Consider the following 57671-nt stretch of genomic DNA (forward strand, 5'->3'; position numbering starts at 1 on the left):
CAGGTTACCCACGCGTTACTCACCCGTCCGCCGCTCAGTCACAAAAGTCTTCATCCGAAGAATCGAACTTAAGTGCTTCGCTCGACTTGCATGTGTTAAGCACGCCGCCAGCGTTCATCCTGAGCCAGGATCAAACTCTCGTTTAAAAATCTTAATTCCGATTTGACTCGGATTTAAAATCAAAGTTCGTTCCAGGTCAAGAAAACTACTAGCTTTCTTATCCCTTTTACTGTTTTAAGGTCGACATTGTTATTCAATGTCCGTTCTGAATTTTCTCTTAAAGAATCTTCAGGGTTGTTGTCTATTATTTAATTATCAAGGTTCTTTTTCTTGTTGTAGTCTCAGCGACAGCTTTTTTATATTATCACATTTACAATCGCTTGTCAACAACTTTTTTATTTTTCTTTTTCACTGTCCGCTTCGATCATCTCTGTCGTTCGAAGCAGCTTGTCTAGAATATCATAATTATTAACTCTTGTCAATAACTTTTTATTCTTTTTTTGATTCTTAAGAATTGTTTTCTCGCGAATCAGCTTAGTTATAATATCATTTGGGCAACCATATGTCAATACTTTTATTTATCTTTTTTTACATCTTTTTCTCATACTTTTTCTCATTAATTTTCCGCATCTATACTTAGTGTTTACACGCATATAACATACAAAATATAGTGCCCATTATTACAATCTTATCTATAATAAATAAGTCCCATTATTTTTGCCAGATTCTCTGCTTTGATGTTCTTTATGATATTTCCTTCTACATATTCAAGAATGCCTCGGCATTCTTGCTGCGAGGTTCGTGTCATGCAATTGCATGACATACTTCTACTGTGCACCTCTGCAATCAATTCTTCTATTGCATCTTCCTCAATATCTACCTGCTCTATTTGATACTCCTTGATCAGTTTTGGCCAAATGTATCCTTTCACAATTTGCTTTTTGTCTCTTATCGTATATGGAGGTAATCCTACAATGTCCAGACGATCCTGTAATATCGGCTACAACGGTTCAAGACTATTAGCTGTTGCCACAAAAATTACATTTGACAGATCCAGTGGAAATCCCAGATAGTTATCTACAAATTTTGAACGGTCACTGTATAATATGTCAAGAAGTACATTTTCCGGGCAGCCATGTTCGATGGAACTTCCCATTTTGTCAATTTCATCCAATAAGATCAATGGGCAGAAGCTTTTCCCATGTACCAGAACATCCACAATCCTTCCCGGCTTGGCATGATTGAATACTGTCTGTGTTCCTCGTAGAAATAATGCATCCGAAACACCTGCCAGTGATATTTTCACACAAGGTATTCCCATCGCCTTTGCAATCGAAACTGCAATGGATGTCTTGCCTGCTCCGGGAAATCCAGCAAGTAGCATAACTGCCCCGTAGTTCTTTCCAAGATACTTCTGGCAAGCCATATAACGTAATACCTTCTCTTTTGCCTCCAGCATAGCATAATGGGAACTATCCAACATCGTCTTGGCTTCTTTTCTTCTATACGTGTAGTTTATTTAAAAAGATAGTACCCCAGTCAAATGTAAATTTCAAGTAGCGGTCTTTGCTTAGAACGAAAAAAAGAGATTTGGAATTTCTTCCAAATCTCTTACCTACGGAGAAAGAGGGATTTGAACCCTCGCGCCGGTCACCCGACCTACACCCTTAGCAGGGGCGCCTCTTCAGCCTCTTGAGTATTTCTCCAGCAAAAATGATTATACTAGAGGTTTACCCTAATGTCAATCATTTTTTACTTTATTTTTTCAACCTTATTTTTTGGAAATTTTTTACCTTATTTTTCAATCCTGACTTTCGGCTGACTTTCACGTAATTTTAAATATTTTCAATCTCTTACTTCACATTTGCACTGGCACTATTTCCTTCACTCTGAGTACTCTTGTGCTCTTTTGTCAATGAAAATCCACGACCGCTGACTTCTCTGACTTCACTTACAATCACAAAGCTTTCCGGATCAATATTCTTTACAATACGCTCCAACTGATGCAGTTCACGGTTTGACACAACAACGAGAAGCACCTGGCGGTCTTCCTGTGAATATCCACCCTCTGCACGCAGAATTGTAAGTCCCCGGTCCAGATGCCCGATAATCGCCTGACGGATTGGCTCCGGATTTCTGCTGATGATTTTAACCTCCATTTTCGAGCCACCAAGGAGCAATACCTTATTCAGCACTGTTGTATAGGTTATAACAAGAATAACTCCATATAACAGCATCTCAGGCGGTATGAGGATAGCCTGACCAAGCAGTATACATATATCAAATACATTCAGGCTGACTGACACAGGTATCTTAAAATATTTATTCAAAATCAACGGCGGAATATCCATACCTCCGGTGGATGCTCCCATACGAATGACGCTTCCAAGTCCCACTCCGATTCCCAGCCCTGAGAATATCGTATTCAGCCAGATATCGTCTGTGAAATGTACATTTGCAAAGATCTGTCCGAATAACTCCAGGCAGATTGGATAGGTAAATGTACTTACAATAGTTGTAAATGCGAATTTCTTTCCAAGAAAAATAAATCCGACTACCAGCATCACAATATTAAATCCCAGCACGAATATCGAAACGGATAATCCGGTCAATCTGTTCACTAAAAGTGCAATACCTGTCGTTCCTCCGGTCGGCAGTCCTGACGGAAGCAGAAATAATACTGCGACCGCTGCGTACATAGCATTTCCAATAATAACTGTCAACAATGTTATTCCCCGCTGTAACATTGTCTGATTTTTGTTTTTCACAATTTTCTTCCTCCGAAATCACATACTTATATTCCGGATACTGCCAATTCTCCTACATACACTGATGGAGCAATTACACTTGCGCAATCCGGATATGTAGATATGTAATCATTTGCGATTCCCTGAATCTGACCAAGCATGTCAAAGAAATTACCTGCAATCGTCACCTGACAAAATGCATCTGTTTCCTGGCCATTCTCAATCTTTCTTCCTTTTACAATTAATGAAAATGTCCCCGTCATTACATTAATTCCTGCAAATACACCATCTACATCGGTTACAAGGATACCATGACACATTTTTTTCTTCAAGTCCAAAATTGAGGATTCTGTTTTCTCACCCAGATCACATTCAGATTGCAAAATAACATTTGTAATCCCAATTTCCACATCAGATTTTGGCGATTGTTTAAAACCATTTCCTGTAGGTTCGATTTTTAATTTTTTCGCAAGTTCTTTATTTACAAGTTGTGTTTTAAATGTTCCTTCTTTTATCAGGTATTTTTCTTTCACAGGTATTCCTTCATCATCAATTCTACGGCATACTCTGCCCTCTTTCAAATCTGGCACCTCTTTTAATGAAACATTTGCAGATGCAATCTTATCACCCTCACGTCCTGCAAGCGCACTTCTTTCATTTTTAATCCGGTCTGCATAAAATGCCGGAATATACGCTTCCAGTAATTCTGCCATCACGGAGTTTTTCAAAATGACCGGATACTGCCCAGACACAATCGGTTCTGCACCAAGGCCGGCTCTGGCTTCTTTAGCTGTCTCACGTGCCAGCTTCTTTGCACTGTCATCTGCCAACTCACTCACATAACAGCATCCTCTGGCATAAGATGCCTGTCCATCCTTCTCCGCCTTTAAATCTGCACGGAGACTGTGGTATCCTGTAGCATCCATGAACCTCTTATCTCCCGGTCCCAATACATAAATCTCTTCCAAATATTGCTCATATCCAAGATAATCCACAAGGTCTATATTCGGGACCTGATAAACTTCTTCCTTTGCCTCTGCAAGCTTTTTCATCACAGTCTCATGGTTCTCCCACATGAACTGCACTTTTTCATCCTCTCCACATGCTTCTTTTGAATTCTTAGCGTTATCCACATCTTCTTCATATTTTTCACCCAGAGCTTCCATATTCTCTCTCAGCATTGTAATTAAAGCTTCTGCTCCCGGAAGAACTGTCCAGTAAGACTTTTCTTTTTTCCCGTCATGAGCAGCCTCGATTACATAGACTGCATCCTCGCTGTCCTGTTTTTTTACAGACTTGTGGCCACGTACACTTGTTGTTCTTGACTTCGTATGAACGACCTGGAAAGAAATGTGAGTATAGCCAGCTTTTTCAAGCTCCTCAGACAGCTTTTCTATTGTTTTCCGCTCTCTGCAATCTAACATATCTCGTCTCCTCCCACTGTCATCTCTGATACTTTTACGGTAGGCTGTCCTGCCCCAATATAGATAGCTCCGCTTCCGGCATAGCAGAACCCCTGACCAAGCTCATAATCCTTTCCTACCTGCTCGACTTTCTGAAGGATATCCCCTCCTGTTCCAATCAGAGTGGCACTGTGAACCGGCACCGTAATCTCTCCGTGTTCAATCAGAAATGTTTCTCCCGTATTAAAGTTGAACTCGCCGGTAATACTGTTGACCGAACCTGCATTGATACTCTTTACATAGATTCCACGGTCTACAGACGCAATCATTTTCTCTACGTCATCACTGCCCGGTGCAATATAAGTGTTGCTCATTCTTGCCACCGGCGCAAACCGATAGCTCTCGCGGCGACTGCTTCCATTTGCAGACAAACCAAGTTTCTTTCCATTCAGGCGGTCCACCAAATAATTTTTTAGGATTCCATCTTTAATCAGCACATTTTTTCTTGTCAATTCACCTTCATCGTCGATATAGCCAGATCCCCAGCCATCACGAATACTTCCGTCATCAATCAGTGTCACTTTCTCAGAAGCGACTTTTGTACCTAATTTTCCCGAAAATTCACTTCCATTGTCAGAAACAGAAGTCGCTTCCAGAGAATGACCGCAGGCCTCATGGAAGAACAGTCCTCCGAATCCATTAGCAATAATGACTGGCATTCTTCCTGTCGGGCAAGCTCTGGCTCCCAGACAGCGAATGGCATTCTGTGCGACCTTTCTGGCACACTCTTCTACATTTATCTGTTTCAGGAACTCATAACCTCCCATTGCCCCAGGTCCATAATAACTCCGCTGCACGTCCTGGTCGTCACGGACAACCGCCTCAATAGAGAGTCTTGTCTTCATGCGGTGGTCTTCCATGTAGCAACCTTCCGAATTGGCAATCTGCACATGCTGATCCATATCCAAATATTTCAGATACATCTGCGAAATCTGACTACTATATGCAAGTCCTGCTTTGTCGCATTTTTCCATAAGTTTCATCTTATCTTTGACAGAAGCACTTTGGAAATATTCTGTCGTGCTGTCATATATTTTCTGATCTGCAGACAGCTTCTCCCAGTCCGGTCTGACTGGTTCCCCTGCTTTCCAGTTTTCTTTTAACAGACGGAAAAGATTCTCTTCTCTCTCATCTTCTGTGTAGAAATATGCACACTGGTCGCCGGAAAATATACGGATTCCTACTCCTGATTCAATTCCTGCCAGTGCCTCTGACATATTTCCACCTGTCATGGCAAGCTGATTCCGTCGTGTATGCTCTGCGAACACTTCTGCAAAATCCCCTCCATGAGACATGATGTAGTCTATGATTTTATCTGTCATATTCTGACTGAGCATGTCTTTTCCTCCTTAACATGTTACATTCAGACCTTTTAGACATGGTCTGTTCAAAATAAATTCAAAAATTGTGAATCAAAATCTTATTTTTCTCCGTCTTTATCAAACAGGTGGCACTCCACAAAATGATCCGACTCTATCTCTCTGAACACTGGGGACTCCTGCGCACACCGCTCGGTCGCATATTTACACCTGGTACGGAATTTACATCCAGATGGTGGATTCAATGGACTTGGAACCTCACCTTCCAGTTTCGTCTTTTCCTTCTGGCTCTCATAATCAGGATCTGCTTCCGGGATTGCTGAGATCAACGCCTGTGTATACGGATGCTTCGGAGATGAATACAGCACTTCATTGCTTGCCAGCTCCACGAAGGATCCAAGATACATAACTCCGACACGGTCGGAAATGTGTTTCACCATGGACAGGTCATGGGAAATGAACAGATAAGTCAGTCCCATCTCTCTCTGCAATTTGATCAGAAGATTGACGACCTGTGCCTGAATAGAAACATCCAGCGCAGAGATTGGCTCATCACACATAATAAACTTCGGTTCTACCGCCAGCGCGCGGGCAATACCGACACGCTGTCTCTGACCACCGGATAACTCATGAGCAAAACGGTTGGCATATTCAGCATTTAAACCTACTTTATTTAACAGATCTGCGACTCTTTCATCCATTTCTTTCTGAGAAAGTTTCAAATGTACATGCATTCCTTCACTGATAATCTCTCCGATTGTCATACGTGGGTCCAGAGATGCATACGGATCCTGGAATATGACCTGAACATCCTTTTTGAAAGATAACAGTTCCTTTCCATGAAGTTTGGATACATCTTTTCCTTCAAAAAGAATCTTTCCCTTTGTCGGCTCATACAACTTGATAATCGTTCTTCCGCAAGTTGTCTTTCCACAACCAGATTCTCCAACAAGACCAATCGTCTCGCCTTTTCGAATCTTCAGATTAATTCCGTCTACAGCCTTTACGACCTTTTTCTTTCCTGCCGGAAAATATTTACAAAGGTCTTCTACTTCAAAGATATAATTATTCTGATCCATTATTTTGCCTCCTTATCATAGAAGGATTCTACCTTCGGTGCTTTTGGATGCTGCAGCCAGCATGACACCTTATGTGTATCACTTAAGGATGTCTCCCTTGGATTTCTCTCTTTACAGATTCCCATGCAGTACTCACATCTTGATGCAAATGGGCATTCATGTAATGGAAGCAGGAGATCCGGAGGTGTTCCCTTTAACGCATATAATTCTTCTTTTGATTCATTGGTAACCTTTGGCACGGAACTTAAAAGCGCCCATGTATACGGATGTTTGCTTTCATAGAAAATCTCACGGGCAGTTCCCCTCTCTACGACCTGGCCTGCATACATAACCTGAATACGGTCCGCGAAATTAGCCACAACACCAAGGTCATGTGTTACCAGAATAATAGCTGTATTAGATTTTTCTTTTAATTCGCGCATCAGATCCATAATCTGTGCCTGGATTGTTACATCAAGCGCAGTTGTTGGTTCATCTGCAATCAGAATTTTCGGATTACATGCAAGTGCAATGGCAATCATAACACGTTGTCTCATACCACCGGATAATTCATGCGGATAATTATCAATTCGAGATTCCGGGCTTGGAATCTTGACCATCTCAAGCATACGGATAGCTTCTTTTCTTGCCTCTGCCTTATTCATGCCACGATGAATGATCAGACTTTCCATAATCTGCTTACCAATGGTCATCGTAGGATTCAGTGAAGTCATTGGATCCTGAAAAATCATACTGATTTCGTCTCCGCGAAACTTATATAATTCTTTGTCCGTCATTTTCATGACATCTTTTCCATTACAGACAATCTTCGACTCCGGTTTAATCTCTGCGAATGGCGGTTTTAAAAGACGCATGACAGCTTTGGCCGTTACGGTCTTTCCACATCCTGACTCTCCTACGAATGCAAGCGTCTCACCTTTTTTTAATTCAAAGCTGACACCACGGACAGCTTTTACTTCTCCTGCATAAGTCTGAAAAGAAACATGCAGATTATCTACTTCTAATACTTTTTCATTTTCCATCTTCATCTACCTCCAGACTATTTTCTAAGTTTCGGATCTAATGCGTCACGAAGTCCGTCACCAAGCAAAGTAAAACTCAGCATTGTAAGGGCAATCATAATTGCCGGGAACAAAAGCTGTGTTGGATAGAACATAAAGTTCTGCTGAGCGGCAGATGCAAGAGCTCCCCAGCTTGTCTGTGGCGGCTGGATTCCAAGTCCTACATAACTTAAGAACGCCTCTGAGAAAATGTATCCTGGAATATCAAATGTAATAGCTACGATAATCATACCGAGTGTATTTGGAATCATATGTTTCATAATAATTTTCATCGGCGATACACCGAGTGCATTTGCTGCAAGGACAAATTCCTGTGATTTCAGCTGAAGCATCTGTCCACGCACCAGTCTGGCAATTCCACACCATCCTGTCAGTGTCAAGGCAATCAGCATCGTTCCAAGACTCTTGCTGTCCGTCATCACAGAAATCAGGATAACAATCAAAAGATATGGAATACTTAAAAGAACCTCTACAATACGCATCATGATATCGTCCACAATTCCTCCAAAATATGCTGCGATACCTCCATAGATACTTCCGATCAAACTGGCTACAAGCGCTCCTGTAATACCAATCAAAAGAGAGACACGTCCCGCCTGCCATACTCTGGCAAACAGATCACGTCCAAGGTCATCTGTTCCGAACCAATGTGCTGCACTTGGTCCCTGATTGATTGCACCCGAATCAATTTTCTCATATCCATATCCACTGATGGCCGGTCCGAATATAATGAAAAATATAAGAACAAGAAGGATAATACCTGCCAGAAGCGCTACTTTATTTTCTTTAAATCTTCTCCATGCATCGGCCCAGTATCCGATTCTCGGACGAGCAGGAACCTCTTCATCTTTCTCAAGTCCGATGATTTCAAACATTTCATCTGGGATATTTTCTGTCATATCAAATGTATTCTGGTTTTCCATCATGTATCTTCCTCCTAATCAACCCGGATTCTAGGATCCAGAACTGTATATGCAATATCTACGATCAACTGTACAAATACAAATAAAAATGCTGCAAATACAGTGGTTCCGATAATCATCGTGTAATCTCGGTCATTAATTGAATTGATGTAATAAAATCCAAGTCCTGGTATTCCAAATATTTTTTCTACAACGAAAGAACCTGTAAAGATTCCGGATATCTGGCCTACGAGAAGTGTCATACATGGGAGAAATGCATTTTTCATAACATGTTTGCGGATCACATTGAATCTGCTGACACCTTTTGCTTCCGCTGTCAGAATATAATCTTGATTCATAACATCCAGCATATTGGACTTTACATAACGAGCATAAGTGGCAATCGTGCCAAAACTCAATACAACGGTCGGAAGAACCACATTCTGCCAGCTTCCCCATCCTGTTGTTGGCAACACTCCGAGTTGTACACAGAATACAAACTGAAGAAGTGATGCCAGTACGAATACTGGAACCGTAATACCCAGTATTGCTATGAACATGACTATGTAATCAGGCCACTTATTTTTATGAAGTGCGGCCACGATTCCAAGAATAATACCTAAAAATACTCCAACAATCAGCGCCAGTCCTCCCGGAGTCGCTGAAACTTTGGAATTTTCAAGAAGTGTGTCTGTTATATAAGTTCCAGGATATTTTAAGGACTCACCAAGATCACCTTTCGTAATCAGATTCTTCATAAAAATTCCATACTGTTCCGTTGTGGATTTGTCCAGTCCATATTTTGCATAATAATTTGCTTTTGTCTGCTCAGGAAGATTTCTTGCCATGTGGGCAAGCGGATCTCCCGGAATACTGTGCATCATATAAAATGTGGCTGTAATGATGATTACGAGAGTAACAATCATATAACCGATTCTTTTTACAAGAAATTTTTTCATATTATCCACTCCTGTTAAAAATACCGCCGCTCTTAGATTAAGCGGCGGTAAAATTCTTATCTTTTACTATCTTGCACTTGTATCTACATATTTCAGTCCACTTGTTGAACTTGCCAGTTTATTGTAATTCTTCACATACTGATAATAATAAGAATGTGTACATTCATTTACGTTCGGGCTGATAACACAGTCATCTGCCAGAAGAATATTTTCTGCCTGTTTGTAAAGGTCAACTCTTGTCTTTTCATCCATCTCTTTTCTTGCCTGAGCAATAAGACTGTCATACTGCTCATTCTGCCAGAATACAGGAACCATGTTAGAACCACCGGCAAATACTTCCATCATAGCCATTGGATCATCATAGTCGATAGTCCAGGTCATCATAGCGATCTGGAATTCACCATTATTCGTCTTACTCTGGAATGTTCCCCACTCATTGAAGTCAAGCTCAACTTTTACTCCAAGAATTTTCTCCCACATCTGCTGACAATATGCTGCATAAGTTCTTGTCCACTCAGTTGTACCACTTAATGTATATGTAATATTTAATGTAGATGGATCACTTCCGAGTCCTAATTCCTGCATACCTTTAAGAAGTAACTCTTTTGGATCTTCTGTAATAGATTTTAATGGCTCTTCTACCTGATTACGATACTCTCCAAGTTCACCCGTTGATGTAGAATATGGAACCCAGCCGTATAATGGTTTGTGGATATCATTGTAAATAACTGAACACATATCTTCACGGTTTACTGCCATTGTGAAAGCTTTTCTGATGTTTACATTGCTGAATATTTTGTCCTGGCAGTTAAAGAAATCGTATCTTACTGTCGGGATTAGTGCTTCAACAACATCAACTTTGTCTTTCTTATCAAATCTTTCGATCCACTCTTTATCAGCACATGCAACATAATCCAAAGATCCACTGTCGAAGGAGTTGAATCTTGCTGTCTGGTCTGATACAATCTGATAATTTACTTTATCTAATTTTACAGAATCTTTATCCCAGTAATTTTCATTTTTCTCTAATTCGATTTTAGAATTACGTTTCCAGCTTGTCATCTTGAATGGTCCACATCCGACCATAGATTCTACATTTGCGCCATAGCTCTCTCCGTATTTTTCTACCAGATCTTCACGAACCGGATACATAGCTCTTGTATCTGTCAGAGCAAGGAAATATGGTACCGAGTACTCTAATGTAATCTCAAGTGTTTTATCATCGACTGCTTTTACGCCAAGTTCAGACACATCTTTTTCTCCATTGTAGATTGCTTCACCGTTCTTAATACATGTAATGTAAAATGCATTTGGTGAACCAGCTTCCGGGTCAAGTGTCTGCTTCATTCCGTATACGTAATCATCTGCTGTAACCGGCTCGCCATCAGACCACTTATTATCACGAAGATGGAATGTCCAGACGGTACCGTCATCATTAGATTTCCATGATTCTGCTCCGGCACCTTTACGTTCCTGCTTATCTCCATCTTCTTCCAGACGCGTCAAAGGCTCCATAATATTTCTCAGGATTCCCATACTGTAAGTATCATTACCTTTGACCGGATCCATCGTTGTCGGATCTGTGTCCAGATACGTGTTGTAACACGTTCCGTCTGCTGACTTTTTGTCATTTCCACCACCACAGGCTGTCAGGGAAAATACCATAACCGCTGCGAGAAGTGCACTTATGATTTTCTTTTTCATAGATTAACCTCCTTTTTCCGTTGCATCTATAATATTTGTCTATATTATATCAAATGCTTTAATTTTGGTCTATCTTTTTGTAATAAAAATTGGTGCTATACTACACCTTCAGTAATATTGCACCAATTTTCTTATATCTCCACTTTATTTTCGCTTTATTTTCAGTCTATTTTACTAATCCGTTATTGTTCTTTAATTCTTTTTTGCACGCTAATTCTCATTAAGTTCTGTCTTGCCCTGCTTTAATTTTATAGCGGAGGTCAACAAATTCAGCATAAGCATCGGTGATGTCAATGTATTCAGAAAAACACGCGTCATAGTCGGAGCTGTCAATGTCAAGTCTGCGCACTGCGCCACTGCTGTGTCCAGACGGTCAGTAATTGCCAGTATTTTTGCATTCTGCATTCTTGCCCGCTCTGTCACTTTCGTTGTCATAAAGTAGTAATCCGGAAATGAAATCGGTATGAGCAGAGATTCTTCTGTCAGTGAATTCAACATTCCATAAACATCATCATTCAATTCTGTATTTGCAGTAATTCCAAGGACCTCACAAGAAGAGAGTCTGTTTTTCATATATTCCGCCAGCGTCCAGGAAATGCCTCTTCCACAGATAAAAATCTGCTTACTATTCAAAATCAAATCTGCCGCTTCAAAATATTTTTTTAAATCAATATTTTGCCAGTAATCCGTAATAGCTTTGACCTCTTCATCTCCAATCTCTGACAGAACCTTTTCCCGGTTATCATGTTCATATTTGGGAACTTTCTCTGTATAGACACTGCTATCGTCCAGAACATCCGTCTTTTGTTTCTGAATTATATCCTTGCGAAATTCATATTTAATCTGGGTAAAACCTTCATAGCCAAGTGATGCACATGTATTAAGTATCGTAATCTCCGTTACTCCGATGTTCTGACTCAACTCTTTCAATGTAATATATGCCATCTCGTCCGGATGATCAATCATATACTTTGCAACCATGTACTGTTTTCTTGTAAGCTCTGTGCTTCTCTTTTTGATATTTTCTATAATGTCCATGATTTCTTCTCTCTTTCCATCTGACCGCTTTGATTTTTCTTAGTATACCTTACTTTGATATCTCTGCGCAACTATATTACTATAAAGTTATTATAAAATCACTATATTTTGTTTTTACCATATAGTATTGTATCACTTTAACATGACGAATTATAAAAAGGATATAGTTCCCCTTCCCCCATATGAATGCTATTATGAAATTCTATGCGGCAGTTGCAACTTTTTTCTGTTTGTTGCGATATTTATAAAGATTCTGTCCGATAGAAACGAGAAATACTTCAATCAATATGTCTTGAAATATTTCTTCAATGGAATCAGCAAGTACTTCGTTGATGAAGTAGCCGAAAGTACGGTAAGAAGGTGCTTGATGATCCATAAGATATATGAAGCGGAGATTAACTTTACACTGATTCTCCAGTGCGATTTCTCCCATAAATCTATCAAAAGTCAGCACTGGATCACAGATGTCCAAATAATCTTGAATTAGCATTGGCAAAACTGCCTGTTTTGGGTTAGAATAGATTATGTTATTAATTTTTTCACAGCCCCTTCAATCATTTACTTTATGAATTTTTTCTTCTGCGAAGTACGATAATCACAACTACAATTGCTGCAATAGAAAGAATTGCAAATAATCCAATCTGGGCTGTATCACTTGTCTTCTCCGCATCCGGACCTGATGTAATGCTCATAATTCCATATGCATCAATTATAAATTCTGTATCTTCAGCAAGATCATATCCTTCTGGTGCAGATACCTCACATAAAATATACGATGTATCAACATTCAATTTTCGCTCAAATGACTCGGCTGAATCTCCTGTCGTCCACTCTGCTACAATCTTACCTGCTGGAGATGAAACTTCTTTGAAGTAATAAGTTCCTGGTTCTACATTTTCAAATGTCATATAACCATTTTCATCTGATATCCGTGTGCCTATCAGAATGTCGCGGCCTTCACCACTAAGTACTTTATACGGTGCATAAGTTGCTCCCTTAATCGGATCTTTACTGCCGTCTTTAGATTTGTCTCGAATCTGACGGAATCAATTCTTTAATTGTGTAATTATAATCTCCAACTTCATCAAATATAATGGAATCAAAGAGTACAGAACCATTGTCTGTATTTTTCTTAGTATCAATCAAGTTGTTATTCTCATCAAATAACTGGAATGTAAATTCTCCCGGCTGAAGTTCAGCATTATTCAATACTTTCTTAACCGCTGGATCAATAGCTGCTGCTGTTACAGACATCTTATTTTCAAATGAGATTCTATCTACACTCTCGGATGAGTTCTCCACATTTGTTCCATTTTTTATGTAAGTTATAGACATATCCATTTTTTCATCCACATTTACCATAACGGTATATACAGACGGATCATATTCAATATCGCTAACGGTATTTTCCCCCTGCTCATTAATCTCTTTTACAGTGTAAGAATAAGTTACTGCTGTATAATATGGAATTGTACGGAATGTAATATTACCGGAAGCATCGTTTGTTTTTGTTTCAATCAATGTTCCATTTGAATCATACAGTCCAAATCGGAATTCTCCGGCTTCCAGATTACCACCTGTCAATGTCTTAGTTCCTGTAATCGTGGCAAGAGCATAATCCATGCTCATCGTCATAAAGTGATAGTTATTAAATATCAGGAATTCATCGTCCTCTACTGGCTCAAATGTATTTCCAACATCACCTTCGTATCCAACATAACGACACACACTCCGACAGGCTAAATGGAATCATGGATCGTTTTCTGGATCTGACTTCTTACAAGTTCCGCGATATCATTCGTCTTCATGTCTTTATAATCATCATAGTACAGCGGTTTTAAAAAATGTACCTGCACTGTGACCGATGCGATGCTGTTAGTGTCAAATGGCTTGAAAGAATCGATCAGTGCAACCGGCACGATCGGACATTTTGCTTTCGTTGCTGCTTTAAAGCTTCCGCCTTTAAACTCCAGCATCTCATTTCCCATCTTAGATCTTGTTCCTTCCGGGAAAATGAGATAATTTCTTCCGTTCTTTACCTCATTTGTCACATTTACAATGACCTGCAGTGACTGACGGATATCATTACGATCCATCATATATGCTTTCATACATTTGAAAACTTGTTTTAAAAATGGCACATTTTCCACTTCTTTTTTGGCAACTACGGAAAATGGCTTCGGGCAGACATCTACAAGTGCCAGTACATCGTAAAGTCCCTGATGATTTGGGAAGAACATAAAGCCGTTTTCTTCTGGGATATTCTCAAGCCCGTGGGCATCTATGGTCACATTTCCACCCTTATTAGCTCGGTGTGTGATGAACTGGAGCATCCGGTAATGTTCTTCTTCTGTGTATTTGTCTACGTGGGATGCATGATAACATAATTTTGCCCACATCCACGGAACAAGTAAAATGTTCCGAAGAACCATCATTATGATTCGTTTCATATCTTCTTGTACTCCTTTATGGCACTTTCGTACAGATAACCGCCCTCGCAATCAGCGACTACGATCACCGGGAAATCTTCCACATAAAGCTTGCGGATAGCTTCCGTTCCAAGATCATCATAAGCTACGACCTCAGAAGTCTTAATACATTTTGAAAGAAGCGCTCCTGCTCCTCCCACTGCCGCAAAGTAAACACTTCCGTTTCTTTTGACAGCATCCAGTACTTCCTTACTTCTCTTACCTTTTCCAATCATAGCTGTGAGGCCAAGATCCAGAAGCTTCGGTGCATAACGGTCCATACGGCTCGCAGTTGTCGGACCTGCAGAACCAATCGGACGCCCTTCTCTCGCCGGAGATGGTCCCATGTAATAAATCGTCTGTCCAACCATATCTACCGGAAGATTTTCTCCATTTTTAAGAGCATCATCCATTCTCTTGTGAGCGGCATCTCTCGCCGTGTAGATAATTCCTGTAATGTATACATAATCTCCTGCTCTGAGCTTACGGGATACTTCTTTGCTGATTGGTGCTTTTATATGCTTCTCCATGACTATACCTCCCTCACAATGTGTCTGTTGACGTGACAGCAAATATTGATTCCTACCGGAAGTCCCGCAATGTGAGTCGGGTATGTATTAACATTTACCGCAAGAGCTGTTGTTGTTCCTCCAAGACCTCCAGGTCCGATACCAAGCTTATTGATCGTCTCAAGCATCTCTTCTTCCAGATCCTTGACCCACTGGATGTCTGAGTGTGTGCCAACTTCACGTGTCAGGGCATCCTTTGCCATAAGAGCACATTTTTCAAAGGTACCACCAATTCCGACACCGACTACCATCGGCGGACAGGCATTCGGTCCCGCATCCTGAACAGCTGTCAGAATTGCATTCTTCACACCTTCAATCCCATCTGCAGGCTTCAGCATAAAGACACGGCTCATATTCTCGCTTCCAAATCCCTTCGGAGCAACTTTAATCTTTACTTTATCCCCCGGCACAATGTTATAGTGAATAACTGCCGGTGTGTTATCTTTCGTATTCTCACGGATGATCGGGTCACCTACAACAGACTTTCTAAGATATCCTTCCACATATCCCTGGCGCACACCCTCATTGATGGCATCCGTAAGACTTCCACCTTCAAAGTGTACCTCCTGACCAACTTCTATGAACACGACCGCCATACCGGTATCCTGACAGATTGGGATCATATCCTCTCCTGCAATCTTTAAATTCTCCTGAAGCTGTGTCAGAATCTGCTTTCCAAGCGGTGCTTCCTCCGTCTCCACAGCCTTTTTCATCGCTATATCCATATCCTCAGACAGAAAATGATTCGCCTGAATACACATTTCTTTAATATTTCTCGTAACTATACTTACATCGACTGAACGCATAATGATCTCCTTTCATCTCTTTTTTCATTTTACCCTGTCCCTTAGTGATATACAAGACAAAAAAATCTGCAGCCTCGGATTTTCATGTCCTGCAGCTACAGATTTTTTTATAGTCTTATTAAGTTTTCTTTTCTCAGACAGTATAACTTTTATTCTTCGTCACTTTCTAATGCCAGTGAGTCTACGTCTAGCTGGTCCACTTCTACTCCGTCTTCGCCGAAGATTTCTTTCTTTTTGGCTTCTTCTTTTTCTTCGTCTCTGACTTTTGCGATACTTGCTACGGTCTCTTTATCTTTCAGGTTGATGAGTTTGACTCCGGATGTGATTCTTCCGAGTAAGGAGATTCCGGAACACAGCATACGGATGATGATTCCGTCCGTATTTATGATCATAATCTCATCGTCTTCGTCAACTGCCTTGATTCCGATGACATTTCCTGTCTTTTCGGTAATCTTGTAACACTTCACTCCTTTGCCGCCACGGTTCTGTGCTGTAAATTCACTGATGTCTGTACGTTTACCCATACCTTTTTCAGATACGATCAAAAGGTCATGTCCCTGGGTCACAAGCTGCATTCCAATCACTTCGTCGCGGTCTGCAAGGTTGATTCCGCGTACTCCCATGGAGTTACGTCCTGTTGCTCTTACGTCGGTCTCATTAAAGCGGATACACTGACCATACTTCGTTGCAAGAATGATTTCCTGATTATTGTCTGTGAATTTTACTTCGATCAGTTCATCCTCATCACGCAGTGTAATTGCGGCAAGTCCTGTCTTTCTTACATTCATGTACTCGCGAAGAGATGTCTTCTTCACAAGACCTTTCTTTGTTGCCATGATCAGATAATCCTGGTCGCGGTAGTAATCAATCGGGATTACAGCAGTAATCTTCTCGCCCGGCATTAACTGGAGCAGGTTGATGATCGCAGTTCCTCTTGATGTGCGGCTTGCCTCCGGAATCTCGTAACCTTTCAGTCTGTAGACACGTCCGGTGTTCGTAAAGAACATAATGTAGTGGTGCGTATTCGTCATGAATAGCTCTTCCACATAATCTTCATCCAGAGTCTGCATACCTTTAATTCCCTTACCGCCACGATTCTGTGCCTTAAATGTATCATCAGACATACGCTTGATGTAACCAAGCTTTGTCATGGTAATTACAATATTCTCCTTCGGAATCAGATCCTCCATGGAAATGTCATACTCGTCAAATCCGATGGATGTTCTTCTGTCATCACCATATTTATCCTTAATGACAAGGATTTCTTCACGAATCACTCCAAGAAGTAATTTTTCGTCTGCCAGAATTGCCTCCAGTCTCTCAATCTGAGCCATAAGTTCTGCATATTCTTTCTCAAGCTTCTCTCTTTCCAATCCGGTCAGAGCACGCAGACGCATATCTACGATAGCCTGAGCCTGAACATCATCCAGTTCGAATTTCTCCATGAGTTCTGCTTTTGCAGCCTGTACCGTACTGGAACCACGGATGATCCGGATAACTTCGTCAATATTATCAAGCGCGATCAATAATCCTTTTAAGATATGCGCTCTTTCTTTTGCTTTGTTCAGTTCGTACTTTGTACGACGTGTCACAACATCTTCCTGATGCTTCAGGTAATATCCAAGAAGCTCTAAAATATTCATGACTTTTGGCTGTTTGCCGACCAGTGCCAGCATGATCACGCCAAATGTATCCTGAAGCTGTGTATGTTTGTAAAGCTGGTTCAGCAATACATTTGCATTGACATCTTTACGAAGTTCAATAACAATACGCATACCTTCACGGCTGGACTGATCACTTAAGTCTGTGATTCCATCCACCTTCTTGTCACGTACCAGCTCTGCGATCTTCTCGATCAGACGGGCCTTATTGACCATGTACGGAAGCTCTGTAACAATGATGCGGCTCTTTCCATTCGGCATCGTCTCAATGTTCGTTACGGCACGTACACGAATCTTACCACGTCCTGTTCGATATGCTTCCTCGATTCCTCTTGTACCAAGAATCTCTCCACCGGTCGGGAAATCTGGTCCCTTGATGATCTCAAGGATTTCTTCCATTGTTGTCTCGTTTTTATCTGCAATCTTGTTATCGATAATTCTGACTACTGCGTCAATGACCTCACGAAGATTGTGCGGCGGGATATTCGTTGCCATACCTACGGCGATACCGGATGTACCGTTCACCAGAAGGTTCGGGAATCTTGCCGGAAGTACAACCGGCTCTTTCTCCGTCTCATCGAAGTTTGGCATGAAGTCTACCGTATCTTTGTTGATATCAGCAGTCAGTTCCATGGAAATCTTACTCAATCTTGCCTCTGTGTAACGCATAGCCGCTGCTCCGTCACCGTCCACAGAGCCGAAGTTTCCATGCCCGTCAACGAGCGGATATCTGGTAGACCATTCCTGAGCCATATTAACCAATGCTCCGTAAATAGAACTGTCACCGTGAGGATGATATTTACCCATTGTATCACCGACGATACGGGCTGATTTTCTGTGCGGTTTATCCGGTCCATTGTTCAGCTCGATCATGGAGTAAAGAATTCTTCTCTGTACAGGTTTCAATCCGTCTCTTACATCTGGAAGTGCACGGGAAGCAATAACACTCATGGCATAATCGATATAGGAGGTCTCCATCGTCTTCTTTAGGTCGACCTCATGGACTTTATCAAAAATATTGTCTTCCATTTATCTATTTTCCTTTCTGCAAAGCGAAAATATTTCGCTGATATTTAAATGTCAAGATTCTGTACATACTGTGCATTTTCTTCGATGAACTCACGTCTTGGCTCTACCTTATCTCCCATCAGTGTTGTAAATGTGAGATCCAGCTCGCTTGCTGTCTCATCATCCATTGTGACACGAAGGAGTACGCGGTGCTCTGGATCCATAGTGGTATCCCAAAGCTGCTCTGCATCCATCTCTCCAAGACCTTTGTAACGCTGAATTTTATTATTGTTATCACGCCCAACTTCCTGCAAAATGCTGTCTAGTTCTTCGTCGCTGTATGCATACCAAACTTTTTTATTTCTTTCGAGCTTATAAAGTGGCGGCTGTGCCAGATACACGTATCCTTCTTTGATCAGATCTGGCATAAATCTATACATAAATGTCAGAAGCAGTGTACTGATATGTGCTCCATCCACGTCGGCATCGGTCATGATGATGATCTTGTGATAACGTAATTTGCTGATATCAAAGTCTTCATGGATTCCGGTTCCAAATGCCGTGATCATGGCTTTGATCTCCGCATTTCCATAAATTCGATCCAGTCTTGCCTTCTCAACATTGAGGATCTTACCACGAAGTGGAAGGATGGCCTGTGTTGCACGGTCTCTGGCTGTCTTTGCGGAGCCACCGGCGGAGTCTCCCTCTACGATGTAGATTTCGCATTTTTCCGGATTCTTGTCAGAACAGTCTGCAAGCTTACCAGGAAGTGACATACCGTCAAGGGCTGATTTCCTTCTTGTCAGATCTCTCGCTTTTCTTGCAGCCTCTCTCGCACGCTGTGCCATCACAGACTTCTCAACGGTTACTTTAGCGACCTGAGGATTCTGTTCCAGGAAAATCTGAAGCTGTTCACTGACAACACTATCAACTGCTCCTCTTGCCTCACTGTTTCCAAGTTTCTGCTTTGTCTGACCTTCGAATTGAGGATCCTCGATCTTGACACTGATAATTGCAGTCAGTCCCTCACGGATATCCTCACCTGTCAGGTTCGGCTCATTATCTTTTAAAAGTTTATTCTTTCTTGCATAATCATTAAATGTCTTTGTTAACGCATTTCTAAATCCGACAATATGAGTTCCGCCTTCCGGAGTCGTAATATTATTTACAAATCCGTAGCTGTTCTCATTGTAGGAATCATTGTGCTGCATTGCAACTTCAACAGATACATTGTTGACGATTCCCTCACAGTAAATAATCTGCTCGTAAAGCGGAGTCGTACTGCGGTTCAGATACTCAACAAATTCTTTGATTCCACCTTCATAGTGGAAAGTCTTCTCAATCGGCTCTTGTGGTCTTTCATCGCGAAGAACAATCTTCAGTCCCTTTGTCAGAAATGCCATCTCACGGAATCTCTGCTGTAAAATGCTGTAATCAAAGATTGTTGTCTCAAAAATCTCTCCATCCGGCAGGAATGTGACCTTTGTTCCTGTCTTTCCCGGCTCACATTCTCCGATGACTTCCAGCTTCTTTGCAACTTTTCCTCGCTCATAGCGCTGTCTGTATACTTTTCCTTCGTGACAGATTTCAACTTCCAGCCAAACAGAAAGCGCATTTACAACAGATGCACCTACTCCATGAAGTCCTCCGGATACCTTGTATCCTCCACCACCGAATTTTCCTCCGGCATGAAGCACCGTAAATACGACTTCAACTGCCGGAAGTCCTGATTTATGGTTGATTCCGACCGGAATTCCACGTCCATTATCTGTGACAGTAACGGAATTATCCGGATTAATCGTTACGTGAATGGTATCACAGAATCCTGCCAACGCCTCATCAACCGCATTATCAACAATCTCATATACCAGATGGTGAAGACCTCTTGATGAGGTACTTCCAATATACATTCCCGGACGCTTTCTTACAGCTTCCAGTCCTTCCAGTATCTGAATTTCGTCTGCGCCATATTCGTGCTGTACCTTTTCTGTAGCCATGCTAATCCTCCTAGTTTTCCTTTATCACTTGTCCGTTCTGGACATGAAATACTTTATTGACTTCAAATCTATGATTTACAAATTCATCCACTCCTGTACAGGTAATGAGTGTCTGTATATCATGAATACTGTCTAATAAATAGTTTTGCCTGTGTTTGTCAAGTTCAGACAACACATCGTCAAGTAACAGAACCGGTGTGTCTCCGATCACTCTTTTCACCAGCTCGATTTCTGCCAGTTTCAATGACAATGCTGCGGTCCTTTGCTGTCCCTGGGATCCGAATCTCCGGATGTCCAGATTCCCGACCATAAAACAGACGTCGTCTCGATGAGGCCCTACCGAAGTACTCTTCATCCTGATATCTCGCTGTCTGTTCATCTCAAGAGCCTGCTCAAGAGACATGTTTTTCGTACTCGGTTCGTAGATCAGACGGATTTCTTCCTTACCGCCAGTCAGTTTCTTATGTATTCCGGAAACAATTTCGTTCATTTCGTCAACAAATTGTTTCCTCCTCGCAATGATTGCATTGCCATACTGAACAAGCTGGAAATCCCAGATGTCCAGAGTCTCCATTGCATCTTGCCGGTATGCACTGTCTTTTAGTAAATGATTTCTCTGATTTACGATCCGACTGTAATTGGATAAATGATTAAAATATACTTTATCAAGCTGTGACAGCTCTAAATCTATGAACTTTCTTCTTCCCGCCGGACCATTTTTTATAATGTTCAGATCTTCCGGTGAAAAAAATACGAGATTTACAATGCCAAATAATTCTCCGGCTTTGCGTATCGGAATCTTATTAATAGCAACACCTTTCGGCCGGTTCTTCTTCAGATGCATGTCAATCTGATCCTGAATCCCGCGTTTTTCAACAATCACCTCAATGTGTGATTCCTCTGCCCCGAACCGGATCATATCCCGGTCTTTGCTCCCTCTGTGGGACTTCGTCGTCCCGGACAGATAGACAGCCTCCAGAATATTCGTCTTTCCCTGAGCATTATCCCCGTAGAAAATGTTGGTGCTGCCGTCAAATTCCAGATTCAAAAGCTCGTAGTTTCTAAAATTTTTCAGTTTCAAAGATTTAATCTTCAATTTTGATTTCTTCTCCGCCAAATGATACAACATCCCCGCCGTATAATTTCCTTCCACGGCGAGTATCGATTTCTCCATTTACAGACACCTGTCCGTCCTGGATGACTTCTTTTGCCTCAACGCCCGATTCAACAAGACCGGCTGCTTTTAACGCCTGCCCAAGCTTTATAAATTCATCACGCAATTTGATTGTTTCCATAGTCGCTCCTTTATATTTACAAAAAATGAATAAATGTATAATTATTCATGCATTTTTATGAATAATATTAGTATTTTCGTATAATTATGCACTCATTATACATTTGCATTAAAGTTTACAGGAAGGATAAGATAAATATAGCTTTCTGTCTCATCCTTGATGAAGCAAGGTGCTTTTGCATTCATCAGATAAAGTGTAACCTCTTCATCATCAATAACACGCAGTGCGTCAATCAGGAATTTCGGATTGAATCCGATCAGAAGATCTTTTCCATCCTTGGAAATCATAATCTCTTCATTCATGGATCCGATCTGAGATTTGATTTTTAACTCCATCATTTCATCCTGGATGTCAATGATGATCGGTTTTTTATCTCCCTCTTTGATGAGAAGTGTTGCGCGGTCAATACAATTTAAGAATTCTTTTTTGTTAATTCTTACTTTTGTATCGTAATCACTGGACAGCATCTGATCAATTTTAAAATATTCGCCTTCAATGAGTCTGGAAACAACGATTGTATTGTCAAATTCAAACACAATATGGTTATTTGTATAAGAAATTTCAACCATACTCTCAGCTTCTCCGGATAAAATTTTACTAATTTCAATTAAAGTTTTACCAGGTACGACCATCTTATAATCACTGACTGGATTTTTCAATTCAATTTTACGGATAGAAATTCGATGTCCATCCAAAGATGCAACTCTTAAAACATTATCTTTTATTTCAAATAATTCTCCGGTCATTAATTTGTTGCTTTCTGTATCAGCAATAGAAAAGATCGTCTGGCGAATGATTTCTTTCAAAGTAAACTGTGAAATTGCTATAGAATCATCTTTCTCAATAATTGGAAGATAAGCAAATTCATTGCCAGGTTTTCCGGAAATATCAAATTTTGCTTTTTCACACACAATAGTTGTCTGAAGTCTGTCATCAGTTTCTATAGAAACTTCATTATCCGGAAGTTTTCTAACAATTTCAGAAAAAATCTTTGCATCAATGGCAATCATACCACGATCAATGATCTCACCTGCAATTTCTGTCTGGATGCCAAGTTCCATATCGTTGGCAGTCAACTTAATAATGTCAGTAGTGGCATCAATTAAGATACATTCCAATATTGGCATTGTTGTTTTTCCAGGAACAGCTTTAGAAACAATATTAACTCCTTTTACAAGGTCTGATTTGTTACATACGATTTTCATATGTGTAAAACTCCTTTCCCACGATACGCATATATAGAAATAAATAAATTTTTTCCGCCTTATTCGCCTTAGGGGCTGTGGATAAGAGGAAAACCCCTGCGCGCCCAGTAAACTCAGGCGTTTCGCGCTTTGATAAGTCTGTGAAATTAAACTGGAAAATGTGTGGAACTGCTTTGGAAAACATTTTTGTTGCTTTTTGGAAAAATGGACAAAAAATCACTTCTCCACACCATATCCAAATAAATCAGAGGATTTTCCACGCTCTGTCCACATACTATCCACATAAACATCCAAAAATGTGGATAATGTGGATAAATTGTGGATAACTATACGGAAAATCCTAAGCCGGGTTGATTTTCTTCTTTATTATATTGATTGTATTCGCCATCATCTCATCTGATTCGATATCCTTGGCGATCTTTTCTACTCCATATTTGACAGTAGAGTGGTCTTTACCTCCAAGAACTGCACCAATTCCTTTCAGGGCAGTATCGGTCATAGTACGCATCAGATACATACAGATCTGACGTGGAACGGCAATCTCTGAATCACGTTTTTTGCTTTTAAGGTCAGCAACGGTGATACCAAAATGATCCGCAACGATATCAAGTATCAGTTCCGGAGTAACTTCTCTTCTATTATCAGAAGAGATAATATCTTTTAATGCTTCTGCTGCAAGAGCAATATCAATCGGATTATTATTGTTGTTGAGCTTATAGAGGGCAATGAGTTTATTCAGAGAACCTTCCAGCTCACGGATGTTAGATTTGACGTTGGCCGCAATATAGTCCAGTACGTCATTCTTAATGTTATATTTTTCCAGATGATCCAGTTCGATCTTCTTCTGGAGAATTGCCATACGTGTCTCATAATCCGGAGATGAGATATCAGCAATGAGACCCCACTCAAAACGTGTGCGGAGTCTGGATTCCAGTGTCTCGATATCTTTCGGAGGTTTATCACTGGAGATTATGATCTGTTTTCCAAGTGTATGAAGGTGATTGAAAGTATGGAAGAACTCTTCCTGAGTACTTTCCTTACCTATTATAAACTGGATATCGTCAATCAACAGAACATCAATGTTCCTGTATTTATCACGAAAGTTCAGCATGGCAGATTCATTACCGGCTGTTTTTCCATTCCTCAGGGCATCAATAAGTTCGTTGGTGAACGTCTCACTGGTTACATATAATACTTTTTTCTTCGGATTCTTGTCCAAAATGAAGTGTGCAATGGAATGCATCAAATGGGTTTTTCCAAGTCCAACACCTCCATATAAAAAGAGAGGGTTGTACACTTCACCGGGAGATTCGGCAACGGCCAGTGAAGCTGCATGAGCGAAGTTGTTATTTCCGCCTACAACAAAAGTATCAAAAGTATATTTTGGATTCAGCCCTGCTTTCTCTGCTAAGGACTTCGTCTTTTTCTTTTGACCGTTATCAATAGATGCATTATGAATTTCATTCAGTTTATCGTCATCTTCCGATACAAACTGTATCTCGTACTCTTTGCCTGTAATCTCAGCAATACATACCATGAGTGGGAGACGGTACTTCTTATCGATGTATTCGACACTGGAATCCTTGTTCACAAGAATATAAGCAGTGTCATCGATGACATCGTAAACTTTCAGCGGCTTTATCCACGTATTAAAGGATACGTTCAGCAGCTCGTGTTCCACTCGTAAATGTTCGATGATCTCAGGCCATTTTTCTTTCACTTCGTTCATTTTAAACAAACTCCTACTTCCCAAGTCTACTCTTTATCTATTTTACATCAAAATATGTATTTAAGCAATTAAAAAGTAAAGAAAATCATCGGTAATGCTTGACGTATCAAGATTTTTTTTATATAATCAAAGCTGATGTCTTAAGAAAAAATATGGGGCAACCCTTGGAAAAATATAAGGAGGTGGATATCTATGAAAATGACATTCCAGCCAAAAAAGAGACAAAGATCTAAAGTACATGGTTTCAGATCAAGAATGAGCACTGCAGGCGGAAGAAAAGTACTTGCAGCAAGAAGAGCAAAAGGAAGAAAGAAATTATCAGCGTAGGCCGCATATATGTGGCCTTTTCTTCTTTCAAAAAATAGGAGATTAAAGCATGAAATATTCCGAATCATTGAAAAAACATAAGGATTTTCAACATGTATATAAAAAAGGAAGTTCTTATGCGAACAAGTATCTTGTCATGTATGTACTGGAGAATCAGACGGAAGGTAATCGATTGGGAATATCTGTAAGTAAAAAAGTGGGAAACAGTATCGTAAGACACCGATTAACTAGGTTGATCCGAGAGAGTTACCGGCTACAAGAAGACATGTTCAGCAGTGGGCGCGATATCGTAGTTATCGCAAGAGGTGCAGCTAAGGGTAAGAATTACCGCGACATAGAGAGCGCACTGATCCACCTAGCACGTCTTCATAATATATATAAGGGGTAATTGCGTGATGAAGAAGATTCTGCTTGGTATCATCAGATTCTATCAAAAGTATTTATCAGGAGCAAAAGGATATTCTTCCTGTAAGTATTATCCAACCTGTTCCAGATATGCGATAGAAGCAATTGAAAAGTACGGGGCCTTTAAGGGAGGTCTTCTTGCTGCCTGGAGAATTTTGCGTTGCAATCCTTTTTCAAAAGGAGGATATGACCCTGTTCCTTAAAAAGAATTATAAAATCCGATGGAGGAAAAAGAGATGGTAGGAAGTTTACTAAGTGCAGCACACTGGCCGATTGTCGGACAGATCTGCTGGGTATTAGGTAAAGTCATGAATTTTATCTATACGATGTTAGATGGCGCACTTCCAAGTGACACTGGTCTGGTTGGTATATCTATTATCCTGTATACGATTCTTGTATATACCCTGATGCTGCCGATGACAATTAATCAGCAGAGATCATCTAAGATGCAGGCCGTTGTACAGCCGGAAGTCATGGCTATCCAGAAGAAGTACAAGAACAAAAAAGACCAGGCTTCAATGATGAAGCAGCAGGAAGAGATACAGCAGGTGTATGACAAGTATGGCGTATCTATGATGGGCGGATGCCTTCCGTTACTGATCCAGATGCCGTTCCTGTTCGCATTGTATCCGGTCATTTACAGTATTTCTGATTATGTACCAAATATTACAGCTCAGGCAAATAAGTTTCTCACAATTCCGGATATGACAATCACTCCGGGTAACATGCTTAGTATGGCAAAAAGCGGAGAGACAATGGGATATTCAGCGGCAGCGCTGGTTATCACAGCAATTTTACTTCCGGTATTATCTGCATTTACACAGTATCTGAATATGAAACTGTCTATGGCAGTAAATGGTTCTAACAGACCGGCAGATAAAGATGACCCGACAGCAGCAACAATGAGAACTATGAATATGACAATGCCTCTGTTCTCACTGGTTATGGTATTTACATTACCGACTGGTATCGGTATCTACTGGATCGTCAGTGCAATCGTACGTATGGTTCAGCAGGTATTTATCAACAAACATCTCAGTAAGATGTCAGTGGATGACATGATTGAGAAGAATAAAGAAAAAGCGCAGAAGAAGAAAGAAAAACGTGGCGAAAAAGCAGAGAAGATCAACGCTATGGCTCAGACAAATACAAAGAGCATCAAATCTTCTGCAACACAGAGTTCTTCTATGTCTGATAAAGAAAGAGAAGAAAAACTCGAAAAAGCAAGAGCAAATGCGAAACCGGGAAGTCTTGCTTCAAAAGCCAATATGGTTAAGAATTTTAATGAGAATAAGTAAGGGGGCATATATTCATGGATTACATTACTGTAACAGCAAAGAATCTTGATGATGCGATTACAGAAGCGTTAGTTCAGTTAGAAGTAACAAGTGATCGTCTTGATTATGAAGTTATCGAAAAAGGAAGCGATGGTTTTCTTGGATTCGGTAGAAAACAGGCCGTTATCAAAGCCCGCAGAAAAGAAGAGCCTGTAGTCGAAGTAAAAGCTGAGAAAAAAGAAGAGAAACCTGTAAAGGTCGAGAAGGCAGCAAAAGTTGAGAAGACAGAGCATGCAGAGAAAAAAGAATCAGTAAAAACTGAGACTAAGAATGAATTTAAGAAAGAGCATAAGAAAGAGAAAGATTTCAAAAAAGCTCCGAAAAAAGAAGTAAGAGAAGAGACAGAACTTGCAAAAGTTGAGCCGGCTACCATTGAAGCTTGTGAGAAATTTGTAGAAGATGTTCTGAATGCCATGAATATGGAAGAGGTAAAGGTTACTTCTACAGTTGATGAGGAAGGTGCACTGAGCATCACTATGGAAGGTAAGAACATGGGTATCCTGATCGGTAAGAGAGGACAGACACTGGATTCTCTCCAGTATCTTACCAATCGTGTAGCTAACAAGATGCAGGATGGATACGTTCGTGTAAAACTTGACACAGAGGATTATAGAAGAAGAAGAAAAGAGACTCTTGAGAATCTTGCAAAGAACATTGCAAGCAAAGTAAAGAGAACAAGAAGAACAGTTGCACTTGAGCCAATGAATCCATATGAGAGAAGAATCATTCACTCAGCACTGCAGTCTGATCCGGCTGTATCTACACACAGTGAAGGTGAAGAGCCTTACAGAAAAGTCGTTGTAACACTGGCAAGAAGATCCGGTGGCTCTCATAATTATGAGAAATACGACAAATAGAAGATAAAATTACAAAGCAGGGGTTTAAAAAACCTCTGCTTTTTTGTACAATAAAATAATGATGCCGGGATAATTCTACGATATAGCCTCCGGCAGGGCGCACATTGTCCGGTGGACAATGGTTTTGCGCCGACCGAAACGGAGTGTAGACTTGCAGAGGTGCGCAGTAGAAGTATGTCATGCAATTGCATGAAGCGCACCTCGCAGCAAGAATGCCGAGTCATTCTTTAATGAGGTAAAGAAGTGCGAGAGTGCACAGCACGAAGCAGTTCGTAAGGCATCATGTGTACAGGTGAAAATAACAGGGAGGATATAGAATGAGAAATGAGTCTGGCACAATCGCAGCCATATCTACCGCCATGAGTAATTCCGGAATTGGAATTGTCAGAATGAGTGGAGAAGAAGCTGTCGAGATTGCAGAGCGCATATATAAAGGGAAAAATGAAAAAAAGCTGTCAAAACAGCCTACGCATACCATTCACTACGGGTATATTGTAGACGGAGAAGATACGATTGATGAAGTGCTTGTGATGCTGATGCGTGGACCGCACAGCTATACAGGAGAAGATACTGTGGAAATCAATTGCCATGGTGGTGTGTATGTTGTGCGAAGAATTTTGGAGACGGTGATAAAATATGGCGCAAGACCTGCAGATCCAGGCGAATTTACAAAGCGCGCATTTTTAAATGGAAAGATGGATCTGTCCCAGGCAGAGGCGGTAGGAGATCTCATTTCCTCAAAAAATGAGTATGCACTTCGAAGTTCCGTCAGCCAGTTGAAGGGGAATATTAAGAAAGAGATCCAAAAAATACGTGAAGAAATTCTGTATCATACAGCATTTATCGAGACAGCACTGGACGATCCGGAACACATCAGTGTGGACGGTTATGGCGAGAAGCTTGAAGTTGTCGTGGAAGATCATATGAAGAGCTTGAAACATTTATTATCCACTTGTGATGATGGAAGAATGATCAAAGAAGGAATTAAGACAGTCATCGTAGGAAAGCCAAATGCCGGAAAATCTTCCCTGTTAAATGTGTTATTAGGTGAAGAGCGTGCAATTGTAACTGAGATTGCCGGAACAACGAGAGATGTACTGGAAGAGCATATGAATCTGCAGGGAATCTCATTAAATATCGTAGACACAGCAGGAATCCGTGATACCGAGGATGTGGTAGAGAAGATTGGTGTAGACCGTGCAAAAGAAAATGCAAAGGATGCCGACCTTATCATGTATGTCATTGATGCATCAGCACCACTGGATGAGAATGACGATGATATTATGCGTATGATCTATGGTAGAAAAGCTATTATTCTGTTAAATAAAGCGGATCTTAATACAATTCTTGGAAAAGACGAGATAAAGAAGAAATATTCCGAGATTAATCAGTTAGAAAGTTGTGATATTTTTCCTGCAATTATAGAGATATCTGCGAAAAACGGGCAGGGGATCGGTGAATTGGAACAGACATTGAAAGAGATGTTTTTTGAAGGGAAAATATCTTTTAACGATGAAATTTATATTACAAATGTGCGACATAAAACAGCATTGAACAATGCTTATGAGGCATTAAAAAAGGTAAAAGAAAGCATAGATATGGGTATGCCGGAAGATTTTTATTCTATTGATCTGATGGATGCCTACGAAGAACTTGGAAGTATAACCGGAGAGACGATAGGAGAAGATTTGGTCCATGAAATATTCAGCAAATTCTGTATGGGAAAATAAAGACGAATATGATATTGCAGTAATTGGAGCAGGACATGCAGGCTGTGAGGCAGCTCTGGCGGCTGCAAGAATGGGATTTAAGACAGTAGTATTTACCGTCAGCGTGGAGAGTATTGCCATGATGCCTTGTAATCCGAATATTGGAGGAAGTTCAAAAGGACATCTTGTCAAAGAAGTTGACGCTCTTGGCGGTGAGATGGGCAAGGTCATTGATAAGACATTTATTCAGTCAAAGATGTTGAATCAATCAAAAGGACCGGCAGTACATTCACTGCGTGCCCAGGCAGATAAGGAACAGTACAGCAGAACAATGAGGAGAGTGCTGGAAAACCAGGAAAATCTGGATGTCAGACAGACGGAAGTGATAAATATCCTGACTGAAGAAGTCTGTGAAAGTGGGAAGAAAAAAGTTATTGGTGTTCAGATACTCTCTGGGGGTATATATCGAGTAAAAGCAGTCGTATTGTGTACCGGAACATATCTCCGTGCGAGATGCGTATATGGTGAGGTCAGTAATGCAACCGGTCCGAATGGTTTGCAGGCTGCAAATCATCTGACAGAATGTCTGAAGAATCTTGGAATTAACATGTACCGTTTTAAGACGGGAACTCCGGCAAGAATCGATAAAAGATCTATAGATTTCAGTAAAATGGAAGCGCAGTATGGTGATGAAAGAATCACACCATTTTCATTTACCACTAATCCGGATGATATTCAGATTGACCAGGTGCCATGCTGGTTAACCTATACTAACGAAAAGACACATGAGATTATCCGTAATAATCTGGATCGTTCTCCATTATATTCCGGAATGATAGAAGGAACAGGACCGAGATATTGTCCATCTATTGAGGATAAAGTAGTAAGATTTGCGGACAAGAACAGACATCAGGTATTTATAGAGCCTGAAGGAATTGATACAAATGAAATGTACATCGGAGGTATGTCCAGTTCTTTACCGGAGGATGTCCAGTATGATATGTATAGATCTGTTGCAGGTCTGGAACATGCCAAGATTGTAAGAAATGCATATGCAATTGAGTACGATTGTATAGATGCAAGACAGTTAAAGCTATCATTGGAATTCAGAGAGATTGAAGGGTTATTTAGCGGAGGACAGTTCAATGGAAGTTCCGGTTATGAAGAAGCTGCATGCCAGGGATTGATTGCAGGTATCAATGCAGCAAGAAAGCTTCAGAAAAAAGAAGCAGTTGTACTGGATCGATCTCAGGCATATATTGGCGTTTTGATTGATGATCTGGTGACAAAAGAAAGTCATGAACCATATCGTATGATGACATCCAGAGCGGAATACCGGTTACTTCTAAGACAAGATAATGCAGATCAAAGACTGACGGAGATAGGATACGAGATCGGATTAATTTCACAGGATAGATATGACCGTTTAAAATTAAAAGAAAAATTGATTGAAGAAGAAGTATCACGTGTAGAGCATGTGTATGTAGGAACAAGTGAAAAGGTTCAGAATTTACTTGCGCAGTACCAAAGCACACCGCTAAATTCCGGAATTTCACTGGCAGAACTTATCAGAAGACCGGAATTAACTTATCAGGTACTTGCTACAATCGATGAGGCAAGACCGGAATTTCCAAAAGATTTGTCAGAAGAAGTCTCTGAGCAGGTAAATATATCAATTAAATATGATGGATATATTAAACGCCAGAAAAAACAGGTAGAACAGTTCAAAAAACTTGAAAATAAGAAAATACCAGAAAATATAGATTATGATCAGGTGAAGAGTCTTAGAATCGAAGCAGTTCAAAAATTAAAAGAATTCCGTCCGGTTTCTATTGGACAAGCTTCTAGAATTTCCGGAGTATCACCTGCAGATATATCTGTATTACTTGTATATCTAGGAGGCAGATAAAATAATTCGAGATTCTTGAATGTGCGTATTTTGCAAAAAGAATGCTGAGAATATTTTTAAATTAATATATGAAGAACTGAATTAATATGGATAAATAGAAAAATATAGAAGAATGAAAATAGTTAGGAACAGATATGAAAAATAAAGAACAGAGATTAATCGAAAATATGAAAATGATATCTGTAGAACTTACAGATAAACAGGTATCTCAGTTCATCAAATTCTATGAAATGCTTGTAGAGTGGAATAAGGTCATGAACCTCACAGGAATTACAGAATATGATGAAGTAGTTATGAAACATTTTGTGGATAGCTTGTCTATTGTGAAAGTAAATGGATTTGATAATGTAACGTCTATTATTGACGTAGGAACTGGAGCAGGATTTCCGGGTATTCCACTAAAAATAGTATTCCCAGAGATAAAAATCACATTATTAGATTCATTGAACAAGCGAATTAAGTTCTTAAATGCTGTTATAGATGAACTTGAGCTGGAAAATATAGAAACAATACACGGAAGAGCAGAGGACTTTTCGAAGAAAGAAGATTACCGTGAACAATATGATCTGTGTGTTTCCCGTGCAGTAGCAAATCTGGCGACTTTATCAGAATATTGTCTTCCTTATGTAAAAGTAGGTGGATGTTTTATGCCTTATAAATCCGGAGAAATTGATGAAGAGTTAAACAACTCAAAAAAAGCAGTACAGATATTAGGTGGAAAAATCGAAGAAGTGGTAAAATTCCAGTTGCCAGATACAGATATCGGAAGATCATTTGTAAAAATAAAGAAGAACAAGAATACTGCAAAGAAATATCCGCGAAAAGCAGGTTTGCCGGCGAAAGAACCATTATAAGATTGAGATGTTTCACGTGAAACATTATATAAAAGTATAATAGTAATAGTAAATAGAAAAAGGACTTTCTCAAACAGGTCATTTCAATTCATTGCTGCGTCGTATATTATTATATCAAAAATTAAACTCGTCTCTACGAGACTCAAACAGTAATTTTTGATATAAAACTATACTCGCAATGAATTGAAAAACAACCTATGCTTGAAAAAGTCCTTTTTCTATTATATATCGTAGTCACTACTTATATATAAGAATGTTTCACGTGAAACATTGAAAAGAAGTGAAGATAAGAATATCCATTTCAATCCTATGTTAAAGGCGTATATGATTATATCAAAATTAAATTCGTCTCTACGAGACTCAGACGATAATTTTTGATATAACACTATACTTGTAATGGATTAAAAAACAATATATGTTTGAGAACTCTCTTTTTTTTTATTTCATATCCAAAACTCTTTTTTATATAAATATGTTTCACGTGAAACATTGAAAAGAGTAAAGCACAGATTCGTTACTCTCGACACGAGAATAAAAGTAATGGGAGCGTAGCAGAAGTATGTCATGCAATTGCATGACGCGCACCTCGCAGCAAGAATGCCGAGGCATTCTTGAATCTTATATCCTTATTTTCACAAATTTAGACAAAAAACTATGTTTCACGTGAAACATTTGTGGTATACTATAACTTGTAACGAAATGTAGAATGAAAGGTGAATTAATAATATGGGGAGAATTATTGCCGTAGCTAATCAGAAAGGCGGAGTTGGTAAGACTACCACATCTATCAACCTTGCAGCTTGCCTTGCTGAAAAAGGGAAAAAGGTTCTTGCTGTTGATATGGATCCACAGGGAAATCTCACCAGTGGTCTGGGTGTAGATAAAGATTCTGTGGAAAAGTCTATTTATGAATTGATTATTGGAGAAGTTGATATCAAAGAAGTAATTAATAAAGAAGTTCTTGAAAATCTTGATATTATTCCGACCAGTATTGATTTGTCAGCAGCAGAAATTGAATTGATTGGTGTAGATGATAAAGAATATATTCTTAGAAATGCAATTGATCAGGTAAAAGATCAGTATGATTTTGTAATTATAGACTGTCCACCATCTTTGAGTATGCTGACGATTAATGCTATGACTACGGCAGACTCTGTTATTGTACCGATTCAGTGTGAGTACTATGCATTGGAAGGACTCAGCCAGTTAATACATACAGTTGAATTAGTAAAAGACAGATTGAATTCAAAATTGGAAATAGAAGGTGTCGTATTTACAATGTATGATGCCAGAACGAATCTGTCTCTTCAGGTAGTTGAGAATGTAAAAGACAATCTGCAACAGAATATATATAAAACTATAATTCCTAGAAATATTCGACTGGCAGAGGCACCAAGTTACGGATTGCCAATTAATAAGTATGATCCAAAATCAACAGGAGCAGAAAGCTATATGAGATTGGCTGATGAGGTTATCGAAAGAGAAGAATAAAAAATAAGGAGGTTCCCATGGCTGTTAAGAAAAAAGGATTGGGAAAAGGACTTGATAGTCTGATTCCTGAGAAATCAAATAAGCCATTAGCAAAAGAGCCGGCTGAAGAAAAGAGGGAGTCTGAGTCAGGTTCGGGTATTCAAATGATGAAAATTAATATGGTTGAGCCGAATCGAGATCAACCGCGTAAAAAGTTTGATGAAGATGCAATTCTTGAACTGGCAGATTCAATCAAACAATTCGGAGTACTGCAACCGCTTCTTGTAAGAAAGAATAAAGATTATTATGAGATTATTGCAGGAGAGAGACGTTGGAGAGCTGCCAAACAGGCCGGAGTCAAAGAAGTCCCTGTTATTGTAAAAGAGTATACAGAACAGGAAATAGTAGAAATCGGTTTAATTGAAAATATCCAGAGAGAAAACTTAAATCCAATTGAAGAAGCAATGGCATTTAAGAGATTGTTGGAAGAATTTAATCTGAAACAGGATGAAGTGGCCGAGCGTGTATCAAAAAGCAGAACTGCAGTCACAAACTCTATGCGACTTCTGAAATTGGACGAGCGTGTTCAGCAAATGATTATTGATGACATGATCTCGACCGGACATGCAAGAGCATTACTTGCAATTGACGATAAGGACGAACAGTATAATCTGGCAAACCGGATATTTGATGAAAAATTAAGTGTACGTGATACAGAAAAGCTTGTAAAAGAAATTAAAAATCCGAAAAAGCCAAAAGAAAAAGTAAAGACCGTAAATGATTTCATTTATAAAGACCTTGCGAATAAAATGAAAGAAGTTATGGGTACAAAAGTTAGTATAGCATCTAAAGGGAATGGAAAAGGTAAAATAGAGATAGAATACTATTCTGATGAGGAATTAGAACGAATGTTCGATATGATTATGAGCATTGGAAAGGAAGAATAATATGGAAAGCAAGATACTGAATGCACTAGGGATAGATCCAGCATTTATTTTCCTGTTTATGCTGATTCTATTCGTAGTTTTGTTTATACTATATGTAAATGTAACCATGAAATACAATCGTTTGAAAAACAGCTATGCAACATTTATGAAAGGGAAAGATGGAAAATCCCTTGAGCAGAGTCTGAAAGATAAATTCGAGGAAGCAGAGGCGGTTCTTAAGTTTACAAAGCAGAACAGAACAGAAATCCGTGAGTTAAACCGTAAATTAGAGACAAATTACCAGAAAGTCGGAATTGTAAAATACGATGCATTTAACGAGATGGGTGGAAAACTGAGTTTTGCACTTGCTATGCTGGATGGAAATGACAGCGGCTGGATCATCAATGCAATGCACAGTCGTGAAGGATGTTACACTTATGTGAAAGAAATCGTAAAAGGTGAAAGCTATGTAGAGCTTGCTGAGGAAGAGGCAGAGGCACTGGATAAAGCCATCTTCCATGATATAGAAAAGATTGAAAAAAGCGAGATTATTGAAAAATAAGGAGGATATGAGAGATGTTAGATATCAAATTTGTCAGAAATAACCCGGAGGTCGTAAAACAGAATATCAAAAATAAATTCCAGGATGATAAGCTTCCACTGGTTGATGAAGTTATCGAATTGGACCAGAGAAACCGTGAGATTAAACAGGAAGTAGAGGTTCTTCGTGCTGATAAGAATCAGATTTCCAAACAGATTGGTGCATGTATGGCACAGGGAAAGAAAGAAGAAGCAGAAGAGTTAAAGAAAAAAGTTCAGGAAAATGCAGAACGAGTAGAGGCTTTATCTAAAGAAGAAAAAGAAGTAGAAGCTAAAATCAAACAGAATATGATGATTATTCCAAATATTATCGATCCTTCTGTACCAATTGGAAAAGACGACAGCGAGAACGTTGAAATTGAAAAATTCGGTGAGCCGGTCGTACCTGATTACGAAATTCCATATCATACAGATATTATGGAAAGCTTTAATGGAATCGACCTTGAAAGTGCCGGAAAAGTAGCCGGAAATGGATTCTATTACCTTATGGGAGATATTGCAAGACTTCACTCTGCAGTTATTTCTTATGCAAGAGATTTCATGATCGACAGAGGATTTACTTACTGCATTCCTCCATTTATGATCAGAAGTAATGTAGTAACAGGAGTTATGAGCTTTGCAGAGATGGATGCCATGATGTACAAAATAGAGGGTGAAGACCTGTATCTGATCGGTACAAGTGAGCATTCCATGATCGGTAAATTCATCGATACAATGCTGACAGAGGATCAGCTTCCACAGACACTTACAAGTTATTCTCCATGTTTCCGTAAAGAAAAAGGAGCACATGGTATCGAGGAAAGAGGAGTATACCGTATCCACCAGTTTGAAAAACAGGAAATGATCGTTGTATGTAAACCGGAAGAGAGCAAGATGTGGTATGACAAATTATGGCAGAACACAGTAGATCTGTTCCGTTCTATGGATATCCCGGTCCGTACACTTGAGTGCTGCTCCGGAGATCTGGCAGATCTGAAAGTAAAATCCTGTGACGTTGAGGCATGGTCACCAAGACAGAAGAAATACTTCGAGGTCGGAAGCTGCTCTAACCTTGGAGATGCTCAGGCAAGAAGACTTGGAATCCGTGTAAAAGACGCTGATGGAAACAAATATTTTGCAAACACACTGAATAATACTGTAGTAGCACCACCAAGAATGCTGATTGCATTTCTGGAGAACAATCTTCAGGCAGATGGTTCTGTAAGAATCCCAGAGGTACTTCGTCCATATATGGGTGGTATGACTGAAATCAAAAGGAAATAAAAATGCATCAATATCTGAATGCCATAGGATTTGGCAGCATGAAGTCAAAAAAAGAATTATATGAGATACTGGATAAAGTAGAACAGCAATATACGTGTCATGAGCTTGTATATCAGGACGAAGAATTAGATTTTTGTGAATATCAGAAGGAATTCGGACCTGGAATGGGGATATGTCTGTGCGGAGACATGGATTCTGTGGATAACTTTACGAAAAGATATTATTATCCATATTTTCTTGGAACAGGAATCACGTCCTATGCAGATATCACGATTGAGCGCAGAATGGACAGAGAGGCCTATGTAGGAATCTGTGAAGATGCAAAAATCGGAATTACAATTATATTTTATCTGCAAAATGTGCCACAGTATTTGAAGGAAAAGCAATTGAGCGGTAACAAGATGAACTATACATCTGTAACGCTTGCAGGATTATGCGAGTCAGGGACTATATTGCTGCCGGTAAAGAAAGATCATTCACAAAAAGAACGACAGAGAGAAGAGGTGTATAACCGCATGCAGCTTCTCTCTGCCGCAAAATCCGGAGATCCCAATGCAATCGAGACGCTCACACTGGAAGACATTGATACTTACTCAAAGGTGTCAAGGCGACTGGTGACGGAAGACGTATTCAGCATTGTGGATACATACATCATGCCGTATAGTGTGGAGTGTGACCGATATTCCATATTAGGTGAGATCCAGGAACTCCATGAAATCGTGAATGAGTATACAGGGGAAAATGTTTACGTGATGAAATTAGACGTAAATGGCCTCGTATTTGACGTTTGCGTGCCGAGACAGAGACTTCTTGGGGAACCGGCAGTAGGACGCAGATTTAAGGCGAATATGTGGCTTCAGGGCTATATTAATTATTAGTATCTGACTATAAGATGATTATAAGACTGAAAATGTAAGATAACAAGAGAGCAGGGGATTACCTGCTCTCTTGTGTATTAGACGGTTATGTATCACACACTAAAATCATGAAACATCATCAGAAAACAACTTGATAAAATAAAAATATACAGAATATTCTATAGAAATAATACAATTATAAATTAATTAAAATAAATATCATAAATAGTATTGACAAAACAAAACCTAGATGGTATTATATAGTCAATCCAAAGGAAAACAAAATATCAAATCAAAAAAAGATTTAATATAAGATATGATCAAAAAAATTAAATGATAAAGAAGAACCAAAAAAGTTCAGTAAAAAAATTTAATGAAAAGATTAAATCGAAAATTAAATCAACAAATTTTAGATTAAGATAGAATAACCTAAAATAACCCAAAAGGTTAAATCGAAATTCGTATAAGAAGATTTGATAGAATAATTCCTTAGGAATCATCGATAGAAGTCCTGACGAGAAAGGGACGAACGAAATAGAAAGGAAGGAGGCTTAAACCGTTGGACAATTCAGAATCTATAAATAGTCAATATGTTGGTGGTATGGCAAATGGAAGTTCCCACAGAATAAGCCTTAACCATAGATCATAAAAATCCGGTAAGAAGATTGAATAAAAAAAGATAAATCGGAGAAGAAAAGATAACCGGTATAAAAGAGAAAACATTTGCAGAACATATTGAGGATAAAGATACCGCAGTAATTCAAGGAATTAGAAGATGTGTAAAGAAACATCGAACTAATCGAGATTTATATAAAAAATGAGTTCTATAAAGAAGAGATGCTATAGACGGAATAGCTGGATGGTCGTAGAGTATATTGAAGAATCTCATGGAAGAGAATGATAGCGATAACTACTATGAGAAAGTTATAGATAGGGAATAGTAAGGAACTTCAATATAGAAGATGAGGGTTATATAAATCAAATCAATGAAGCGTAAATCGGCGACTTTGAATTACATGTTATAGTTCTAAAAGAAAGGAAAACAGGCAGGGAACAAGATCAACAGAAACCTCCGATAATAAAAAATATGAATATAATGAAATTTAATATAAAGTAGCCATTATAATTAAGGATAATTATAATGGCTGCTTTAATGTGGAAAACTTTTCAGAAATCCTGGATGAAGTGGAAAAAGGGCAGAAAATCATATATAATAATAACAAAGTGACTTACAGGGAAAAAGGTTATATTAAAAATAACGATAGGGGGAGTTTTATGCTTACTATTGTATATGGTGATGAGCCAAAATGTATTTACAATACAAATGTTTCATTTAAAAAGGTATAAAATGTGCTTCTGCTTAAAGCAAATGTAGTGCCTGAATTAAATGTGAATGTTATTCTCAAACAACCGGAAGATTATGTAGACAGTAAGAAATATGTAAGCTGGGAGAGATATTTTACGGATTTATTAGTGGATAATACAAGGAATAGTCCAATATGGGCGTATTCTAAGAGAAAATTGCAGAAAATGTATTTGTCATCAAAGGTGGTAAATGCTGTGAAAAAAATTATGAAATTAATTGAGTGGGATAACTCTTGATGATAATGTGGAAAAATACATGAATCAGAGACTATAACGTGGAAAACTAACAGGAGAGAAGAAAAGGAAGAATCTTTGCGGTTGTATCATAGCCATTCAAGATTGGCATCTGAATATCCATAAGAATCAGATCATAGTATCCTTCATCCGATTCTTCCAGTTTATCAAAACATTCCTGACCGTCTTTGACCCAGTCGATCAGAAAGCCCTCTTCTTTTCATAGCTCTATCACAATTTCAGCATTTAATTCATCGTTATCTTCAATAATTTAAAATTATGTTAAGAACTAATTGCATTTTACACCAATATTTCCATTGTACGCAAGGAAAACGTTATCAGTACAATGGAAAAACGTCCTATAACTTTTTGGCAAAATCTATTCAAATTTTTAACTTCTGTGATATAATGCTTTATTATAAAAACATCAGATAGATAAAACGAGGTAAAATCAGGTGAAGAAAAAAACGCTTGTTCCTCTTATCGTTTTTTTACTGGGCATATGCCTTGTTAGTTTAGTTGTTTACAAAACAGATACCCATGAAAAAGAGCAGAGCCGCACAACAGCACAATTAAATGCAACAACCTATGGGGAACGTATAAAGAATGAGATTACAAATGGAATAGAGATTACAGATGTTCTGAAACAGCTTTTGATCAGTGAAAATGGAGAAATCAATCAATTTGACACAATTGCAGAAAATATTATGTCGGATTCTGTTGAAAGCGTACAGCTTGCTCCGGCTGGCATTGTAACGGATATTTATCCGGCCGAGGGAAATGAGACAGGTAAGATTGATCTGATTCATGATAAAGACCGTGGTGGAATTTCCATATATGCAAGAGATCATCATACAATCGTTACACAGGGGCCTTTTGAATTGAAACAGGGGGGATATGGAATTGCTGTCCGCAATCCTATTTATCTGAAAGATGAAAACGGACAGGAATATTTTTGGGGATTTACCATTGTTATCCTTCGTGTTCCGGAAATTTTTTCAGACGCAACAAGTGCACTTTCGAAGTTTGGATATGAATATAGTCTTTCAAAAACGGATAATCCATGGAGTGATAATTATAAAGTTGTTTATCAGTCAGATCGTCAGTTAACGAATCCGGTTTCCTATGACTTTACGATAGGAGAGGAGAACTGGAAGTTTGAAGTAACGCCTGAAAATGGCTGGGGAAACAATACATTAATAGCAGTAATCGGTGTTTTCTTTATTGCGATTACCTTGCTTTTGGCAGTTCTTACCCGGGTATGGCTGGTATCAAAAGAAAATAAAAACAAATTTCAAATACTGGCGTACACAGATTCTCTTACAGGTATTTACAACCGCTATGGATTCGATGAACTGGCAGAACAGATGATTACTAAAAATCCGGAAGCAAAATTTGTGGCTGTACTCCTTGATATTGATGATTTTAAGTTTGTAAATGATATCTATGGGCATGTCTGTGGAGACAATGCATTAAAGAGTCTGGCAGACAGTATGAAAGCTTTTTTCCCGTCTGGTGCGTTATTAGGAAGAAACGGCGGCGATGAGTTCGTTATTCTTTTAAAAGATTATTCCTACGATGATGTAAAAGAGAAGCTACAGCAATTCACTATGGCTCCAAAGACATTTTCATACAAGGGAAAAGAACATCAATTTTATATTTCTCTTGGATATGCGGAATATCCGACATTTGCGTCTAATCGTTCACAGCTTATGCGCTGTGCAGATGCAGCCCTTTACGAAATAAAACTTCATGGGAAAAATGGCTGTATGGCTTATAAGGAAGGGCTTGAATTAATGGCTCGTAAACAACTTGGATTTGCATTCAAAGATATCTCCGAGAACCTTCCAGGAGCATTTATCATATACAGAGCAGACAAAGAAGATGACGAACTCTTTTATGCAAATCAGGAGTTTCTTCATATGGCCGGATATAAAGATATGGATGAACTATTCAGACTTACAAAGAAAAGTTTCCGCAACCTGATACGCGAAGATGAGCAGAAGAAGATAGAAGCAAGCATTTGGAAACAGATTGATAATGGCAATGAAAATGATTATATCCACTTTCATTTACGAAGAGCGGATGGAGCGTATCTGCCTGTGCTTGACCATGGGAGAATTGTTGAGAGCCAGCAATATGGCAAAGTATTTTATGTATTGTTCATGGACTGGGAGGATATGAATAGTCATTACAGTGAAAAATTTTCCGGATAATCAAAGGAAATATTGTAAAAAATATTGTTGTAAATAGAAAAATCCTGCTCATATTCATATATTGAACAGGATTTTGTCTTTTTGATTTTGTTAAAATTAGCTCCAGAAATCTGTTTTTTGACGAAGACCGATGTCTGCACTTTTAAAAACCGGGTTGATTCCTTGTTTTAACTGTGCTTCATAATCTTGGATTGCTTTAAATGCAATCCCTGATAAAATCAGGATAACCGGAATGTTAATGAGCGCCATAACCCCCATCAGTACATCGGAAAGATCCCACAAAAGAGACATCTCCATTCCTGCGCCCAGAAAGATTACAAGTGCCGATACCAGTCTGAAGCCTTTCATAAAAGCTTTTTCCGGCTGTTTTTTGTGAATATAGATTAAAAGATTGTCACAATAGAAACAGTTTCCGAGCAGAGTTGTAAATGCAAAAAATACCATTGCAACTGTAATAAAGATCGGCCCGAAAGAACCAAGTGATTCCTGAAGTGATGCCTGCACCCATGGTGCTCCCTGCAATTCTTTTGCCGGATCTATTCCGGATGACATACACATCATAGCTGTTGCTGTACAAAGCAACAAAGTATCAATAAATACGGATAACATCTGTACCAGCCCCTGTTTTACCGGATGGCTGACATTTGCCGCAGCTGATGCATTCGGAGCCGAACCGATACCTGCCTCATTGGAATAGAGACCCCGGCGGATTCCCTGCATCATGGCCGAACCGGAAAATGCTCCGAAAATTGCTTTAAAATCAAATGCTTCTTCAAAAATGCGCACAAACATTGCAGGCACATTCTGAATATTGATAATTACTACCAAAAGTGAAATCCCAATATAAGCAATCCCCATTACCGGTACAACCATTGACGTTACTTTTACGATACGTGATCCGCCGCCAAGCAGACACCAGCCCGTCAGCACTGCCAAAATTCCACCGATGATCCAGGGACTCATCTTTGCATCATAAAAAGAAAATACTGAAAATGTAGACTGCAGATTATAAGATGCCAGCATATTAAAGCCAAATGCGTAGGTTAAAATCATTGCAACGCAGAAAACAATTGCCAGCGGGCGATAATGAAGTGCCGCTTCAATATAGTAAGCCGGTCCTCCATAACAGCTTCCGTCTTTTCCTTTTTTCTTATAAATCTGTGCCAATGTACTCTCGATCAGTGCAGATGCACTTCCGATGATTGCAATCACCCACATCCAGAATACAGAACCAAATCCACCTATACAAATCGCCGATGAAACCCCGACAATATTTCCCGTTCCCACACGGGATGCTGTTGAAACCATAAGTGCCTGAAAAGAGGAAATTGCCCCTTTATCCTCCGGCTTTTCCATCACGGATCCACAAGCATTCTTAAATAATCTTACCTGCGGAAATCTTGTGCGGACTGTAAAATATACTCCCGCACCAATCAGTAGAATGACCAGCAGCTTGCTGTACATAAAAGAACCGATTGTACCAATAATTGTTTGAAACATACCTTCTTTCCTTTCCCTGTTTGCTGTCAATATATTAACGGAAAGAAGATGAATTTGCAAGTTTTTTTACATTTAAAATTGTTGTTGACGATAGGGAAAGATATCAGTATTGTTTTGAAAAAATTAAATATTCTCCATAACTAGATCCTTTATAACATTGTTTATTTTTCAAGAATTTGCGGATCAAGGAGGAAGTCATAAATGTTTACAGTCAAGATACCATAGTCATCATAATAGGGCTGTACAATATCTTTTGTGATAACAATCTTTTTGAAGGAATCATCAATTTTACTGAATGGTCTGATTTCCTGAATGCGTTTCGTTTCATCTGGCAGCGAGTAAGCCGACTGGATATAGTATCTGGATGAACCAAGATTGCATACAAAATCAACTTCAAGCTGTTTACGGATAACCTTACCTTCCTGATTTCTTTCTGCAATTGGTATTACGCCCACGTCCACACTGTAACCACGCATACGAAGTTCATTATAAATCACATTCTCCATAGAATGAGTCTGCTCAAACTGACGGAAATTGATTCTAGCATTGCGAAGACCAAGATCGGAAAAATAATATTTCTTAGGTGTTTCAATATATGCTTTTCCTTTAATGTCATATCTTTGTGCTGATTCAATCAGGAAAGAATCCTCAAAATAATCCAGATATTTCTTAATGGTAGCGGAAGTGATTCTGGATTTCTTTACCGCCTTGAAAGTATTCTTCAATTTTTCCGGGTTGGTCAGCGAACCGATGGCAGAGGAAAGAATATTCAGAAGATCTTCCAATTCTCCGATATTCCTCACTTGGTTACGTTTGGTAATATCTCGAAGATAAATCTCATTGAACAGATTCTGCAATGCAACTGCCTTATCGTTTGCTCCCTCACGAAGAACAACCAGAGGAATACCGCCATACAGCATATATTCAGATAATCCCATGTACTTATCACCGCTGTAAATGGTCATAAACTCAGCAAAACTCAGGGGATACATATGAACCTCGTCACCACGACCGGCGAACTCGGTGGCTATATCTTTAGACAAAAGTTTTGCATTACTTTCTGACACAAATACATCCATATTATCTTTGCGAAGATAGCCATTCAAAACAGCTTCAAAACAATCTAACATCTGAATTTCATCAAGCAGCAGATAATACATTTCTTCACCTACAACTTTGGAACGGATATAAGCCATAAACTTTTCGGGGTCAACTCCACGCTTTTCCTTTTCAATCTGAATCAGGCTTTCGCCAATCAGATAAAGATCATCGGCTGAATCAAAAGCAAAGCGAATGATGTGTCAGCATCAACTCCGCTTTCTAATAAATGATGATAAAACAGATTATTCAGTAAATAGGATTTTCCACATCGACGAATACCAGTAATTACCTTAATCAATCCATTATTCTTTCTTTTTATCAATTTATCCAAATAAAAATCTCTGCGAATCTCCATCTTAAAACCTCACTATAAAAGATTTTTGCAACATGTTGCATTTTTCTATTCTAGTATATCCGGATGGACTTCAAAAATCAATATATCAGCCGGACATTGAAATAGATTTTTGTAACTTGTTGCGTATTTCTATTCCACAATCATATTATATTCTTCAGAAGCAGTGTTTATCCCGCATTTTAGTCGTGTTTTTTCATTACTTCATCGTCTTCGCCAGTGAATTGAGCAATGCCCGCAGGGATTCTCGTATGCTCTCAATAGTCTATCTCTTATCCCATTTTCTATTTTTGTTTTCATAGCATGGTGTACTCTTTTTCACCAGTAGCTTCATCCAAATCTTCACATTGAATAATGAACCCTTCTCTTTGGTAAAAAGAAATTGCTCTGGCATTCTTCTGGTATACATTTAATCGTATGTGGCGATGGGAGCAACATGGCTCTCTACCATACTTCTATCTGCCGGAATTGGCATGCAGAACAATTTCCTTTCTCAGCTTGCAGATTTCAATTATCTGAATATCGGTGGAACGAGTTTCTGGACACCGCATGTTATTTTGATTTCCAGAGCCGCCGTTTCTTTGCATTTGCACAAACATATGATGAATTTTCCGGAAATATTGTGGTTAATAGCGATTTAAACTGTTGTATTTGTTTAAAAATTAAAAAATATCTAATGAGTCTTCTGCATCTACCCACATCTGCAAATTTCCATCAAGATATAATTTTGCATATTCAAGAGGTTCATCAATGGCGAGTGCGTTTAATGCACAGTCTGATCCTGGTGTGGTTTTTAAGTTCTTTTCAGCTTCCCAACAGTCAATAGGGGAAATGTACCAACTCGTGTCATTTTCCCACTTGCTGGCCGTTGCACTGGGGCAGCGCCCCCTAATACCCCCACCCGTACCATTTTGCAAAACGGCAAAATGATTGCCCCACAGACGGCGCAACAAAACTAAAACCACTGACGAACAATTTTGTAATTTCTTCACGGTGAGGAAGTTTTGAAAGGAGAAAGAATAAATGGCTGAAAAAGATAGAGTTCGCATAAAGCAATTCAGTTTTACTTTGCTTCCAGAGGAAAATGCTATGCTCACAAAAAATGCTTTTGAGTACGGCTTATCGAAATCGAAATATTTAAGAAAACTGATTCTTGCAGAATCGTTGGCAGGTAAGCAGTGGCACATGGGTAGAGACCAGGCAAAGCAGTTGATTTATGAGGTGAACCGCATTGGAAATAACGTCAATCAAATTGCTTATAACACAAATGTTGTTCGATTTTCTTCTAAATAAGGATTTGGGAGAACTACAAGCAAAATATTTTGAGTTAATGACACTGTTTTGCCAGTTTGCGTTGCGAGAGAACGGAGAGGAAAGCTCTGGTATAAAAAGATTCTGGAGCTGATGCCAAAGGATGATTCCTCAAGTGTATAATGATTAGTCTTTCCTAATACTGATAGAGCGTACAGTTGAAATACGATGATGAAATATGATAAAGTAAAATTGAAAAATCGGTATTTGGAGGTAATATGCTTATGAAAAAATTTCTTTCTTTGTTTTTGTGTCTTACTTGTGTGCTGACTTTAGTTGCGTGTGGAAAAAAGGTAGCTCCTATTACGTTACCTCAAACCGATGAGATTACATCTATTGATATAACTTTTGGGGAAAATACAGTAAGTCATTCAGACAAAACTTGGATAAGTGAAATAATCGCCGATATTTCCAGTTCTGAACCGACTAAGAAGGAAAGTGTTCAAGACTGTCCACAAGTGGAAAGTTATATCAAAATTGACTTCCAGTTTGAGACAGGAACAAGTACTATCTTTGCGTATGAGGATAGTGGTAAATACTATATTGAACAGCCTTATCAAGGAATTTATAAAATTGATAGCCAACTATTCGAAAGGTTACAAGAAACTGATTAATTCCAGTTGTGCGCCCAGCTAAGGGTGTGTAGTCAAGCCGGTGGGATTCCGGTTTATCCAAGGTTTAGCCAACCAGATAATAGCGAGTCTTGGGATGGTGCCGGTAACGGCATCTGACAAGCGTAGACAGCAAGAAAGCAGGGTTGAATAGTGATTTCAAATGAATGGTAGGTGGTCGGACAATCCCATAGTACTGTAGAAATCGGGCAATGCCGATGGAGGGAAGGGGCTTGCATAGTAAAGATCTTACTGAGGACACATTATCCGTACTCAGGGACGGAGGAAATAATGGAAACGAAATTAGTAAGAATAGCTGAGATATCGGCAACATCAAAACATCCTATATTTACATCAGTGTACCACTTGATAAATGAAGATATGCTAAAGCAATGCCATAAGGAATTAGAGGGGAACAAAGCAGTCGGAATTGACAAGGTAACTAAGGATGAGTATGGGAAGAAGGGAGCATATCATTTACCGACAGCCCCCTTTATTATATCGCCTATTTTATTCTTCTCCAACTCTTTAACAGTAAAAATACTCCGTTCGACAATAAATTTCTATCCCTCCGATATTGTATATCCACTATAGTTTTAGATGTATCATCTTTACCATCTTGAATTGATCAGAAACTGTCATACTGACCTTTGTGGATAGCTTTAAGCCATTTTTAGGGATGTAACGATAGTATGGTTCCTCCGCAATCACCTTCACATTACCCCCGATCTTTGCTGCCAGTTCTTCCGCTGAATCCACATAAAAGAACATCTGTGCATCGGCATGGCCGACCTGTTTCATATATTTTTTCTTCATCATGGTCATTCCTCTTTTGTTCACCGTATCAAAAACAACTTCCATATTTCCAAATTGCCCAATCATACGCAGAAGGGCAATGACCTTATGTTCCTCAAAATAATGAAACAACCCGCCTGCAGTAACGAGAATGGGAGCATCAAGTACATCATTGCGAACTTTTATAATCCAGTCCTTCACAAAGGCATCCCCGGAAATATAGAATTCCCTCTCCGGTTCGGGAAGAATTCCTCGCCGGTATTCGATTACATGAGGCAGATCCACGGCATACCAGTGTGTTTTTCCGTTATCACATCGGTGATAGGTTGTTTCCAGGCCACAGCCCAGCTGGACAATCACACCGTCCGGTCTGCGTTCCAGAAAAGATCGAATGAACCAATCCATATTGGCAGACCGGGAAGCAGAGGCCAAGAGGGTGTACTGGTTCTGCATATTCTGTTTAATCAAGTCTGAAGGCAGCCTGTTTTTCAATTCTAATGTTTTTCTATCATATAAAATTTGTGGGCAATGCTCACTGGCATAGATTCTGCCCATCATAGGGACAAACAGGGTATCCTCCACAACGCCTAATGTTTGCATAACCAGCCCTCCTTTTTCTTTATGCAAGTTTCCAGTTCTGGCTTTCTGTCTGCAGTTTTACCATATGGGCATATGCACCATTCTTTTCTTCCAGATCCTTTGGTGATCCTTCTTCTGCCACGGTGCCATCAGAAAGGACAACGATCTTATCCGCTCCGGCTACGGTACGCATTCTGTGGGCGATAACCAGAACAGTTTTATCTGCGATCAGACGGGAAAGGGCTGTCTGTATCAGAGTTTCATTTTCCACATCCAGGGAAGCAGTCGCTTCATCCAAAAGAATGATCGGCGCATTTTTCAGAAATGCACGGGCAATAGAGATACGCTGGCGCTCTCCGCCGGATAGTTCACAGCCATTTTCTCCGATATTGGTATGCCATCCATCCGGCAGTTTTTTGGCAAATTCATCCACATTGGCAAGTTTCGCAGCCGCAATGACCTGTTCATCTGTGGCGTCTTTGTTTCCGATTCGAATATTCTCCATAATCGTATTGTCAAACAGTGTGACATCCTGGAATACGATGGCATACAGAGAAAGCAGTGTTTCCGGGTCTATTCGGGATACATCCATACCTCCCACGGTAATCTTTCCTCTGTTAATATCCCAGAATCTTGCAGCCAGCCGGGATACGGTTGTTTTCCCGCCGCCAGATGGGCCGACCAAAGCCGTAACCTCTCCCTGTTTTGCCGTAAAGGAAACATCTTTCAATACGGTTTCTCCGGTATTGTAGGCAAACCCAACATGGTCAAAGACAATATCATACCCCTGATTGGAAAGCCTGTCACTGCCTTGCTGGATCGGATGATCGAGAATCTCATTCATTCGGGCAATGTTGGTTCGTGTACTGATGACTGCCGCAAGATTCTGGAGCGCGCCCTGCAGAGGGTCATATAAACGGGATACTACCAGAAGGAACATAAAGAATGTAAGCACGGAGAGGCTTCCTTGCATGAGCAGAACAGCTCCCACCAGCGCAACCGTTGCAATACCAAGCTTCAGCACCAGCGATGCGGAAACCACAAAAGCAGCAAGACCAAATTCATTGAGGATGGAACGATGCTCCACAGCACGGATCTTCTTTTCCAGCCCTTTTAAATATGCCTGCTCCGCATTATTTGCTTTCAGGTCACGTACCGTTTCGATACACTCCTGTATCCCGTCTGCGCAGGCCATCTTCACGTCCATCGCTTTCTGATTCAGATTTTCCTGAATCTTTGCGGAAAATCCCACAATCGCAAAGGCAACCGGCAGAACCCATAAGGCAGCCAGCGCCATTCTCCAGTCCGTAAAGAGCAGACCGATGGAAATCAGGATCGTAGAAATGATTGAACCTGCAAGCTCAGGGATAAAATGTGAAAAACTCTGCTCCAGGAAGGTGCAGTCCGCCATAATGGTACTGGTAAGATCGGCTAAATCCTTTTTCCCGAAAAAAGAAAGGGGGATTTTGCGCAGATGCTCTGCCAGAGTAATACGGCGGATGCCGCTTTCTTTGTAAGTGGCAAAATAGGTGGCATTGTATTGAAAGAAAGTGGTCAGCAGTATCAGGCCGATACACACCACGCAGCCTGCCACATAAAATGGAATTTTCCCACCGGGAACACCCCCGTTCATCAGATCGCTGACCAGGTAATATAAAAGTCCTACCGGGAACATAAAAGACAGATTCTGAAGGACACAGGCCAGGCATCCTTTGATCAGGTCTTTTGCCCCCCGTTCAGACAGGGCATATTTTTTCTGCAGTTTTTTGATCATATCACTGCACCTCCTTTGTTACCTTCCATTGCACGGAAGTCTGGTAATTTTTCCACATACGGCTGAAAATGCCGTCTTTTGCAAGCAATTCACGGCTGTTCCCGCACTCGGCAACCTGTCCGTCGCAAATGACAAAGATCTGATCCACATTTGTTACGGTAGAAAGCCTGTGGGCAATCATAATCACCGTTTTTCCCTCGGAAAGTTTTGAGAAAGCAGCCTGTACGCGGCTTTCGTTATCCGGGTCAGCAAAGGCAGTGGCTTCATCCAGAATGATAATCGGAGCATTTTTCAGCATCACACGGGCAATGGCAATTCGTTGCTGCTCGCCGCCGGAAAGATAGACACCCTTTGTACCAATGACCGTATCCACACCCTGTGGGAGTTTTTCCAGAATATCATCGCATTGTGCGTGATGAAGGGCAGCCAGAACTTCATCACGGGTAGCTTCCGGTTTTCCCATACGCACATTTTCCAGAATGGATGCCTTGATCAGACGGCTATTCTGAAATACGAAAGACACCGTGTTCATGAGTTCCTCTTTCGGGATGTCTTTCACATTAACACCACCGATTTTTACCATTCCGCTCTGTGGATCAAAGAATCGGGAAATCAGGTTGGCAAGGGTTGTTTTTCCACCGCCGGATGGACCTACAAAAGCTACTGTCTGTCCTGCAGGAATGGTGAGTGAAATATCTTTTAATACTTCTTTTTCTCCATCATAGCTGAAATGAATCGATTTCAGCTCCACGGAAGCATTTTGCGGATGCATAGGATGTCTGGTTTCCTCCAGAGGCTTCAAATGCAAAACGCTGTCAATTCTCTGTAAAGCGTCATCTACGATCATGGCATTTTCACTTTGGAACATGATGAGTGTCAGTGTAACAGAAATAACCGGTGTAATGATAATATAGAAAATGAGATCCAGTAAGAAACTGGAAGTCACACCCTCTTGCGTAAGCAACAGTCCTCCGGCGATCAGTGTGGCAAAAACTCCGTTAATTGCAGCTGTATAGAACATCATCGGCGTCCGAAGCTGCTTGGTATAAGCGATCACCCATACTTTATACCGGTCAATGGAGTCTTTAAACTTCTTAAAGGAAAAGATCGTCTGGCCAAAGGTTTTTACCACCGGAATCCCGCGGACATACTCTACCGCTTCATTGGACATATCATACAGCGCATTCTGGTATTCTTTCATCTTTTCCTGCATCTGCTTTCCGGTCATTGTCATCATGATCAGAAAGCCCAGCACAACCGGAACAAGGCTCAATAGTCCCAGTCTCCAGTCAAACACGAACAACAGCACCAAAAGACCGCAGGGGGTTGCAATGGCATTGGCTCTGTCGGGAAGCTGATGAGCGAGATAGGTTTCGGTGGCTGCACTGGATTCGTTGACAATCTTGCGCAGTTTTCCGCTGCCAAAACTCTCGGCAAACCCAAGAGGAAGCTTAACAATATGCTCCATGGTCTGGATACGCAGGTTTGTGGCGATACGAAATGCTCCCAAATGGGAACACATCAGCCCTGCTATGTAGACAAGCACCGCTATAACCGCAAACAATACTGCCATCCAGCCATTACCGGTCAGGTTCTGTGCCTGGGCAAAATTCGGTGTCACCTCCAATACTTCCTTGATCATTTTCCAGATGTAATAGAAGGGTACCAGAGCAATCAGGGCACTGATTGCAGAAAGCACCCAGGAAGCATAGGTCAGGTACTTATGGCTGCCTGCAATTTCCAGCAGGCGTGATAAATTAGATTTTTTTTTCAAAAAAATTCCTCCTTTTCTTTGTGTTTATGATAAAGAGAACACGTCTATGTTCTTACAATATCCGAATTTAGATTAGCTATGACTAACTGCTGAACAAAAATTATAAGGCATTATTGCCCCATAATTTTCATCCATCCTGCTGTATAAAAGGCGCGCATTTCTTTAACGTAGTTTTCGGCATCTTTGAGCGGCATTTCGTGGATGATCAATTCAAAAAAAGTATGAAACATTCCGGTGATCAGAATATGCTCCAACGAAGGATCGATATGCGGAGAGGGCCGTCCAAGCTGCCTTAAGACATCCTGATAGGCATGCGTCCCATCTACCTCAATCTCCACCATTTCATCAATTAGCCCGGCAAATTTTGTTCCTTCCGAACAGCAGAGGATCAGTTTACATTCCTCTAAATGTTCGTACGCATAATAGAGAATATCGTACATGCAGATTCCCGAAATATCACTCATGACTTCCGGCTGCTGGGCGGCTGGTAGTTCGGCGAACTCCTGTTGTGCCTTTATAAAACGGTTACGAATATATTCATAATGTTCACCAACGATGGATTCAAAAAGTTCTTCTTTGCTTTTGTAATATCCGTAAAAGGCTCCGGTAGTCATTCCCACGGATTTCACAATATTCCGCAGAGAAGCGTCTTTATATCCTTTTTCTAAAAATTCCGCTTTCGCTGCCCGGTGGATATTTTCTAAAGTCATTCCATTTCCGTTTATTTTGCACACCTCCTATATAACAGTGCTATATAACACTGTTATAATTTTAATCTTTAAAAAAGATTTTGTCAAGAGCAACAAGAAATAATTGCATAAAAACAGTAATCCAAACATCCTTCTGCACTTTATTACTGATAAAATTTTTAAATACTGGTTTTTATAACAGTTTTATTTTTTCTAGTAAATGAAAAGCAGGGTGGAGAACGGCAGCCGATACCGGAAGAAGGTTTGTCCTTTTCCCGACAAATATCGACAAACAAAAAACCGCAAAGGCTGTTAAACCTTTGCGGCAGTAAGAAAAATAAGAGCTATGTTGTAGAGCTAAAACTTCTACATTAGGGGCGTGAGAGTGCCACCAGCAGCAGAATATTTTTTTGAGAGACTATCCTCATTCCTGTATGAAATTATGTAGGTAATTGCTGCTTTGGATAAGCAACGGGGCGACTTCTTTCAACCGTTCAAAGCTTTCATTACTGATCACATGTTCTATCCGGCAGGCATCGACTTCTGCAGTTTCAGGATCAACACCTGCTGCGATAAGCTGTTCCGTAAAGAAGCAATGACATTCATAAATCTTTTCGGCAACATCTACGGAGCGTACCATGCCCATCTTCTTATGGAGAACAAGTATGGCTTCCAGATAGTCCTCCCCGGACGCATGAAGTTTCATTAAGACCTCCCTTATGCAGATAATTTCTGTTCGGCGTTCCACATGGCCGCATACTTTCCGCCTTTCACCAGCAATTCATCGTGAGTACCGGCTTCAGCAATCTTTCCGTCAGATACCACAAGGATCTGATCTGCATTTTTGACGATGGAAAGGGTATGAGCAATCATTACCACAGTCTTTTTCTCTTTCAGCAGATTGGCGATGGCCTGCTTTACTGCCAGTTCGTTCTCGATGTCAAGGGACGCCGTTGCTTCATCCAAAAGCAGGATCGGGCTGTTTTTCAGGATAGCGCGGGCGATGGAAATTCGCTGACGCTCACCGCCAGAGAGAAGGTTTCCGTTTTCACCGGTCGGCGTATCGTATCCCTTTTCCATCCTACGGATGAGGCCGTCACAATTAGCCTCCCGGCAGGCGGCTTCGATTTCCTCATCCGTGGCCTCGGGGCGGGCGTGCCGGATATTCTCACGAATGGTATCATCAAAGAGAAATACATCCTGATCTACCATAGAGATTTGTTCCAGTACACGCTCGGCAGCTACATGATTTATGGGTTTACCACCAATGGAAATCGTTCCGCCTGTTGCCTCGTAATATTTTGCAATCAGGTTCAGAATGGTAGATTTGCCGGAACCGGAGTCCCCGACAATGGCCGTGAGCTTCTGGTCTGGCACTGTAAAGGTGGCGTGTTTCAGCACCGGCTCTCCTGGTACATACGAGAAGTCCACATTATCAAAGGTAATTTCATGTGTGGCAGTATGAAGCGGCTCCATACTGCCGGTTTCTTCGGGTTCATTGACTACTGCCTGAATTTTTCGTTTAGAAATCATCATATTTTTGTAGCCAAACAAATCAACCGAGATTGTCATGTATAATTTGGCAAGCAGCATGGGCATCATGGCAACCATCAAATAATCTACGCCTGATACTATTCCCAACATCCACGGTTTTGAGGTCACGAGCATAACAGCAGGAAGCGAAAGCCATGTTAGCATGTTAAAAAAGAAAGATACAGGAATGCCAGTAGCCTCATATTTATAACTCACTTTGCTGTACTCCCTTAAAATATCTGTTGTCGTTTTATTCCTTGTTCCACTCATGCCGTAGGCTCTGAGCGTTTGGATACCATTTACATATTCTACAATGCTGCTGACAGCCTCCGCACAAACACTATTGCGTGCATTTCCATATTTTTTTACAATTCGGAAGGAAAGCCACATATTGGGAATAAACAGCAGACTTATTGCAATTAAAATCAAGCCGGCAGGCAAATAAAGAAAACACACGAAAAGTATCAGCATTACGGACAGTGAAATGTTTTTCACAAGATTTCCTGTCCTATGTGTCAATATTTGTTCATAATTGGAAACATCACTTGTCATTGTGTTGACATACTGCCCAATCTGGCCTTGATGAAAGCGCGACAATGGAATTCGTTTGAATTTATCCCCTAAATAGAGACGGATTTGCCTGGATACAGCTCTGCCTCCAATTTGCCCTTGTGTATATCCAAATCCGTAGGCAATCAGCCGGACGGTAAAAAATCCAATGATCAAAAAAGTCAGGTTATTCAAATGTTCTATTGTGACAGTATTGTTTAGGAGCATGTTTAAAAGCAAATAAATTGCCATATAAACACAAGCTGAAAGAAGTCCCTCCAGCACAGTAAAGAACACACCGATACCAAAACGAACATTCTTTCTGAACGGATCATTTGCTTTCATACGAAATCACTCCTTTCATGGAATAGCTAACTTCTCTTGCCGCGTGATACCTTTCCCAAGCCCTTTGATAATAATGGTTCTCCTCTAACACTTCTTCATGTGTTCCAAAGGCCGTAATTGTATGATTTTCAACAACCGCCACTTTATCACACATCTTAATAGCGCCCAAACGGTGAACTACGATTAAGACGGTTTTCCCTTTACAAAGATTGGAAATTGCCATGTCAATCTCTACCTGATTTTCGGGATCGGCAGCACTTGTTGCCTCGTCCAGAATTAGAATAGGTGCGTTTTTTAGAATTGCGCGGGCAATGGCAATCCTTTGCTTTTCTCCGCCAGAAAAGCGAGAACCGAAGCTGCCCACTTTCGTATCGTATCCATCCGGCAAAGACATGATAAAATCGTCAATCTGAGACTCTTTTGCTGCCGCCCGCACTTCTTCCAGTGTGGCATTACTACCCATACGAATATTTTCCAGTACACTGTCACGGGTTAAAAAGGTCTTTTGAAATACGATGGAAATATTATTTAGCAACTTTTCATAGGCAATATCTTTGATGTTTTGACCGCCAATCAGCACTTCACCATCTGTAACATCATAAAAACGAGAAATCAATTCAATAACAGTGGTTTTTCCTGCTCCAGACGCACCTACGATTGCTACTTTTTCCCCTTCTGCAACATGAAGATCACAGTCTGTTAATACATCTGTTTTCCCGTCATAGGAAAAACGAACTGATTTTAGAGTGACATCATGTGACTTTGGAAAATCGCCAACGCTATCAAAAATTGGCAAATCAAGAATTTGTTTCGCCTTTTTGACGCCGTTTAATGATTGTGCAAGTTCCATAGATAATTGCTGAAGAGGCAACAATTCCGATAAGTATAGAGAGCCAATATACGCAAACAACAGAAAAATGCTTGCTGTAATTGAACCATTCAAAAATAACCGCCCGCCAATGGGGATAATCAATGCCATTCCACATTCAAGAACAACAATAAATGCCGCATAGAATGGACCTGTCTTTCGTGATACTTTATTCCAGATACGATTTTCTTCTTCAATCGCACCGGAGAATTTTTGAAAAGAATGACGGCTCATGTTATAGGCTTTAATCAATTTCATGCCGTTGATATATTCGATGATTACAGAATTGAAGTTCGCCATTGCCTCCGTAACATGGGGCATCATTCCTGCCATAAAAGCAAAGCAGTCAACCATGATAATAAGTGTAATGCCCAGAGGTATTAAAGAGATCATTGCTAAAGGTACATTGATTGTCATGAGATAAATAAAAATCACAACCGGACCTGTCGCAAATCCGACCAATTCAGGAATATTATGAGCAAGGCAAAGTTCCAGTTTTTCTATATCTTCGTTCAGAACCGTTTTAATATCTCCAGTTCTGCGTTCATCCAAAGCTCCAAGCGGTACTTTTGATAAATGTTCTGTAATCATACACCGCACTCGAAATAAGGCTCCATAAGCGCCTTTATGAGAAAAAATGCCGGATAATCCTTGAAATACTTGCCGGACAATGACCGTTGCCGTAATTAGAACCGCGTTTTCGGAAATAACCTGAATAGAGCAGGTATCTGTCAAAAAAGCATCCATCAGTCTATAAATGCCGATATAGGGGCCAATCGCCAATAACCCACCTAAAAAAGCACAGATAACAGACGCAATTAGAAATCCTCTGTCCTTTTCCGCCCATTTGAGCAAGAGCAGAACAGGATTTTCTTTTTTAGTTTTCATCTTTCATCCCTCCCTAATCCCATGAGCGACAAAATGGTTGCTTCATTTTCCTGAGAAAGCAAAATATCATTTGTCATTGTATGATGGTCAAATCTAATTAACCGGGTACAAGTCTGGCAGACAAATTCATAATCATGCGTAACAACAAAAATAACTTTGTCTTTGGAGAGTTCCCGGATCAACCCACTAACCTGTTCCATGCTGTCATAATCCAGGCCAGAGGTCGGTTCATCGAATACAAGCACTTCTTTTCCGCATATCATGCTAACTGCTACAGCTACACGCTGCTTTTGCCCTCCTGAGAGAGTATTTGGATGACGGTCACGGACTGTAGGAAGTCCCAGTTCATCCAGGGTTTTTTCTACCAGTTCAGGCGAAGATCCCTGAATACCCAAAGAACACTCTGCCTCTACACTATCTGCAAAAAGTTCATAGTTCACATCCTGCATTACCATATAGGAGCGTTTCAGCCTCTCGTTTTCCTTTTGAGGTTGTTCTCGCCAATAAAAACAGCCCGTAAATTCTTTATGCAGCCCACATAAAGTACGGAGAAAGGTTGTTTTTCCTGCACCATTAGGGCCTACAACACCGATAATATCTCCTTTTGACGCATGTAAGGAAATATGCTCCAGCACAGGGTGCTTTTTATAGAATAGAGACACATCTTTCACAGTCAATATAGGCCGTAAGAAAGTTCTTTGATAGCTAATAGGATGAACATCCTGAATATCCGTAGTCCGCAGACCCATATGCTTTCTTGCTGCACCTGAAAGTGACCTAAACTCCTGTGGTGTATAAATCTTCTCAATTTTTCCATCTGCCAGATACACGATACGATCTGCTATATCCAAAAGATAGTAAAGCCTGTGTTCTGCTATCAGAATTGTTTTTCCTTGTTGCTTCAAAATGCGAAGATAGTTTTTCAAATCTCTAATAGAATCCCCATCTAAATTTGAAGATGGCTCGTCCAATAAAAATATATCCGGGTTCATGGCGTAAACTGAAGCAAAAGCGATCTTCTGCTTTTCTCCGCCGGAAAGTTCAAAAATATTTTTGCCCTGTAAATTGCGAATTTTTAAGGAGTCAAGGGTATATTCTAATCGCTGATGTAATTCATCCGGTGGAACAGCGATGTTTTCAATTCCAAAAGCAATCTCACTGTCCACATCTACATTGAAAAATTGCGTTCGGGGATTTTGAAACACCGATCCCACTTTCGTTGCAAGATAATACATGGGCATTCCTAAAATATTTTCGTCATCAATTTGTACATTACCGCTTAACTCGCCCGGAAAATAATTAGGGATTAATCCGTTTATTAGCTTTGTAAGAGTTGTTTTTCCACAGCCAGAGCGCCCGCAAAGCAGAACACACTCCCCGGTATGAACAATAAGGTTTATGTCCTTGACTCCAATCTCAGAGGAAATTGTTCCTTCATATCTAAATTGAATATCTTGAAAATGGATCATATTGCACCCCCTCTCCCAATAAAGTTCACTACCATCATTACAGCAAAACAACAGATGATTAAGAAATCCTGTATACGAAAACGGATCTGAATCAAACAGGTTCTCGCATGAGGATTTTCAATACCTCGTGTAACAGAAGCAATGGCAAGTTCGTCTGCTGCTTTAGATGCCGCCATAAGAAGCGGCGAATACAA

The 57671-nt window shown here is 40.0% G+C and carries 53 protein-coding genes, 1 tRNA gene, 1 rRNA gene and 4 pseudogenes (1 of these 59 running past the window's edge); 20 read left to right on the top strand and 39 right to left on the bottom strand.

From position 1 onward, the window contains the following. The 12 genes from G593_RS0110730 to G593_RS0110790 form a co-directional block, all read right to left on the bottom strand. A 16S ribosomal RNA gene (locus tag G593_RS0110730) occupies window positions 1–146 on the bottom strand; the annotation flags it as partial. Window positions 147–688: 542 nt separating this feature from the next. After that, entirely contained in the window at window positions 689–931 is a 243-nt protein-coding gene (locus G593_RS20130; RefSeq protein WP_029731668.1) for a hypothetical protein, read from the bottom strand. Between the two features lie 69 nt (window positions 932–1000). Then, entirely contained in the window at window positions 1001–1483 is a 483-nt protein-coding gene (locus G593_RS0110745; RefSeq protein WP_029731669.1) for an AAA family ATPase, read from the bottom strand. A 135-nt stretch (window positions 1484–1618) separates the two neighbouring features. After that, window positions 1619–1706 (bottom strand) — tRNA-Ser (locus G593_RS0110750). A 147-nt stretch (window positions 1707–1853) separates the two neighbouring features. Next, the gene (locus G593_RS0110755) at window positions 1854–2768 is read right to left on the bottom strand and encodes a YitT family protein (protein WP_022279611.1); all 915 of its coding nucleotides are present in this window, start codon (window positions 2766–2768) and stop codon (window positions 1854–1856) included. A 26-nt stretch (window positions 2769–2794) separates the two neighbouring features. Beyond that, the gene (locus tag G593_RS0110760; RefSeq protein ID WP_029731671.1) at window positions 2795–4171 is read right to left on the bottom strand and encodes a metallopeptidase TldD-related protein; all 1377 of its coding nucleotides are present in this window, start codon (window positions 4169–4171) and stop codon (window positions 2795–2797) included. Next, window positions 4165–5547: a TldD/PmbA family protein gene (locus G593_RS0110765; protein WP_005342029.1), complete on the bottom strand. Its 1383-nt coding sequence runs from the start codon at window positions 5545–5547 to the stop codon at window positions 4165–4167. Before G593_RS0110765 ends, G593_RS0110760 begins: the two co-directional genes overlap by 7 nt. A gap of 83 nt (window positions 5548–5630) precedes the next feature. Then, window positions 5631–6608 carry an ABC transporter ATP-binding protein gene (locus tag G593_RS0110770; protein WP_029731672.1) on the bottom strand — a complete coding sequence of 326 codons (978 nt, stop codon included), beginning with the start codon at window positions 6606–6608 and terminating at the stop codon, window positions 5631–5633. After that, entirely contained in the window at window positions 6608–7630 is a 1023-nt protein-coding gene (locus G593_RS0110775) for an ABC transporter ATP-binding protein (RefSeq protein ID WP_022279613.1), read from the bottom strand. Before G593_RS0110775 ends, G593_RS0110770 begins: the two co-directional genes overlap by 1 nt. 17 nt (window positions 7631–7647) lie before the next feature. Continuing rightward, window positions 7648–8595 (bottom strand): ABC transporter permease, encoded by a 948-nt coding sequence (locus G593_RS0110780; protein WP_005342035.1) that lies wholly within the window; start codon window positions 8593–8595, stop codon window positions 7648–7650. Between the two features lie 11 nt (window positions 8596–8606). After that, window positions 8607–9530: an ABC transporter permease gene (locus tag G593_RS0110785; RefSeq protein ID WP_005334658.1), complete on the bottom strand. Its 924-nt coding sequence runs from the start codon at window positions 9528–9530 to the stop codon at window positions 8607–8609. Window positions 9531–9596: 66 nt separating this feature from the next. Continuing rightward, window positions 9597–11234 carry a peptide ABC transporter substrate-binding protein gene (locus G593_RS0110790; RefSeq protein WP_029731674.1) on the bottom strand — a complete coding sequence of 546 codons (1638 nt, stop codon included), beginning with the start codon at window positions 11232–11234 and terminating at the stop codon, window positions 9597–9599. Between G593_RS0110790 and G593_RS21750 the strand changes: the two genes are divergently transcribed. Continuing rightward, window positions 11160–11480: a hypothetical protein gene (locus G593_RS21750; protein ID WP_442852372.1), complete on the top strand. Its 321-nt coding sequence runs from the start codon at window positions 11160–11162 to the stop codon at window positions 11478–11480. The two genes, G593_RS0110790 and G593_RS21750, sit on opposite strands and share 75 nt — an antisense overlap. On the opposite strand, the gene G593_RS0110795 is transcribed toward G593_RS21750, so the two are convergent. The 13 genes and pseudogenes from G593_RS0110795 to dnaA all read right to left on the bottom strand — a co-directional run bounded on the left by G593_RS0110795 (window position 11445) and on the right by dnaA (window position 25010). Further along, the gene (locus G593_RS0110795; RefSeq protein ID WP_029731675.1) at window positions 11445–12272 is read right to left on the bottom strand and encodes a MurR/RpiR family transcriptional regulator; all 828 of its coding nucleotides are present in this window, start codon (window positions 12270–12272) and stop codon (window positions 11445–11447) included. The genes G593_RS21750 and G593_RS0110795 overlap by 36 nt on opposite strands. Window positions 12273–12543: 271 nt before the next feature. After that, a pseudogene (locus tag G593_RS0110800) lies at window positions 12544–12762 on the bottom strand (transposase); the annotation flags it as partial. A 73-nt stretch (window positions 12763–12835) separates the two neighbouring features. Continuing rightward, window positions 12836–13309 (bottom strand): prealbumin-like fold domain-containing protein, encoded by a 474-nt coding sequence (locus G593_RS0110805; protein ID WP_330360837.1) that lies wholly within the window; start codon window positions 13307–13309, stop codon window positions 12836–12838. Next, window positions 13293–14000, bottom strand: a complete 708-nt coding sequence (locus G593_RS0110810; RefSeq protein WP_029731678.1) for a Spy0128 family protein — start codon at window positions 13998–14000, stop codon at window positions 13293–13295. Before G593_RS0110810 ends, G593_RS0110805 begins: the two co-directional genes overlap by 17 nt. A gap of 11 nt (window positions 14001–14011) precedes the next feature. Then, a complete protein-coding gene (locus tag G593_RS0110815; protein ID WP_029731679.1) occupies window positions 14012–14722 on the bottom strand; it encodes a lysophospholipid acyltransferase family protein in 711 nt (236 codons plus the stop codon). Beyond that, window positions 14719–15270 (bottom strand): Fe-S-containing hydro-lyase, encoded by a 552-nt coding sequence (locus G593_RS0110820; RefSeq protein WP_029731680.1) that lies wholly within the window; start codon window positions 15268–15270, stop codon window positions 14719–14721. Before G593_RS0110820 ends, G593_RS0110815 begins: the two co-directional genes overlap by 4 nt. Before the next feature lie 2 nt (window positions 15271–15272). Next, on the bottom strand, window positions 15273–16115 hold the full coding sequence (locus G593_RS0110825; RefSeq protein WP_005342068.1) for a fumarate hydratase: 843 nt from the start codon (window positions 16113–16115) through the stop codon (window positions 15273–15275). Between the two features lie 149 nt (window positions 16116–16264). Beyond that, entirely contained in the window at window positions 16265–18805 is a 2541-nt protein-coding gene (gyrA, locus tag G593_RS0110830) for a DNA gyrase subunit A (protein ID WP_029731681.1), read from the bottom strand. Window positions 18806–18849: 44 nt separating this feature from the next. Beyond that, window positions 18850–20781, bottom strand: a complete 1932-nt coding sequence (gene gyrB / locus G593_RS0110835; protein ID WP_005342071.1) for a DNA topoisomerase (ATP-hydrolyzing) subunit B — start codon at window positions 20779–20781, stop codon at window positions 18850–18852. 10 nt (window positions 20782–20791) lie between these two features. After that, a complete protein-coding gene (recF, locus tag G593_RS0110840; RefSeq protein ID WP_029731682.1) occupies window positions 20792–21877 on the bottom strand; it encodes a DNA replication/repair protein RecF in 1086 nt (361 codons plus the stop codon). Beyond that, the gene (locus G593_RS0110845; protein ID WP_005334675.1) at window positions 21867–22076 is read right to left on the bottom strand and encodes an RNA-binding S4 domain-containing protein; all 210 of its coding nucleotides are present in this window, start codon (window positions 22074–22076) and stop codon (window positions 21867–21869) included. Before G593_RS0110845 ends, recF begins: the two co-directional genes overlap by 11 nt. 95 nt (window positions 22077–22171) lie before the next feature. Continuing rightward, a complete protein-coding gene (gene dnaN, locus G593_RS0110850) occupies window positions 22172–23281 on the bottom strand; it encodes a DNA polymerase III subunit beta (RefSeq protein ID WP_029731683.1) in 1110 nt (369 codons plus the stop codon). Between the two features lie 340 nt (window positions 23282–23621). Further along, window positions 23622–25010 carry a chromosomal replication initiator protein DnaA gene (gene dnaA / locus G593_RS0110860; RefSeq protein WP_005334678.1) on the bottom strand — a complete coding sequence of 463 codons (1389 nt, stop codon included), beginning with the start codon at window positions 25008–25010 and terminating at the stop codon, window positions 23622–23624. Between the two features lie 192 nt (window positions 25011–25202). Between dnaA and rpmH the strand changes: the two genes are divergently transcribed. The 14 genes from rpmH to G593_RS0110930 all read left to right on the top strand — a co-directional run bounded on the left by rpmH (window position 25203) and on the right by G593_RS0110930 (window position 38871). Further along, window positions 25203–25337 (top strand): 50S ribosomal protein L34, encoded by a 135-nt coding sequence (gene rpmH, locus G593_RS0110865; RefSeq protein ID WP_005334681.1) that lies wholly within the window; start codon window positions 25203–25205, stop codon window positions 25335–25337. Between the two features lie 49 nt (window positions 25338–25386). Beyond that, window positions 25387–25725 (top strand): ribonuclease P protein component, encoded by a 339-nt coding sequence (rnpA, locus tag G593_RS0110870; protein ID WP_005334689.1) that lies wholly within the window; start codon window positions 25387–25389, stop codon window positions 25723–25725. Between the two features lie 7 nt (window positions 25726–25732). Beyond that, window positions 25733–25945 (top strand): membrane protein insertion efficiency factor YidD, encoded by a 213-nt coding sequence (yidD, locus tag G593_RS0110875; RefSeq protein WP_029731685.1) that lies wholly within the window; start codon window positions 25733–25735, stop codon window positions 25943–25945. 33 nt (window positions 25946–25978) lie between these two features. Beyond that, window positions 25979–27040 (top strand): YidC/Oxa1 family membrane protein insertase, encoded by a 1062-nt coding sequence (locus G593_RS0110880; protein ID WP_005342078.1) that lies wholly within the window; start codon window positions 25979–25981, stop codon window positions 27038–27040. A 14-nt stretch (window positions 27041–27054) separates the two neighbouring features. Further along, a complete protein-coding gene (gene jag, locus G593_RS0110885; RefSeq protein WP_005342080.1) occupies window positions 27055–27936 on the top strand; it encodes an RNA-binding cell elongation regulator Jag/EloR in 882 nt (293 codons plus the stop codon). A 317-nt stretch (window positions 27937–28253) separates the two neighbouring features. Next, window positions 28254–29666: a tRNA uridine-5-carboxymethylaminomethyl(34) synthesis GTPase MnmE gene (gene mnmE / locus G593_RS0110890; RefSeq protein WP_029731687.1), complete on the top strand. Its 1413-nt coding sequence runs from the start codon at window positions 28254–28256 to the stop codon at window positions 29664–29666. Continuing rightward, window positions 29632–31554 carry a tRNA uridine-5-carboxymethylaminomethyl(34) synthesis enzyme MnmG gene (mnmG, locus tag G593_RS0110895; protein WP_029731688.1) on the top strand — a complete coding sequence of 641 codons (1923 nt, stop codon included), beginning with the start codon at window positions 29632–29634 and terminating at the stop codon, window positions 31552–31554. Before mnmE ends, mnmG begins: the two co-directional genes overlap by 35 nt. A gap of 134 nt (window positions 31555–31688) precedes the next feature. Further along, on the top strand, window positions 31689–32408 hold the full coding sequence (gene rsmG, locus G593_RS0110900) for a 16S rRNA (guanine(527)-N(7))-methyltransferase RsmG (protein ID WP_005342086.1): 720 nt from the start codon (window positions 31689–31691) through the stop codon (window positions 32406–32408). A 726-nt stretch (window positions 32409–33134) separates the two neighbouring features. After that, window positions 33135–33899, top strand: a complete 765-nt coding sequence (locus G593_RS0110905) for a ParA family protein (RefSeq protein WP_005334704.1) — start codon at window positions 33135–33137, stop codon at window positions 33897–33899. Window positions 33900–33916: 17 nt separating this feature from the next. Beyond that, complete coding sequence (locus tag G593_RS0110910) at window positions 33917–34825, top strand: ParB/RepB/Spo0J family partition protein (RefSeq protein ID WP_029731690.1); 909 nt, start codon at window positions 33917–33919, stop codon at window positions 34823–34825. 1 nt (window position 34826) lies between these two features. After that, window positions 34827–35366, top strand: coding sequence for a DUF4446 family protein (locus G593_RS0110915; protein WP_005334708.1), 540 nt, complete (start codon window positions 34827–34829; stop codon window positions 35364–35366). 14 nt (window positions 35367–35380) lie between these two features. After that, a complete protein-coding gene (serS, locus tag G593_RS0110920; protein WP_029731691.1) occupies window positions 35381–36667 on the top strand; it encodes a serine--tRNA ligase in 1287 nt (428 codons plus the stop codon). A gap of 2 nt (window positions 36668–36669) precedes the next feature. After that, a complete protein-coding gene (locus tag G593_RS0110925) occupies window positions 36670–37545 on the top strand; it encodes a DUF3881 family protein (protein ID WP_022278465.1) in 876 nt (291 codons plus the stop codon). 1134 nt (window positions 37546–38679) lie between these two features. Further along, window positions 38680–38871, top strand: coding sequence for a hypothetical protein (locus tag G593_RS0110930; RefSeq protein ID WP_029731692.1), 192 nt, complete (start codon window positions 38680–38682; stop codon window positions 38869–38871). 301 nt (window positions 38872–39172) lie between these two features. Here the strand turns inward: G593_RS0110930 and G593_RS21490 are convergent, their stop codons facing one another. Further along, complete coding sequence (locus G593_RS21490) at window positions 39173–39328, bottom strand: response regulator (RefSeq protein ID WP_304412965.1); 156 nt, start codon at window positions 39326–39328, stop codon at window positions 39173–39175. Between the two features lie 250 nt (window positions 39329–39578). Here G593_RS21490 and G593_RS0110940 point away from each other — a divergent pair, with 250 nt between their 5' ends. Beyond that, on the top strand, window positions 39579–41339 hold the full coding sequence (locus G593_RS0110940) for a diguanylate cyclase domain-containing protein (RefSeq protein ID WP_005342096.1): 1761 nt from the start codon (window positions 39579–39581) through the stop codon (window positions 41337–41339). A 96-nt stretch (window positions 41340–41435) separates the two neighbouring features. On the opposite strand, the gene G593_RS0110945 is transcribed toward G593_RS0110940, so the two are convergent. The 3 genes and pseudogenes from G593_RS0110945 to G593_RS21495 all read right to left on the bottom strand — a co-directional run. Beyond that, complete coding sequence (locus tag G593_RS0110945; RefSeq protein ID WP_029731693.1) at window positions 41436–42839, bottom strand: alanine/glycine:cation symporter family protein; 1404 nt, start codon at window positions 42837–42839, stop codon at window positions 41436–41438. A 161-nt stretch (window positions 42840–43000) separates the two neighbouring features. After that, a pseudogene (locus G593_RS18575) lies at window positions 43001–44295 on the bottom strand (ATP-binding protein). 293 nt (window positions 44296–44588) lie between these two features. Continuing rightward, a pseudogene (locus G593_RS21495) lies at window positions 44589–44711 on the bottom strand (GNAT family N-acetyltransferase); the annotation flags it as partial. Window positions 44712–44717: 6 nt separating this feature from the next. Here G593_RS21495 and G593_RS18580 point away from each other — a divergent pair. Beyond that, the gene (locus tag G593_RS18580; RefSeq protein ID WP_044994370.1) at window positions 44718–44933 is read left to right on the top strand and encodes a hypothetical protein; all 216 of its coding nucleotides are present in this window, start codon (window positions 44718–44720) and stop codon (window positions 44931–44933) included. A gap of 21 nt (window positions 44934–44954) precedes the next feature. On the opposite strand, the pseudogene G593_RS19515 reads toward G593_RS18580, so the two are convergent. Next, a pseudogene (locus G593_RS19515) lies at window positions 44955–45128 on the bottom strand (DUF6061 family protein); the annotation flags it as partial. Window positions 45129–45315: 187 nt separating this feature from the next. Between G593_RS19515 and G593_RS18585 the strand changes: the two are divergent. The 3 genes from G593_RS18585 (at window position 45316) to G593_RS21755 (ending at window position 46808) form a co-directional block, all read left to right on the top strand. Next, the gene (locus G593_RS18585) at window positions 45316–45585 is read left to right on the top strand and encodes a plasmid mobilization protein (RefSeq protein ID WP_242827081.1); all 270 of its coding nucleotides are present in this window, start codon (window positions 45316–45318) and stop codon (window positions 45583–45585) included. A gap of 242 nt (window positions 45586–45827) precedes the next feature. Continuing rightward, window positions 45828–46217: a DUF5301 domain-containing protein gene (locus G593_RS0110970; RefSeq protein WP_029731695.1), complete on the top strand. Its 390-nt coding sequence runs from the start codon at window positions 45828–45830 to the stop codon at window positions 46215–46217. Between the two features lie 288 nt (window positions 46218–46505). Next, entirely contained in the window at window positions 46506–46808 is a 303-nt protein-coding gene (locus G593_RS21755; protein ID WP_029731696.1) for a hypothetical protein, read from the top strand. Here G593_RS21755 and G593_RS0110980 read toward each other — a convergent pair. The 9 genes from G593_RS0110980 to G593_RS0111020 all read right to left on the bottom strand — a co-directional run. Further along, the gene (locus G593_RS0110980; RefSeq protein ID WP_005342587.1) at window positions 46803–47609 is read right to left on the bottom strand and encodes a class I SAM-dependent methyltransferase; all 807 of its coding nucleotides are present in this window, start codon (window positions 47607–47609) and stop codon (window positions 46803–46805) included. The genes G593_RS21755 and G593_RS0110980 overlap by 6 nt on opposite strands. Window positions 47610–47628: 19 nt before the next feature. Next, window positions 47629–49362: an ABC transporter ATP-binding protein gene (locus tag G593_RS0110985; RefSeq protein ID WP_029731697.1), complete on the bottom strand. Its 1734-nt coding sequence runs from the start codon at window positions 49360–49362 to the stop codon at window positions 47629–47631. Window position 49363: 1 nt separating this feature from the next. Next, entirely contained in the window at window positions 49364–51136 is a 1773-nt protein-coding gene (locus tag G593_RS0110990) for an ABC transporter ATP-binding protein (protein ID WP_029731698.1), read from the bottom strand. 110 nt (window positions 51137–51246) lie between these two features. Then, window positions 51247–51870 (bottom strand): TetR/AcrR family transcriptional regulator, encoded by a 624-nt coding sequence (locus G593_RS0110995; RefSeq protein WP_334290741.1) that lies wholly within the window; start codon window positions 51868–51870, stop codon window positions 51247–51249. Window positions 51871–52249: 379 nt separating this feature from the next. Further along, entirely contained in the window at window positions 52250–52531 is a 282-nt protein-coding gene (locus G593_RS0111000; protein ID WP_005342580.1) for a metal-dependent transcriptional regulator, read from the bottom strand. An 11-nt stretch (window positions 52532–52542) separates the two neighbouring features. Further along, entirely contained in the window at window positions 52543–54252 is a 1710-nt protein-coding gene (locus G593_RS0111005; protein ID WP_029731701.1) for an ABC transporter ATP-binding protein, read from the bottom strand. After that, window positions 54239–56008 carry an ABC transporter ATP-binding protein gene (locus G593_RS0111010; protein ID WP_029731702.1) on the bottom strand — a complete coding sequence of 590 codons (1770 nt, stop codon included), beginning with the start codon at window positions 56006–56008 and terminating at the stop codon, window positions 54239–54241. Before G593_RS0111010 ends, G593_RS0111005 begins: the two co-directional genes overlap by 14 nt. Continuing rightward, window positions 56005–57477 (bottom strand): ABC transporter ATP-binding protein, encoded by a 1473-nt coding sequence (locus G593_RS0111015; RefSeq protein WP_005342577.1) that lies wholly within the window; start codon window positions 57475–57477, stop codon window positions 56005–56007. Before G593_RS0111015 ends, G593_RS0111010 begins: the two co-directional genes overlap by 4 nt. Next, a protein-coding gene (locus G593_RS0111020) for an energy-coupling factor transporter transmembrane component T (protein ID WP_005342576.1) crosses the window boundary here: on the bottom strand, window positions 57474–57671 show its end. The gene runs 531 nt beyond the window's last position; the window shows 198 of its 729 coding nt (coding positions 532–729); its start codon lies beyond the right edge, outside the window; its stop codon occupies window positions 57474–57476. The genes G593_RS0111015 and G593_RS0111020 overlap by 4 nt, the downstream gene beginning before the upstream one ends.

It is taken from the genome of Dorea sp. AGR2135 (assembly GCF_000420885.1).
Lineage (GTDB): Bacteria > Bacillota > Clostridia > Lachnospirales > Lachnospiraceae > Dorea > Dorea formicigenerans.

Bases quoted from the DNA above. Each gene is read 5' to 3' on its own strand.
- gyrB (WP_005342071.1), bottom strand. From the start codon at position 20,781: ATGGCTACAGAAAAGGTACAGCACGAATATGGCGCAGACGAAATTCAG.
- serS (WP_029731691.1), top strand. From the start codon at position 35,381: ATGTTAGATATCAAATTTGTCAGAAATAACCCGGAGGTCGTAAAACAG.
- G593_RS0110815 (WP_029731679.1), bottom strand. From the start codon at position 14,722: ATGAAACGAATCATAATGATGGTTCTTCGGAACATTTTACTTGTTCCG.
- G593_RS0110765 (WP_005342029.1), bottom strand. From the start codon at position 5,547: ATGCTCAGTCAGAATATGACAGATAAAATCATAGACTACATCATGTCT.
- mnmG (WP_029731688.1), top strand. From the start codon at position 29,632: ATGAAATATTCAGCAAATTCTGTATGGGAAAATAAAGACGAATATGAT.
- G593_RS0110745 (WP_029731669.1), bottom strand. From the start codon at position 1,483: ATGTTGGATAGTTCCCATTATGCTATGCTGGAGGCAAAAGAGAAGGTA.
- G593_RS0111005 (WP_029731701.1), bottom strand. From the start codon at position 54,252: ATGAAAGCAAATGATCCGTTCAGAAAGAATGTTCGTTTTGGTATCGGT.
- jag (WP_005342080.1), top strand. From the start codon at position 27,055: ATGGATTACATTACTGTAACAGCAAAGAATCTTGATGATGCGATTACA.
- G593_RS0110770 (WP_029731672.1), bottom strand. From the start codon at position 6,608: ATGGATCAGAATAATTATATCTTTGAAGTAGAAGACCTTTGTAAATAT.
- G593_RS0110970 (WP_029731695.1), top strand. From the start codon at position 45,828: ATGAAAAAATTTCTTTCTTTGTTTTTGTGTCTTACTTGTGTGCTGACT.
- G593_RS0110795 (WP_029731675.1), bottom strand. From the start codon at position 12,272: ATGGACATTATAGAAAATATCAAAAAGAGAAGCACAGAGCTTACAAGA.
- G593_RS0110820 (WP_029731680.1), bottom strand. From the start codon at position 15,270: ATGGAGAAGCATATAAAAGCACCAATCAGCAAAGAAGTATCCCGTAAG.
- G593_RS0111010 (WP_029731702.1), bottom strand. From the start codon at position 56,008: ATGAAAACTAAAAAAGAAAATCCTGTTCTGCTCTTGCTCAAATGGGCG.
- G593_RS0110775 (WP_022279613.1), bottom strand. From the start codon at position 7,630: ATGGAAAATGAAAAAGTATTAGAAGTAGATAATCTGCATGTTTCTTTT.
- G593_RS0110880 (WP_005342078.1), top strand. From the start codon at position 25,979: ATGGTAGGAAGTTTACTAAGTGCAGCACACTGGCCGATTGTCGGACAG.
- G593_RS0110760 (WP_029731671.1), bottom strand. From the start codon at position 4,171: ATGTTAGATTGCAGAGAGCGGAAAACAATAGAAAAGCTGTCTGAGGAG.
- G593_RS0110845 (WP_005334675.1), bottom strand. From the start codon at position 22,076: ATGGAAACAATCAAATTGCGTGATGAATTTATAAAGCTTGGGCAGGCG.
- G593_RS21755 (WP_029731696.1), top strand. From the start codon at position 46,506: ATGGAAACGAAATTAGTAAGAATAGCTGAGATATCGGCAACATCAAAA.
- mnmE (WP_029731687.1), top strand. From the start codon at position 28,254: ATGAGAAATGAGTCTGGCACAATCGCAGCCATATCTACCGCCATGAGT.
- G593_RS18580 (WP_044994370.1), top strand. From the start codon at position 44,718: ATGGGAGCAACATGGCTCTCTACCATACTTCTATCTGCCGGAATTGGC.
- G593_RS0110790 (WP_029731674.1), bottom strand. From the start codon at position 11,234: ATGAAAAAGAAAATCATAAGTGCACTTCTCGCAGCGGTTATGGTATTT.
- dnaN (WP_029731683.1), bottom strand. From the start codon at position 23,281: ATGAAAATCGTATGTAACAAATCAGACCTTGTAAAAGGAGTTAATATT.
- G593_RS0110945 (WP_029731693.1), bottom strand. From the start codon at position 42,839: ATGTTTCAAACAATTATTGGTACAATCGGTTCTTTTATGTACAGCAAG.
- gyrA (WP_029731681.1), bottom strand. From the start codon at position 18,805: ATGGAAGACAATATTTTTGATAAAGTCCATGAGGTCGACCTAAAGAAG.
- G593_RS0110780 (WP_005342035.1), bottom strand. From the start codon at position 8,595: ATGATGGAAAACCAGAATACATTTGATATGACAGAAAATATCCCAGAT.
- G593_RS0111000 (WP_005342580.1), bottom strand. From the start codon at position 52,531: ATGAAACTTCATGCGTCCGGGGAGGACTATCTGGAAGCCATACTTGTT.
- G593_RS0110985 (WP_029731697.1), bottom strand. From the start codon at position 49,362: ATGATCAAAAAACTGCAGAAAAAATATGCCCTGTCTGAACGGGGGGCA.
- G593_RS0110785 (WP_005334658.1), bottom strand. From the start codon at position 9,530: ATGAAAAAATTTCTTGTAAAAAGAATCGGTTATATGATTGTTACTCTC.
- G593_RS0110980 (WP_005342587.1), bottom strand. From the start codon at position 47,609: ATGCAAACATTAGGCGTTGTGGAGGATACCCTGTTTGTCCCTATGATG.
- rpmH (WP_005334681.1), top strand. From the start codon at position 25,203: ATGAAAATGACATTCCAGCCAAAAAAGAGACAAAGATCTAAAGTACAT.
- G593_RS0110910 (WP_029731690.1), top strand. From the start codon at position 33,917: ATGGCTGTTAAGAAAAAAGGATTGGGAAAAGGACTTGATAGTCTGATT.
- G593_RS0110915 (WP_005334708.1), top strand. From the start codon at position 34,827: ATGGAAAGCAAGATACTGAATGCACTAGGGATAGATCCAGCATTTATT.
- G593_RS0110925 (WP_022278465.1), top strand. From the start codon at position 36,670: ATGCATCAATATCTGAATGCCATAGGATTTGGCAGCATGAAGTCAAAA.
- rsmG (WP_005342086.1), top strand. From the start codon at position 31,689: ATGAAAAATAAAGAACAGAGATTAATCGAAAATATGAAAATGATATCT.
- G593_RS0110825 (WP_005342068.1), bottom strand. From the start codon at position 16,115: ATGCGTTCAGTCGATGTAAGTATAGTTACGAGAAATATTAAAGAAATG.
- yidD (WP_029731685.1), top strand. From the start codon at position 25,733: ATGAAGAAGATTCTGCTTGGTATCATCAGATTCTATCAAAAGTATTTA.
- G593_RS0111015 (WP_005342577.1), bottom strand. From the start codon at position 57,477: ATGATCCATTTTCAAGATATTCAATTTAGATATGAAGGAACAATTTCC.
- G593_RS18585 (WP_242827081.1), top strand. From the start codon at position 45,316: ATGGCTGAAAAAGATAGAGTTCGCATAAAGCAATTCAGTTTTACTTTG.
- rnpA (WP_005334689.1), top strand. From the start codon at position 25,387: ATGAAATATTCCGAATCATTGAAAAAACATAAGGATTTTCAACATGTA.
- G593_RS0110905 (WP_005334704.1), top strand. From the start codon at position 33,135: ATGGGGAGAATTATTGCCGTAGCTAATCAGAAAGGCGGAGTTGGTAAG.
- dnaA (WP_005334678.1), bottom strand. From the start codon at position 25,010: ATGAACGAAGTGAAAGAAAAATGGCCTGAGATCATCGAACATTTACGA.